Here is a 55,794-nt window from a genome sequence, read left to right as displayed (position 1 = left end):
GCCACCGGCCTCGGTGAGCGCCGTCAGCCGTACGAAGCGGGCCCCTTGCGGGGCGAAGCCGAGCGTCTTGGCGCTGCCGTCGTCCGCGAGCGTGCCCGTGGCGACGGGGTTCGCCGCCGCCCAGTCCTGTCCGTCCGTGCTGACGCTGATGGCGTACTCGCCGACGCGGCCGTTGGGTCCGTCGGCGCGGGGGAGGTAGACGAGTGCGGAGACGACGGCGGTGCGGTGCATGTCGATGGTGAGGGTGTGGGGCAGCGGGGTGGGCGCAGCGGCCCACTTGCTGTGCCAGATGGTGTTGGTGTTGCCGTCGAGCACGTTGGCGGCGCGGCCGTTCTCGCCGGCGGTCTCCTCGTCACCGGCCGCGGCCGTCCAGCCGGTCCGGTCGAGGACGGGAGCCGTGGGTTCCATGGCGTTGGCGGGCGCGATGCCGTGGTGGGGTGACTGGCGAGCGGTCTGCTGGTCGAACGGAACGGGTGCGGGCCGCGGTGAGGGCGCACGGCCGGCCGCGGCCGGGCCGGTGACACCGATCCAGGGCGTCAGCCCGATCAGCAGTGATCCGAGCCCGAGGGCGATGAGTAGGTGGGAGCGGCGTAAGACGCGGGGAAAGGCGAGGAAGCGTCGCCTGTGCTGCAATCTGACCTCCTGGGGTGAACTGGTGCATACCCCACAGAACATAGATCAGTGCGGTGATAACTCGGGTGCGGTCAGAGGGAGTTGGCGCGAACCCGCGCACCCCGACGCCAAGTACCGCTCCTTTCGCCGGTATTTCCCGACCGGCTCACGGCCCGCCTTCGCCGCGGCCCGCGCACTTCCCGGAAGTTTTTCGAAGAGCCACCCATCCGGGGGCGCCGACGCTCCGAAGTAGCGGCGAGACCCTCTCCGGGGGCTCACTTCACCCCCGTACGATCTGCGGTCCCCCTCCCGGGAGGGGGACCGCGGAACAGGAGCGAATGTGATAGCCAAGCGCACTGGTCGCCTCGTGGTACTCACCGCCGGGCCCGCCGCCGTCTGCCTCGCCCTCGGGCTGTCCTGCCCGGCCCTCGCCGCGGACGGCGGGAAGGCTTACCAGATCGACCTCGCGCAGCTCAACGATTCCGGTTCCCGGGGTACGGCCATGCTGAGCCTCAAGGGCAACCAGCTGACCGTGCAGATCGAGTCCGAGGGCATGGTGCCCGGGCAGCCCTCCGCCCAGCACCTGCACGGCTCGACCAAGGGGCACGACTTCAAGTGCCCGGACGCCACCGACGACACCAACCGCGACGGGGTCCTCAGCAACACCGAGGCCACCGTCGACTACGGCGACATCAACATCTCGCTCACGACCTCCGGGGACACCAAGGCGGCGAGCGGGCTCGCGGTGGATCGGATGCCCGTGGCCGACAAGCAGGGCAAGCTCTCGTACAAGCGGACGATCACGGTCGCGCAGGACGTGGTCGACCACATCAAGGACCTGCACATCGTGCAGCACGGCATCGACCGCAACGGCAACGGCACGTACGACGTCCAGGGGGCCGGCAAGAGCGAGCTCGACCCGAAGCTGCCCCAGGAGGCGACGGCCCCGACCAACTGCGGCATGGTGATGGGCGCGTCGGTGGGCTCGATCCCGGTCGGCGGCATCGAGACGGGCGGCGGCACCGCGCAGGGCGGGACGCAGAGCGCGACGATGCCGGCCGGCGCGGCACTCGCCGTATCCGCGGCGGCGGCCGGGGTGGTGCTCCTCGCACGGCGGCGGACCTCGCCGGTCCCGGCCCGTACGGCAACCGAGGGCGCCGCCGCATGAATCCCGGCCGCACCTCCCCCCGAACCGTGCGCCGCGCTCTCGGCGCCGCCGTCCTCGCCACGCTGCTGCTGACCGCCTGCGGGGGCAAGGACCCGGGGACGTCCTCCGCGGCGGCGTCCCCCGCCCCGCCGGGCGGAGCCGGCGCCCCTCCCGGCGCGCAGGCGTCCGCGGGCGGACACCACACGCCGCCGCCGAAGGCGGGGGCGCAGGCCGGGGCGCAGGCCGAGCCGGCCCTGGCCCGGTCGGAGCCGCAGAAGATCGCCATCCCGTCCCTGGGCCTCTCCAGCACCTTGGAGACGCTGCGCCAGAACACGGACGGCAGCATGGAGACGCCGAAGAACCCCGCCCTCGCGGGCTGGTACGAGCCGGGCCCGACCCCCGGCTCCCAGGGGCCGGCCGTCATCGCCGGCCATGTCACCTGGAACGGCGCGGCGGCCGTGTTCGAGAAGCTGAAGACGATGAAGGCCGGTGACACCATCAAGGTCACCCGGCGGGACGCCAAGACGGCCACGTTCACGGTGGAGCGGGTGGCCGAGTATCCGAAGGCCGATTTCCCCACCCTCGACGTCTACAAGAACCTCGACTACGCGGGCCTGCGCCTGGTCACCTGCGGCGGCGACTTCGACCCGAAGAAGCACTACTACGACAGCAACGTGGTCGTCTTCGCCCGTATGACGAGCACCGCGTGACGACCCGGTCTCTCCTAAGCTGAGGTGGTATTGGCGATCAGACGTGGAAGGCGGGTGCGGCCGTGCAGCCGAGCGAGATCACCGAGGTCCTGAACCATCCCGTCAGTCAGGAGCTCCTCGCCCGCGACCTGGCCCGCCTCGCCTACGCCGCGAAGGACGGCACGCCCCGTGTCGTCCCGATCGGCTTCTTCTGGAACGGCTCCGAGATCGTCATGTGCACAGCGAAGAACGCGCCGAAGGTCGCGGCCCTGCGCGCCAACCCGGCGGTCGCCCTGACGATCGACACCGAGGTGCACCCGCCGAAGATCCTGCTCGTCCGCGGGCGGGCGGAACTGGACGTCGTCGAGGGCATCCCGGAGGAGTTCCTGGAGTCGAACGGGGCGTACACGATGACGCCCGAGCAGCGGCTCCAGTGGGAGGCGGAGGTCCGATCGCTCTACGACGGCATGGTCCGGATCGTCGTCGCCCCGACCTGGGCGAAGATGATCGACTTCGAGACGACCCTGCCGAGCGCCGTCGAGGAACTGGTACGCGAACGGGGCGAACGCCAGGGCGGCCAGCCGGCGCGGTAGGCCGGCCGGCCGCAGCCCGCGTTCCGGATCGGAGGACGGCCTCCGGCCCGACGACGTGACGGTCCACCCACCGAATGGCCCCGTGGGACACACCGGCGCACCCTGAAAGGGTGAAGACCGAAGGGTCCCCCGCGGCCCGCGGCGCGATCGCGGGATTCCTGGAGAATCCCGTCATCGGCATGGCGCCGTGGATCATCTTTTCGCTCCTCGTCGGGCCGGGCAGGTTCGAGATCTCGGTCGTCCTGGCCCTCGCGACGACGATCGTGCTGGTCACGGCCGGGCGGGTGGTCAACAAGGGCAGCTCGTGGAAGCTGCTGGAAATCGCCGACCTCGTCTTCTTCGCGGTCCTCGCCGTCATAGGCCTGCTCGCGAGCGAGGGCACGCGCAAGTGGCTGGAGACGTACGCGGGCGAGGTCTCCAATATCGCCCTCGTCCTGATCGCCTTCGGGTCCATGGCGATCCGCATGCCGTTCACCCTCCAGTACGCGCGGGAACGCGTCGATCCGGAGTACTGGAACAAACCCACGTTCTTGAGGACGAACTACCTGATCACCGGGGTGTGGGGGCTTGCGTTCCTGGTGGCCGCGGCAGCGGGCGCGTACGGCGACCTGGTGCTGCACAATCCGAACAACCTCTGGACCGGATGGATCATCCAGATCCTGGCCATCGTCGGGGCCGTGCGCTTCACCGACTGGTATCCGGAAGTCGCACGCGCCCGGGCCCTGCGGGAGGCCGGGCAGCCCGTCCCCGAGCCGCCGAACCTCGCCGGGATGTTCATCCCCCTGGCCGGACTGCTGGTGCCGATCGGCATCGCCGTCCTGATCTTCGACAACATGTGGTGGCTCGGCGTGGGGCTGATCGTGGTGGGCGCCACGCTCACGAAGCGTCTGACCGCGCACGACTGACCGGCGGGCCGCGCCCCCACCGGGCGGCGGCCCACCGGGAGGCGGCCGACCGGGAGGCGGCCGCCACCGCGTGGGCCAAGGGTTTTGCGTGGAAACACAATTGACAGATGGTCAGCTCCCACCCCTCGCCCCCGCCCGGTCCGCCCCACGGCCGCGGGCCGGGGCGGAAGATGACTGGAGCGCCGGGGTGCGGTACGAAGTCCCACGTGAACGATCAGATCCAGCCCCCCTCCGCCGCCGCGACCACCCGCGTGTTCATCGCCCTCGCGCCGCCCGACGACGCCAAGGAGGAACTGGCCCGGGAGCTGCGGCCCTCGTACCGCGCCTACCCCGACCTGCGGTGGAACCGCATCGAGGACTGGCACATCACCCTGGCCTTCCTCGGCGAACTCCCGGTCTCCGCCGTCCCGCTCCTCCGGCCCCCGCTCGCCGCCCTCGCGGCGGCGCACCGGCCGCTTGAGCTGGCGCTGCGCGGCAGCGGGCACTTCGACCAGCGGGTCCTCTGGAGCGGTGTAGACGGGGAGATCGAAGGGCTGCACCTGCTGACTTCGCGGGTCCGTACCGTCGTCAGGGAATGCGGCATCGCCTTCGAGGACCGGCCGCTGCGCCCCCACCTCACGCTGGCCCGCTCCCGTCGCAGCGACCCGTCCGGCACGCTGGAAGTCACCGCCACGCTCACGGAGTTCGCCGGCCGCACATGGCGGGCCGAACGCCTCCATCTCGTCGGCAGCAACATAGGCCGCGGCCCCGGCCCGATCCACTACCGCGACATCGAGTCCTGGGAATTCGCACAATAATCCATACGTACAAACCATGACGATTTTACTGAACCGAGATATTTGAAGCCGTGTCCGATGACGGGAACTTCGCACCGATCGGTCAAAACTGGTCCGCCATCGAGAGCCAGTACGCAATGTCACCGACGCAGAACCTCACCGGGACTGTTTCAGCAACACAATGCGGAGGTATCACGATTGAGTTGCACCAGAACGGACAACCGAAAACACCGCACCGACCACCGCACGAACCGCCGTATCGCCACCGTCCTCACGTTCTGCGTCATAATCTCCCTCGCCAGCTTCACCGGCCCCGCCGCCGCCGAGGCCGCGGCGGCCTCACCGTACGGCGCCAAGGCCGTCGAAATCGCCGCATCCAAGCGGGGTGCGCCGTACGTCTACGGCGCGACGGGACCGCGGGAATTCGATTGTTCGGGCCTCACGCTCTATGCCTTCCGACAGGCCGGCCGGGTGCTCCCCCGCACCGCCGACGAGCAGTACGAACACACACGCCACATCGGCCGTGTTCAGCGCGTACCGGGCGATCTGGTCTTCTTCCCCGCAGGCGCGACCATAGGACATGTGGGAATTTACGCCGGTCATGACAAGATCTGGCATGCCCCTCGGCCCGGCACCCGAGTACGGCTCGAACGCATCTGGAGCGGAAACGTCCGCTACACCCGTGCCACCTGAGCCTCCTGGTTCGCCTGAGCCGCCCGCTTTGAGGGCCCGGGGGCGTGGCCACCCGCCCGGGCGGCGTCGGGCCGTGACACCAGGAAATTCGAGGGCGGCCATGGCCCACGGCTGCTTACGCTCCCCCCATGCCACACTCAGCAATGCCCCGGATCACCTCCTTCATGTCCGCCTTCGCCCGCCGCCAGGCCGCACGCGTCGTCGACCTCCCGGGCGGGTTCGCCGTACATGACGACGCCTTCGCACACTCCCGCGCGAACAACCAGCTCGTCATCGAGACGGCGGTCGCCCCCGAGGCGCTGCCCGCCATCGCGGACGAGGCACTGGGGCATCTGCCGTACCGGCTGATCTCCGTCCTTGACGACGAAGTCGGCACGGCGTGCGCAGAGCCGCTCGTCCGGGCCGGATACACGCACTCCACCTATCTGGTCATGCTGCACGCGGGCCCGGTTCCGGCCGCCGGGTCCGCGGAGGTGGTGGACCTCGACGCCCTGCGCGTCCCGCTCACCCGGCGGTGGCGGGACCTGATTCCGGATGCCGACGACGCGGAGGTGCGCCACCTCGTCGACCGGCGCGAGGCCCGCCGCCGCGGGGCCGAGGTCGTTCGCTTCATCGGTGCCCGCACGGAGGAGGGCGAGGTGGCCTCATGGGCCGACCTGTATCTGGACCCGGCGACCGGCATGGCCCAGATCGAGGACCTGATCACCTCGGAAGCCCACCTCAGGCGCGGATACGCCGATGCCGTCCTGTCCACCGCCCTGCGCCTGGCCGCCGACCAGGACTGCGGTACCCGGTTCCTGACCGCCGATGCGGCGGACTGGCCCCGCCACTGGTACGAGCGCCGCGGCTTCTCCGTCATCGGCCACACTCACTGCTTCGAACGCGTCTGATCCCGGGAGGGACCCCAAGGCGGGCCCGGTGCCGGCAAGCCGCCCCCTAGCCGGCGAACCGCTCCCGCAGGGCCGCCAGGCCCGTCGCGTACGTGCCGTCGCCGAAGAGCTGCTCGACCTGGGCGACGGCCTCCTCGGAGTCCGCCCGGTACGTGCCCTCCCAGCGGACCTCCGCGCCCTCGGCGTGCGGGTGGACGGAGAGCGTCGCCTCGTAGCCGCTGACGGGGAACGCGGGGGCCTCGACGGAGTAGCGGTAGGCGTGGGCGGACGGGTCCTTGGCGAGGAGGCGCTCGCGGAGGACGACCCGGCCCTCGTACGTGAAGGCCCGCACCGCTCCCGGGGTTTCGGGGTCGGCCCCGTTCTCGATGGTGGAGGGCAGGAGGTACGGGTGCCAGTCGGGGAAGGCGCCGAAGTCGCCGATGACCTGCCAGACCTCGGCGGGGGCGGCGGGCACGCGGACGGTGCGCAGCAGCGTACGGGTCACCACGCCCCCTCGCCTCGCAGCGTGGCGTCGGCGCCGCCGTCTATGAAGACGATCTGACCGGTGACGTGGGTGTTCTCGGGCGAGCTCAGGAAGTCGAGGAGCGGGGCGACCTGGCCGGCGGCCGCGTGGCCGTGCAGGGGCATGGGGATGACCGAGTCGACGATCTCGCGCACGCCCGGGGCGGCGAGCATGGGCTCGGTCATGGGGGTGAGGACCGTGCCCGGGGCGATGGCGTTGAGCGGGATGCCGGCGCCCGCCCATTCGGCGGTGGCGGCGGTGCGGCGGACCCAGCGCGCGAGGGCGTTCTTGGACGAGCCGTAGATGGTGTGGCCTTCGCCGCGCTCCAGGGCGGCTTCCGCGGCGGCGGTCGCGGCGGGCTCGTCACCGGCGAGGGCGGCGTCGGCGATGGCCGGGTCATGGGGGTGGATCGCGGTGACCGACGAGATGACGACGGCGCGCGGGTCGTCGCCGGCGGCGAGCAGGGGGCGCAGTCCCTCCAAGGTGGCCACCGCGCCGAAGTAGTTGACCTTGATGGTCTGCGGGTCGAAGAGGTTGCGGCCCGCGGAGGCGATCACGGCGTCGAGGCCGCCGCCGCTCAGTTCCCGGGCCCGGTCCACGAGCCGCGCACGCCCCTCGGGCGTGGACAGGTCGGCGTCGATGTCCGAGCCGGCGAGGTCGGAGCCGAGCACGGTGTGGCCCTGGGCGCGGAGGCGGGCGGCGGTGGCTTCGCCGATGCCCGAGGCGGCTCCGGTGACGAGGTAGGTGCGGGGCCGGGCGGAGGACATGGGCACTCTCCTTGACTCGTGTCGCAGGCCGGTGATCCGTGATCTGCGTCCCGTGCGGGTTCGATCAACATACATTTATTGGCACGACGTGCCAAGTAGCGAGTTTGTGCCGCACCGAGTGCCTCGGTTGGCTGCCCGATCTCCGACCGGGCAGCATGGCCCCCTGTGAACGGGCACCTGAGCGGGGACGAGGAGGGGGATCGAGCGATGGCGGCAGAACGGGGCCGGCCGCCCCTGACGGAGCGGCGGCGGCAGGAGACCCGCGTCGAGATCGCGGAGACCGCGGCGGCGCTCTTCGCCGAACGCGGCTACGAGGCGACGACGGTCGAGGACATCACCGCGGCGGCCGGCGTCTCGCTCCGCACCTTCTACCGCTACTGCTCCTCGAAGGAGGACGCGCTCACCCCCCTCGTCACGTCCGGCGTCGGCCAGCTCGTCGACGCCCTGGCGGCCCAGCCGGCGGACGAGCCGCTGACCGCCGGCGTGGAGCGGGTGTTCGCCACGCCGATGTCCGAACGGCGCCTCGCGGACGCGGAGCCCGGCCGCGCCCTCGTCCGTCTCATGAGCGGTGTTCCGGCACTGCGGTCACGCTGGCTGGCGGCCGTGCAGGAGATGCGGGACCGGCTGCTGCCGGTGCTCGCCGCGCGGACGGGCAGAGCGGCCGACAGCCTGGAGGTACGGCTGCTGGCGGGTGCCCTGCTCGACTCGTTCACGGCGGCCGTGGAGCACTGGGCCGCCCAGGACGAACCGGAGGACCTCCTCGTACTCACGCGCCGCGCGCTCGCGTTCCTCCGGCTCGACGAGCTGTAGCGGCTGCGCGCAGGTCCGGACGGACGGACGGCCGCACCATCTGAGCCGCCGGTCATGCCGGTTGGGCCCCGCCTGCGCATGACGGGGCCCAACTCTTCGTGGCCGGGACGGGATTCGAACCCGTGACCTCTGGGTTATGAGCCCAGCGAGCTGCCCGGCTGCTCCACCCGGCGCCGGCTCCACCACCGTACGGCCGGCTCCCCCTCCCACGCCAAAGGTTTTGCGGCCGCGCCCGGGCGACCGGCGAGGACACCGGCGGCGCGACCCGCCGACGAGAACCACCGGCGGGGCTGCGGCGCGGCGGCGCCCTACTGTGGACGGGGCGGTCGGCCGACCTGCTCGGTGAGCACGAGGAGCGGGGCATGTCCGGAGCAGACGGTGAGGTGCCGGTGCTGATCGTCGGGGGCGGGCCGGTCGGGCTCACCGCCCGGGCGCTGCTGGCGCGCTGGGGCGTGCCGGCGCTGCTGGTGGAGAAGCACGCCGAGCTGTCGCCGTTCCCCCGGTCCCGGCTGGTCAACGTGCGTTCGATGGAGATCTTCCGCGGGCTCGGACTGGCCGACCGGATCACGGCAGCCGCGTTCGCGCCCGAGTACGGCCGTGCCCGCTTCCGCGACACCCTGTACGACCGGGACTTCGCCGCGGCCGCGATGGTCGGGGTCGACGCACCCGTACCGGAGAGCCCCGTGATCGGCGTGCTCACCTCGCAGGACCGCCTCGAACCCGCCCTCCTCGCCGCCGCCGGCGCTCCCCCGCGGTTCGGGGTGGAGCTCACCGGCCTGGCCGAGGAGCCCGACGCCGTCGTGGCCGAGCTCCTCGACCGCCGAAGCGGGGCGCACGCGCGCGTCCGGGCCCGGTACGTGATCGCCGCCGACGGCGCGCATTCCACCGTCCGGGAGCTCCTCGCCGTCGGCACGACCGGCCCCGGGGCGATGGGCGATTTCACCACGGTCGTCTTCGACGCCGACCTCGGGCGCTGGAGCGCCCGTCAGCCCGCCGGGGTCTACTTCACCGCGCACGGATCGTTCGGTCCGGTCCACCCCGAAGGGGGCTGGCTCTGGTTCGGTCCCACGCCCGGCGAGGGCGCCCGCGCCGACTGGGCCGGCCTCGTCTCGCGCGCTCTCGGCCCCGGCGCGGACGTACGGGCCGATGTACGGCGGGTCCAGCACTGGGTGATGCACGCCTTCGTCGCCGAGCGCTTCCGCCACGGCCGGATCCTGCTGGCCGGCGACGCCGCGCACGCGATCCCCCCGATCGGCGGCCTGGGCATGAACACGGGCATCGCCGACGTGCACAACCTCTGCTGGAAGCTGGCGGGCGCGGTCCGCGGGTGGGCCGGGCCGGGCCTCCTGGACACGTACGCGGCGGAACGGCAGCCGGTCGCCCATCGGACGCTGCGCCAGGCAGTGGACAACGCCCGGCTCATGGTTCAGGTCCAGGAGCGGCGCCGCGCCCAGCTCCGCGGCGGCGCGTCTGCTCGCGACAGGATCGAACTTCCCTGGTCTGAGCGGTACTTCGCCCAACTGGGTCTCGTACTCGGCGCCGTATACCGCTCCACCGCCGTCCTCGACGGCGATGGCGATGGCGCCGGCGACGACCCGCAGGCGGGCGGCGAAGCCACCGGCCCCGACTACGTCCCCACCACCCGGCCCGGCCACCGCATGCCGCACCTCCGGCTCGCGGACGGCCGATCCACCCTCGACGCCTGCGGCGAATGGTTCACCCTGTTCACCCCGGACCCCGCCCCGTGGCAACGCCAGGCCGCCGCGCGGTGGCCGGTACGCGTCGAGGCCCTGCCCCCGGAGCACGCACACGGCTGCGCCCCCGGCCCGCAGGGAGCGCTGCTCGTACGCCCCGACGGCCACATCGGAGCACGCCTGCGCGAGCCGTCACGCAACGGCACCCTCCTGCGCCACACCGTCACCACGATCACCGGCGCGGCGCCCTCCTGACGGCCCCGCCGGGACCGGCTCTTCTGCGCCACGGGCCGAGCCTTCAGCGAGAAAACTCTTGATGCCGCAGTAGAATGGCCGGTTGTTCGACGCCGGACCGGAACAACCCGGGCAGACCTGGGCTCCGCCGGCGACCCGGATGTCCCCCCGGGAGCGAGACGCGAGGGCCGATGGCAGCCACACCTGAGCACGGTGACCTGACCCTGCTCGACGACAACGACGCGCGCGAGGAGTCCGGCAAGTCCGCCCGGTTCTCCGCCGGGCCCGCCGCCCCCACGCGCACCCTCGTCGACATCTTCGAGACGTCCGTACGGAACTGCCCCGACGAGCTCGCCCTCGACGACGGCTCCGCCCAGCTGACCTACCGGGCGCTGGCCGTCGAGGTGGAACGCCGCCGGCGCGCGCTCGCGGCCGCCGGCGTGGGACTCGGCGACCGGGTCGGCGTGCGCGTGCCCTCCGGCACCAATGAGCTGTATGTGGCCATCCTCGCCGTACTCGCCGCGGGCGCCGCCTACGTCCCGGTCGACGCCGAGGACCCCGACGAGCGCGCCGAGCTGGTCTTCGGCGAGGCCGGCGTACGGGCCGTGCTGGGCGGCGGGCAGCGCATCGACGTCACCGGCCTGCCCGGCGTTCCCGTCTCGGCCGCGCGCCCCGGACCCGAGCACGACGCGTGGATCATCTTCACGTCCGGCTCCACCGGCAAGCCCAAGGGCGTCGCCGTCAGCCACCGCAGCGCCGCCGCGTTCGTGGACGCCGAGGCCGAGCTGTTCCTCACCGAGGAGCCCATCGGCCCCGGCGACCGGGTCATGGCCGGCCTGTCCGTCGCCTTCGACGCCTCCTGCGAGGAGATGTGGCTCGCCTGGCGCTACGGCGCCTGCCTCGTGCCGGTCCCCCGCTCCCAGGTCCGCAGCGGCGCCGACCTCGGCCCCTGGCTCGTGGAGCAGGAGATCAGCGTCGTCTCCACCGTGCCGACCCTGGCCGCGCTCTGGGAGCCCGAGACCCTCGACGAGGTCCGACTGCTGATCTTCGGCGGCGAGGCCTGCCCGCCCGAGCTGACCCAGCGCCTGGTCACCGAGGGCCGGGAGGTCTGGAACACGTACGGGCCCACCGAGGCCACCGTCGTCGCCTGCGCCTCCCTCCTGACCGGCGAGGAGCCGATCCGGATCGGCCTCCCGCTGAACGGCTGGGAGCTGGCCGTGGTCGACGAGTCCGGCGAGCCGGTTCCGATGGGCGGCAGCGGCCAGCTCGTGATCGGCGGCGTCGGCCTGGCCCGCTACCTCGACCCCGACAAGGACGCCGAGAAGTACGCCCCGCTGGAATCCCTCGGCTGGGAGCGCGCCTACCGCAGCGGCGACCTCGTCCGCGCGGAACCGGACGGGCTGGTCTTCCTCGGCCGCGGCGACGAGCAGATCAAGCTCGGCGGCCGCCGGATCGAGCTGGGCGAGGTGGACGCGGCGCTCCAGGCCCTGCCCGGCGTCGCCGGCGCGGCCGCGGCCGTCCGTACGGCCCGCAGCGGCAACCAGCTGCTGGTCGGCTACCTGGTCGCCCAGGAGGGCTGGGACCACGCGGCGGCCGTGGAGCGGCTGCGCGCCGAGCTCCCCGCGGCACTCGTACCCCTGCTCGCCCGGGTCGACGAGCTGCCGACCCGCACCTCCGGCAAGGTCGACCGGGACGCCCTGCCCTGGCCGCTGCCGGAACTGGAGACCACCGGCCCCGCCGAGCAGCTGTACGGCACCGAGGCCTGGCTCGCCGAGCAGTGGGCCGAGACCCTCGGGGTGAGCGTCAGCGGCCCCGCCGACGACTTCTTCGCCATAGGCGGCAACAGCCTCGCCGCCGCCCAGCTCACCACCCGCCTGCGCACCCGCTACCCGCGCGCGGCCGTCCTCGACATCTACCAGCAGCCCGTGCTGCGCAAGCTGGCCCGGCGGCTGGAGAAGTCCGTACAGGACGACGACGCGGCCCGGATCGTCGCGCCCGTTCCGCTGCGCGCCAAGGTCGTGCAGTCGCTCCTGCTGCTGCCGCTGTTCACCGTGGTCGGACTGCGCTGGAGCGTGGCCCTGCTGGCGCTGGGCAACGCGCTGCACTGGTTCGGTGCGTACGCGTGGGCACCGACCGCCTCCTGGTGGGCCGTCGTGCCTGCTGCCGCACTGCTCTTCAGCCCGCCGGGCCGCCTCGCGATCGCGGCCGGCGGCGCGCGCCTGCTGTTGCGCGGGGTGAAGGCGGGACGCCACCCGCGCGGCGGAAGCGTGCACCTGCGCCTGTGGACGGCGGAGCGGCTGGCCGAGTACGTGGGCGCGACCTCGCTCACCGGTTCCTGGCTGGAGCGGTACGCACGGGCCCTGGGCGCCAAGGTCGGCCCCGAGGTGGACCTGCACTCGCTGCCCCCGGTGACGGGCATGCTCAAGCTGGGCCGCGGCTGCGCCGTGGAGTCCGAGGTGGACCTCTGCGGGCACTGGCTGGACGGCGACCGCCTGGTCATCGGCCCGATCAAGGTCGGCGCGGGCGCCGTGGTCGGCACGCGCAGCCTGCTGTTCCCCGGCGCGCGCGTCGGCAAGCGGGCCGAGGTGGCTCCCGGCTCGGCCGTGGCCGGGACGGTCCCCACCGGGCAGCGCTGGGCCGGTGCCCCGGCCGTCAAGCTGGGCAGGGCCAAGCGCAACTGGCCCAAGGAGCGCCCGCCGCGCGGGCTCTTCTGGCGGGCCGCCTATGGTGCGGCCGGCATCGGCCTCACCGCGCTGCCGGTGCTCTCCACCCTGCCCGCCCTGCTCGTGGTGAGCCGGTTCGTGCCCGCCGGTGCGGGTCTGGCCGAGGCCCTGCGCGGGGCCCTGATCGCCGTGGTGCCCGGCGCGCTCGCGTACGGGTTCACGTACGCCCTCCTGCTGCTGGTCTCCGTACGCCTGCTCAGCCTGGGCCTGCGCACCGGAACGCATCCGACGCACAGCCGCGTCGGCTGGCAGGCCTGGACCGTCACCCAGCTGATGGACCTGGCCCGCGAGACGCTCTTCCCGCTGTACGCCGGTCTGATCACCCCGGTGTGGCTGCGACTGCTGGGCATGAAGATCGGCCGGGGCGCGGAGGTCTCCACCGTGCTCGCGCTGCCGAGCCTGACCACCGTCGGCGAGGGCGCCTTCCTGGCCGACGACACCCTGACCGCCCCGTACGAGCTCGGCGGCGGCTGGATGCACATCGGGCACTCCGAGATCGGCCGCCGGGCGTTCCTCGGCAATTCGGGCATGACCGCTCCCGGCCGCAGCGTGCCGGACGGCGGGCTGGTCGGCGTCCTGTCCGCGACCCCGAAGAAGGCCAAGAAGGGCAGCTCCTACCTGGGCCTGCCGCCGGTGAAGCTGCCCCGCTCCGCCGAGACCTCCGACCAGAGCCGGACCTACGATCCGCCCGCGCACCTGCTGTGGGCGCGCGGTCTGGTGGAGCTGTGCCGGCTCCTGCCGGTGTTCTGCTCGGCCGCCCTGGCCGTGCTGATGGTGGCGGCGCTGTGCGCCCTGGCCACGGCGGACGGCGGCCCGGGCGTCTGGGGTACCGCGCTGCTGTCCGGGGTGGTCCTGCTCGCCGCCGGTGTGGCCGCGGGCGCCGTCTCGGTCGTCGCGAAGTGGCTGCTGGTGGGCCGGCACCGGACGGGCGAGCACCCGCTGTGGAGCGGCTTCGTATGGCGCAACGAGCTGGCCGACACCTTCGTCGAGGTGCTGGCCGTGCCGTGGCTGGCCGGTTCTGTGCCCGGTACCCCCCTGCTGAACCTGTGGCTGCGCGCGCTGGGGGCCCGGATCGGCCGGGGCGTGTGGTGCGAGAGCTACTGGCTCCCCGAGTCGGACCTGGTGGAACTGGGCGACGCGGTCACCGTGAACCGCGGATGCGTGTTGCAGACTCACCTCTTCCACGACCGGATCTTGAGGACGGATACTGTGGTCCTCCGCGAGGGCGCCACGCTGGGCCCGGGCGGCATCGTCCTGCCCGGAAGTTCGGTCGGGGCCCACAGCACGCTGGGTCCCGCCTCTCTCGTGATGGCCGGGGAATCCGTCCCCGCCGACACCCGTTGGCTGGGCAACCCGATCGAGGCATGGCGGGCCTGACAAGGGCCCGGGCACAGCGCAGGGAGCGGAAGCGGCAATGAACGGCCAGAGAACAGCGGCATCGGACCCGTACTTCCCCGACAACGGAGACTCCCGTTACCGCGCGCACCGGTACGAACTCGCTCTGGAGTACCGGCCCGGCCCGAACCGGCTGGCCGGTACCGCCCGGATCAGCGCGATCGCCGGGCGGGCCCCGCTCGCCGAGTTCCACCTGAACCTGGCCGAGTTCAAAATAGGCCGTGTCATGGTGAACGGCCGGGCCCCGCACTACACCCACCGGGGCGGCAAGCTCCGGATCCGCCCGGCCAAGCCGCTGCCCGCGGGCGCCGCGTTCACCGTGGAGGTGCACTGGGCGGGCAACCCCAAGCCGGTCCGCAGCCCCTGGGGCGGGCTCGGCTGGGAGGAGCTGGCCGACGGGGCGCTGGTGGCCAGCCAGCCGGTCGGCGCGCCGTCCTGGTACCCGTGCAACGACCGGCCCGCCGACAAGGCCTCGTACCACATCTCGATCAACACGCCCTCCTCGTACACGGTGGTGGCGGGCGGGCGGCTGCTCACCCGGACGACCAGGGCTTCCACGACGACCTGGGTGTACGAGCAGCCCGCGCCGACCTCCAGCTACCTGGTCGGCCTGTCGATCGGCGTCTACCAGACGGTGCTGCTCGGCGACCCGGGGCTGGGCGGGGTGCCGATGACCGCCCACGTGCCGGCGCACCTGCTCCCGCAGTTCTCCCGCGACTTCGCCCGGCAGCCCGCCATGATGCAGCTGTTCGAGGACCTGTTCGGGCCCTATCCCTTCGGGGAGTACGCGGTCCTCGTCGCAGACGAGGAACTGGACGTTCCCGTGGAGGCCCAGGGCCTCTCCCTGTTCGGCGCCAACCACGTCGACGGCGCCCGCGGATCGGAGCGGCTCGTCGCCCACGAGCTCGCGCACCAGTGGTTCGGCAACAGCGTGACCATCGCCGACTGGCGGCACATCTGGCTCAACGAGGGCTTCGCGAAGTACGCCGAGTGGCTGTGGTCGGAGCGCTCCGGCGGCCGCCGCGCACACGAGCACGCGGCCGCCGCGCACCGGCTGCTGGCCACGCTGCCGCAGGACCTGCGGCTCGTCGACCCGGGCCGCAAGCTGATGTTCGACGACCGCCTGTACCAGCGCGGGGGGCTCGCGGTGCACGCGATCCGCTGCGCGCTGGGCGACGGGGCGTTCTTCCGGATGCTGCGCGACTGGGCCACGGTGCACCGCCACGGCGTGGTCAGCACCGCCGCCTTCACCACGCACGTGGCCCGGTACGCGAACGAGCCGGTGGACGAGGTGTTCTCGGCCTGGCTGTACGAGACTTCCCTGCCGCCGCTGCCGGTCCCGCCGCCCGTGCGGCCGTCGGCGTCCACGCCGGCGAAGCCGGGGTACCCGCCCACGAACGGCCGGTCGGCGGGCCGGGCCTCCGCCTGAGGCCCGGGGCGGCCGACCGGGCCGGCCCCTAGGGACCGGTCCGGCGGAAGGGGCGGAAGAACGCGCGGAGCTCCCGCGCGTACAGCTCGGGCTCCTCGAACGGGGCGAAGTGGCCGCCGCGCGGGGGCTCGGTCGCGTACACGACGTTCGCCGTACGCTCCAGCCATGCCCGCGGCGGTCGGACCACGTCGCCCCGGAAGATCGAGAATCCGGACGGCACCTCGACCCGGCGGGCGTGCTGCGCGGGCGGGACGGCGGAGTTCGCTCGGTACATGCGCATCGAGGAGCCGATCGTGCCCGTGAGCCAGTAGAGCGTGATGTTCGTGAGGATCTCGTCCTTCGTGAAGCTCCGCTCGACGTCACCGTCGCAGTCGCTCCACGCCCGCAGCTTCTCGACGATCCACGCGGCGAGCCCGGCCGGCGAGTCGGTGAGCCCGAAGGCGGCGGTCTGGGGCTTGGTGCGCTGCATTGCCGCGTACGCGCCCTCGGTCGCCCCCCAGGCCCCGGCGGCCTCCAGCCAGGCACGCTCCTCGGGGGTGAGCCGCGTCGGGTCCGCGGTGGGGAGCGGCAGGCCGGCGTCCGTGCGGTGCACGGCCACGACCCGGTCGGGGTGGTCGAGCGCGAGGTAGCGGCTCACGTGGCTGCCGAGGTCCCCGCCCGCCGCGCCGAACCGCTCGTACCCGAGCACCCGCATGAGCTCGGCCCAGAGTCCGGCGGCGGCGATGGTGTCGAGGGGCGGTCCGGTGGGCCGCTCGGAGTACCCGAATCCCGGCAGGTCGGGGACGACCACGTCGAAGGCGTCGGCGGGATCGGCGCCGTGCGCCGCGGGGTCGGTGAGGAGCGGGACGACCTTCGCGTACCGCCAGAACGAGTCGGGCCAGCCGTGGGTGAGGACCAGCGGGAGGACGGGAGCCCCGGCGGGGGCGACGGCGCGGGCGTGGACGAAGTGGATCCCGAGGCCGCCGACCGGCACCCGGAAGTGCGGCAGCCGGGCGAGCTCCGCCTCCCGCGCCGGCCAGTCGAACCCGTCGGCCCAGTACGCGACGAGCTCGCGCAGGTAGCCGAGGTCGGTCCCGAGCGACCATCCGGCGTCCTCGGGCGCGTCCGGCCAGCGCGTCGCGCGCAGCCGCGCGCGGAGGTCTTCGAGCGCCGCGGGGTCGGTGTGCGGGGTGAACGGCTCGGGGCGGGGGGAGGCGTCCGGCATGGCCGAATCCTAGGGGGGTCCGCGGAGTCCCGCCTGCCCCGCGGCGTCAGCAGCGGTTCGACGGGCCCTTCTGGCGGGTCAGGTTGTCGTTGGACATCCAGCCGGAGGCGTTCGTGTCGGCGGCGTGGACGTAGGTCCATTTGTTGCCGTGCGCGTTGACGACGTAGCACTGGTACGTGAGCTTCGTGCCGGACTTGGCCACCGCGACGGCGGGGCATTCCTGGTAGGGCCCGGTGGTGATGTGGTAGGTGCCCGACATGAAGCCGTAGGTTCCCGGGCTCCGGTCCTGGTGGCTCCAGCCGGTACAGCCCGTCGACGCGGGAGTGGGCCCGGAGTGCGCCGAGGACGACGGCTTGGGGGACGCGCCGCCGCTCTTGCCGCTCGGGGTGGGGGCCGGTGACTTGCCGGGCCTGCCGGAGTCCTTGGACGGCTTCGGGGACCGTGGGCTCTGGGCCGTGGACGGGCTGCGGGTGGTCAGGGGCGCGGCGTGGGCCTGCCCGCCGCCGCCCCCGGCGCCGTGGTCGCCCACCGCGGCGTACGTGATCCCGCCCCCGGCGAGGACGACGGCGACGGCCGCCCCGATGACGACGCGTCCGCGGGTCGCCCCCGCGGCGCCGGCGGCGCGGGGCCCGGTCGGTGCGCCCGTATGCGGGACGGGCCCCGACGGACCGGGGGCGGGCATCGCCCGGCCGGGGTACGGCGGTTGCGGGGACGGCCGCGGGTACGGGACCGGGGCGGGGCCGTAGCCGGGCGGCGGTGGCGCCCCCGCCCCGTGCGGGCTCCGGCCCTCGGCCACCGCCCGGAGCATCTCGCGCGCCCGGCCCGCGCTGGGCCGGCGCTCCGGCTCCTTCGCCATGAGGGCGTGCAGTACGGGCGTGAGCGCTCCGGCGCGGCGCGGCTCCGGCAGCGGCTCGGTGACGATCGCCGACAGGGTCGACCAGGCCGACGTACGGCGGAAGGGGTACGCGCCCTCGACGGCGGCGTACAGCGTCATGCCGAGCGACCAGATGTCCGACGCCGGACCGGGTTCCCGGCCCTGCGCGCGCTCCGGGGGAAGGTAGTCGAGGGAGCCGATGATGCTTCCGCTGCGGGTCAGCTTGGCCACGTCCTCGTCGGCCGCGGCCTGCACGGTGGCTATGCCGAAGTCGGTGAGGACGACCCGGCCGTCGGGCTCCAGCAGCACGTTGGCCGGTTTGACGTCGCGGTGCAGGACCCCGGCCCGGTGCGCGGCGTCGAGGGCGTCCATCAGCCTGGCGCCGATCGCCGCGGCCTCGTGCGGTTCCAGCGGGCCGCGTCGTTCCAGTACCTCGTCGAGCGAGGGCCCCTCGACGAGTTCCATCACGATGACCGGGAGGCCCTCCTCCTCGGTCACGTCGTGCACGGTGACCACGCCTGCGTGCCGGATGCGGGCGGCGGCCTGGGCCTCCCGCCGCATCCGGGCGCGCAGATCGGCCAGTTCGGGTGCGGAGGCGTCGGTGTAGGCCCGCATGACCTTGACGGCGACTTCCCTGCCCAGCAGTTCGTCCACGGCGCGGGCGACCACGCCCATGCCGCCGCGTCCGATCATCGCCGTCACCCGGTAGCGCCCGCCGAGCACCCTGCCGACCAGCTCCGCGCCGTTCGCCTCCCCCGCCGTCACCGCACGCCCCGTCCATCGCCGTCCGTCAACTCGCCCATCGAGCAGGCCCAGCGTAACGGCGCGGGCGTTCGGATCGGCGGGGGACGCGGGCACGGCCCCGGGCGGTCCGCACGTCGTCCACGTGCCGGACCGCCCGGGGCCGGGGCCCGCCCGCGGGTCAGTCGGTGCCGAACTCCATCGCGGCGCGGTCGAGCAGCTCGTCGTCCTGCGAGACCTCGCCGCGGGAGGCGATGGCCTCCGCGCCGCCCTTCGGCATGACGCCGATCAGGCCGGTCGCCGCCGCCTGGGCCGAGCCGATCAGCTCGGGGTGCGCGGTGCCGACGATGCCGAGGCCGGCGTACTGCTCCAGCCGGGCGCGCGAGTCGGCGATGTCGAGGTTGCGCATGGTGAGCTGGCCGATCCGGTCCACCGGGCCGAACGCCGAGTCCTCGGTGCGCTCCATCGAGAGCTTGTCCGGGTGGTAGCTGAAGGCCGGGCCGGTGGTGTCGAGGATCGAGTAGTCCTCGCCGCGCCGCAGCCGCAGGGTGACCTCTCCGGTGACCGCCGAGCCGACCCAGCGCTGGAGCGACTCGCGGACCATCAGGGCCTGCGGGTCCAGCCAGCGGCCCTCGTACATCAGCCGGCCGAGGCGCCGGCCCTCGTTGTGGTAGTGCGCGAGGGTGTCCTCGTTGTGGATCGCGTTGACGAGGCGCTCGTACGCGGCGTGCAGGAGCGCCATGCCGGGCGCCTCGTAGATGCCGCGGCTCTTGGCCTCGATGATCCGGTTCTCGATCTGGTCCGACATGCCCATGCCGTGGCGGCCGCCGATGGCGTTGGCCTCCATCACGAGGTCGACCGGGGAGTGGAACTCCTTGCCGTTGATCGTCACCGGGCGGCCCTGAACGAAGCCGATGGTGACGTCCTCGGCGGCGATCTCGACCGACGGGTCCCAGAACCGCACGCCCATGATCGGCTGCACGGTCTCCACGCCGGTGTCGAGGTGCTCCAGCGTCTTGGCCTCGTGGGTGGCGCCCCAGATGTTGGCGTCGGTGGAGTACGCCTTCTCGGCGCTGTCGCGGTAGGGCAGCCCGTGGGCCACCAGCCACTCCGACATCTCCTTGCGTCCGCCGAGCTCGTGGACGAAGTCTGCGTCGAGCCAGGGCTTGTAGATGCGCAGGTGGGGGTTGGCGAGCAGGCCGTAGCGGTAGAACCGCTCGATGTCGTTGCCCTTGAAGGTCGAGCCGTCGCCCCAGATCTGGACGTCGTCCTCCAGCATCGCCCGGACCAGCAGGGTGCCGGTCACGGCGCGGCCGAGCGGCGTGGTGTTGAAGTACGCGCGGCCGCCGGAGCGGATGTGGAACGCGCCGCAGGCGAGTGCGGCCAGGCCCTCCTCGACCAGCGCCGCCCGGCAGTCGACCAGGCGCGCGATCTCGGCACCGTAGGTCTTGGCACGGCCGGGCACCGACGCGATGTCGGGCTCGTCGTACTGGCCGATGTCGGCGGTGTAGGTGCAGGGGACGGCACCCTTGTCGCGCATCCAGGCGACGGCGACGGAGGTGTCGAGGCCGCCGGAGAAGGCGATGCCGACGCGCTCGCCGGCGGGCAGGGAGGTGAGAACCTTGGACATGGGAAGAGTATGCATGGAAACGCATGGCTATGCAAACCCATGGTGGGCTATCCCCCCTGCTCGGCGTTGTGCGGCCGGGCCCCCCGGGAGCGGTAAACGATGTAGGGGCGGGTCAGATACCCCAGCGGCGCGGTGAAGGCGTGCACGAGGCGGCTGAACGGCCACAGCGCGAACAGGGTCATGGCGAGCAGCGCGTGCAGCCGGTACGGGAGGGGGGCCCCGGCCATCGCGGGGACGTCGGGGTCGAGCGTGAGGAGGGAGCGGAACCAGACGGACACGCCGAGGCGGTAGTCGTAGGGGTGCGGAACGAGCGTGGTGGCGGTGGCGGTGAGGCCGGCCAGCAGGACGGCGGCCAGGACCGGGTAGACGGCGCGGTCGCTGGTGCTCGTGGCGATCCGTACCGCGGGCACCTTGAGCCGCCGGTACACCAGGATCGCCAGGCCGGTGAGGGTGGCCAGGCCGGCCGCTCCGCCGACGAACACGGCGTTGGCGTGGTAGACCGCTTCGCGCACGTGCAGGCGTTCGGTGAACGATTCGGGCACGAGCAGGCCCACGACGTGCCCGCCGATCACGAAGAGCAGTCCGTAGTGGAAGAGCGGGGCCCCGATGCTCAGCAGCCGGTGCTCGTGCAGCTGGCTGGAGCGGGTCGTGAACCCGAAGCGGTCGTAGTGGTAGCGCCAGGCGCTGCCGGCGACGAGCACGACGGCGACGAGGTAGGGCAGCACGCCCCACAGGGCGATGTGCAGGTGGTTCATCGTCGGAGCTCCTCGGCCGGGGCTGCCTGCGGGCGCAGCGTGGGGAAGGGCAGCAGGCCCACGGTCTCGGTCGGCGGGCCGCTGCGTGCCAGCCGCAGGGCGGCCGCGCGGTCGGCCGGGGAGGGGCCGGGCAGGGTGAGGCAGACGGCCGTCAGGACGTCGGCGTAGGGGGTCTTGTGATCGGCCAGGGCCATGCGGAGCAGTTCGAGAGCCGCACGGTGCTCCTGCAGGGCCTCCCCGCCCGCCCGGGGGCAGCGGGCGGCGAACTCCAGGGCCAGCGGGAGGAAGTCGGGCAGTTCGTCCGAGGGCGGCTGCCAGCCGTGTTCGAGGTACAGCTGCCGCCAGCCCAGCAGGGACTGGCCGCGGCGGCGGGTGTCGCCGTCCGTGTAGTACGTGAGGTGCAGGGTGCGGCGGCGGCTGCGGTCGAACGCGGCCACGTAGCGGGCGGACATCTCCAGTTGCGGTACCTCCTCGACCACCGTGCAGAAGCGCAGCAGCAGGGCGGCCTCCTCGCCGGCGAGGTCGCCGAGGCAGCCGCGGACGAGGCCGAGGCGCTGCGGCCAGTCCTCACCGGGGTGCGACAGGAGCAGGGAGGCGGCCTGGTGGAGGGCGGCGGTGCGGCTCATGCCTGCTCCCTGCGGGGGAAGAGCCCGGCCGGGGCGCCCCGGCCGTTCCAGTTGAGGAGGTTCACGCGGCCGCTCAGGGATCCGGGCTCCGGCTCGGCATCGGGGCCGGCGGGCGGGGCGTGGAAGGTGTCGGCCGTGTACATCCCGGGGCCGCCCTCGCCGTCGAGGCTGCACCCCGTGCCGGGGTCGGCGTGTTCCGCGTGCCGGGCGGTGTACCCGGTGGGGATCACGTAGCGGTCCTCGTACTTGGCCACGGCCAGCAGCCGGTACATGGCCTCGATGCCGTCGGCGTCCATGCCCACCGAGCCGGCGATGGCGGGGTCCTGTTCCTCGCCGAGGTTGATGCGGCGCATGTGCGCCCGCATGGCGGCCAGGCGGCACAGCGACGCCTCCACGGGGGCCGGGTCGCCCGCCGTGAACAGCTCCGCCAGATAGCCGATGGGGATCCGCATCGAGTCGATCGCGGCGAAGAGCTTCGCCGGGTCCTCGCCGTCGTGTCCCGTGGCCGTCAGGGATTCCACGATGGGCGACAGCGGCGGGATGTACCAGACCATCGGCATGGTGCGGTACTCCGGGTGCAGGGGCAGCGCCACCTTGTACTCGCTGATCAGGGCGCGCACCGGTGAGCGCCGGGCAGCGGTGATCCAGTCGTGCGGGATCCCCGCCTGTTCCGCCGCGTGCTGCACGGCGGGGTCGTCGGGATCGAGGAAGCAGTCGAGCTGGGCCTCGTACAGGTCCTTCTCGTCGGGCGTGGCGGCGGCGGCACCGACCCTGTCGGCGTCGTAGAGGACGACCCCGAGATAGCGCAGGCGGCCGACGCAGGTCTCGGAGCACACGGTCGGCTGCCCGGCCTCGATGCGGGGGTAGCACAGGGTGCACTTCTCGGCCTTGCCGGTGCGGTGGTTGAAGTAGATCTTCTTGTACGGGCATCCGGTCACGCACATGCGCCAGCCCCGGCAGCGGTCCTGGTCGACGAGGACGATGCCGTCCTCGACCCTCTTGTACAGCGCCCCCGAGGGGCACACGGCCACGCACGACGGGTTCAGGCAGTGCTCGCAGATCCGTGGCAGGTAGAACATGAACGCCTGCTCGTACTCCAGGCGGACCTGCTCGCTCATCTTCTGGAGCACGGGGTCGGCGGCGAGGTGCTGCGGACCGCCGCCCAGGTCGTCGTCCCAGTTGGGGCCCCAGGTCACCGTGGTGGGACGGCCGTCGATCAGCGAGCGCGGGGCGGCGGTGGGGACGTCGTCGCCCAGCGGCGCGTTGATCAGGTTCTCGTAGTCGTAGGTCCACGGCTCGTAGTAGTCGGACAGGGAGGGAAGACGGGGGTTGGCGAACAGGGTGGCGAGACGGCGGGCCCGGCCGCCGCTGCGCGGCATCAGGCGGCCCCGCTTGAGCCGCCAGCCGCCCTGCCACTTCTCCTGGTCCTCCCAGCGGCGCGGGTAGCCCTGGCCGGGGCGGGTCTCGACGTTGTTGAACCAGGCGTACTCGCTGCCCGACCGGTTGGTCCAGGTCTGCTTGCAGGTGACGGAGCAGGTGTGGCAGCCGATGCACTTGTCGAGGTTCATGACCATCGCGACCTGTGCCATCACGCGCCCGATGGGCGCTGCGCTTCGGGGCATCAGTACGTGACCTCCTGGGAGCGGCGGCGGATGACGGTGACGGCATCGCGCTGGTTGCCGGTGGGCCCGTAGTAGTTGGGGGCGAAGCAGAGCTGGGCGTGTCCGCCGATCAGATGGGTGGGTTTGATCAGCAGGCGGGTCAGGGCGTTGTGGACGCCGCCGCGCCGCCCCGTGGTCTCGGAGGTGGGCACGTTCACCATGCGTTCCTGCACGTGGTACATGAACACCGTTCCGGGCGGCATCCGGTGGGAGACGACGGCGCGGGCGACGACCACGCCGTTGGCGTTGACGGCCTCGATCCAGTCGTTGTCGGCGGCGCCGATGGCCTCGGCGTCCTCGGTGCCGAGCCAGATGACCGGGCCGCCCCGGGCCAGGGTCTGCATGAGGAGGTTCTCCTGGTACTCGGAGTGGATGGACCACTTCGAGTGCGGGGTCAGGTACCGCACCGTCACCGACCGGCCGGCGTCCGCGTCCTCGCGGCGGGGCCGGTCCCCGAGGGCCGCGAGATCCAGGGGCGGCCGGTAGACGGGCAGTTGTTCGCCGTACTCGGCGATCCACTCGTGATCGAGGTAGAAGTGCTGGCGGCCGGTCAGCGTGTGCCAGGGCTTGCGGTGCTCGGTGTTGATGGTGAAGGGCGCGTAGCGGCGGTCCGGCCCTTCCTTCCCGGACCATTCGAAGCTGGCGCCGACCTGCACCGGGCGGGCCTGGGTGTCGGAGAACACGATGCGCCGCTCGGCCAGCGAGGCGGCCAGCTCCTCCAGGCCGCTGCCCGGTCCGCAGCGCACGCCGAGCTGGCGGAAGCCTTCGGCGGCGACGCGGCCGTTCGTAGTGCCGGACAGGGCGAGGATCGCCTCGCACATCTTGACGTCCGTGTCGAGCAGCGGGCGGCCCCGGGCCGCTCCCTCCCGGGCCGTGCCGCAGCGCTCGGCGAGCCAGTGGGACTCCGGCGTCGTGTGCACCGTGATGCCGCGCACCTGCATGCCGTGCTCGTCGGGCAGCGGTCCGAAGGCGGCGAGCCGGTCGGCGAGGGCCGTGTAGTCCCGTTGGACGAGCGTGTACCGGGGTGTGGTGGGCCCCTCGGGCGGAGCCTCTCCCGGGGTGTCGTGCTGGAGGGCCGTGGCGACCAGGTCCCAGGCGTCCTCCAGGCGGCCGTGCGCCAGTTCGGCGACCTTGGCGGCGAGGCCGTGGAAGATCTCGAAGTCGGTACGGGCCTGCCACGGCGGGTCGATCGCCGGCGAGAACGCGTGCACGAAGGGGTGCATGTCCGTGCTGGACAGGTCGTGCTTCTCGTACCAGGTCGCCGCCGGAAGGACGAGGTCGGCGAACAGGGTGGTGGAGGTCATGCGGAAGTCGAGCGCGAGGAGCAGGTCCAGCTTCCCCCGCGGCGCCTCCTCCCGCCAGGCCACCTCCCGCGGCCGGTGCTCCGGCGGCGCCTGTGCGGCCGAGGCGTTGTCGTCAGCGCCCAGCAGGTGCCGCAGGAAGTATTCGTTGCCCTTGGCCGAGGAGCCGATGAGGTTGGCCCGCCACACCGTCAGCACGCGCGGCCAGTTCACCGGATCGTCGGGGTCCTCGCAGGCGAAGGAGATCCGGCCCGCCTCCAGCTGCTGCTCCACCCAGGCCGAGGGTTCCCTCCAGGAGGCGTGGGCCTGTCGGCCCAGCTCCAGGGAGTTGGCCGAGAACGTGGGGTAGGAGGGCATCCAGCCCTGCCGTACCGACCGGGCCACCAGGTCCGCCGTGTGCGCGCCGGCGAAGGTGCCGCGGGCCGTGGGCGCGGTCAGCTGCTCGGCCGCGAACCCCTCGTAGCGCCACTGGTCGGTGTGCAGGTACCAGTACGGCGTGCCCGCCATCTGGCGGGAGGGCCGGATCCAGTCGGAAGCGGTGGCCAGCTGCTGCCAGCCGGCGAACGGCCGTACCTTCTCCTGGCCGACGTAGTGGGCCCAGCCGCCGCCGTTCACCCCCTGACAGCCCGTGAGCAGCAACAGGGAGAGGAAGGAGCGGTAGATCGTGTCCGAATGGAACCAGTGGTTCGTGCCCGCACCCATCACGATCATGCAGCGGCCGCGCGTCTGTTCGGCCGTGCGGGCGAACTCCCGCGCCGCCCGCACCACCGCGCCCGCGGGCACGGAGGTGATCGCCTCCTGCCAGGCCGGGGTGCACGGGGTGGAGGCGTCCTCGTACGAGGCCGGCCACCGGCCGCCGAGCCCGCCGCGGCCCACCCCGTACTGGGCCAGCATCAGGTCGAACACGGTCGTCACCAGGCGGTCGCCGAGGCGCTGCACGGGGACGCCGCGCTCCACGGTCGCGCCCGCCTCGTCGAAGCGGGGCAGGACGACCTTCGCGACGGATCCGCCCTCGCCCCCGTACAGGCTCAGGAGCGGTTCCACGTCCCCCAGGTCCAGGTTCCAGCGGCCCTCGCCGAACTTCGACCAGCGGTCCCCCAGGGTCCCGTTCGGCACCACGGGCGCACCGGTGACGGCGTCCAGCAGGACGGGCATCCACCGGCGCGTCGCCTCGTCGGGCGCGTCCCGGGCGTGGCGCAGGTCCGCCGCGGTCACGAAGCGGCCCGGGACGTGCCGCCCCGGCTCGCGCTCCTCCAGCTCCACCAGGAAGGGCAGGTCCGTGAACCGCTTCACGTAGTCCGTGAAGTAGGGGACCTGCCGCTCGACGAAGCACTCCTTGAGGATGACGTGCCCCATGGCCATGGCCATCGCGCCGTCGGTGCCCGGATGCGGGTGGAGCCACTCGTCGGCGAATTTGGTGGCGTCGGCGTAGTCGGGGGAGACGACCACGACCTTCTGCCCGCGGTAGCGGGCCTCGGCCATCCAGTGGGCGTCGGGCGTCCGGGTGACGGGAACGTTGGAACCCCACAGCATCAGGTAGGCGGCGTCCCACCAGTCCCCCGATTCGGGTACGTCGGTCTGGTCCCCGAAGACCTGCGGCGACGCGATGGGCAGGTCCGCGTACCAGTCGTAGAACGACAGCATCGGCGCGCCGATCAGGGCGTGGAAGCGGGCCCCGACGGCGTGCGAGGCCATCGACATGGCCGGGATGGGCGAGAACCCGGCGATCCGGTCGGGGCCGTGCGCCGCCAGTGTGTGCACATGCGCAGCCGCGGCGATCTCCAGGGCTTCCTGCCAGCCGATCCGGACCAGGCCGCCCTTGCCGCGGGCCGCCTGGTAGCGGCGCCGCTTGTCGGGGTCCGTGGTGATCTCCGCCCAGGCGGCCACCGGGTCGCCGCCGAGGCGCGCCCTGGCCTCGCGGTACATCTCCACGAGGACGCCCCGGGCGTGCGGGTACCGCACACGGGTCGGCGAGTACGTGTACCAGGAGAACGAGGCTCCGCGGGGGCAGCCGCGCGGTTCGTACTCCGGACGGTCGGGGCCCGTCGACGGGTAGTCGGTAGCCTGCGTCTCCCACGTGATCAGGCCGTCCTTGACGTACACCTGCCACGAGCACGATCCGGTGCAGTTCACGCCGTGGGTGGAGCGCACCACCTTGTCGTGCGCCCAGCGCTCGCGGTACGGCGCGTCGTTGACCTGCTGGTCGGCCCGGAACACCGCCCGGCCGTCCGCCGTCCCGGGCGCCCTGCTGAGCAGGCGCCCCGCCTGCAGCAACCGGTCGGAGACGGCGTCCGCCGCGCGTTCTGTCGTGGCCCTGGCCCTGCCGCGTTTCACGTGGTGGCCCCTTCCGGGAGGCGGGCGCAGCCGGCCCCTCCGCGGGATCCGGCTGACCATGGGTGCGTCGCGCACAGGTTGCACCTGTGAAGCGCCGCGGCGCGGATCGCCCACCGCCGGTTGAATGTATCGAGAACGTATCTTGGTGAGCTCTTGGGGCGGAGCGGCTCCACGGGGCGGGCGGCCCGGTCCGGCCGGAGGCGTCCGCGGGGCAGCGGATCGACGGCCCGCGCGCTACCCTCCTCCGCATGGTTGACATGGACACGCCCCAATCCAGGTCCGGTCCGCGGACCACCCCCGCCGCGCGCGTGAGGAGGACCGGCCGGCTCGCCCTCGTCTGCCTCCTCCTGCTGGCCCTCCTCGGCGCGGCGACCGCGGCGTCGGCGTCGGCTCCCGCCGGAGCCCCCTCCGCCGCCCCGGTCTCCCCCGGTGCGCGTGCGGCCGAGGCCGCGGCCGCCCGGTGGGGCGACCGCCGCCTTGACGAGGCGGCCTTCCTGACCACCCACAACGCGTTCACCAACTACGAGGACTCCCGCTGGAGTTCGGTGAACCAGGCCGAGTCGGTGCGCGCCCAGCTCGACAACGGCGTCCGCGGCCTGAGCCTGGACACGCACTGGTACGAGCACAGCACCTGGCTGTGCGTCATCAGCTTCGGCAGCGACTGCTACCCCAGCGACGTCTACCTGTGCCACGGCGACTGCAAGACCTTCGCCGGAGCCACCTACGCCCTGCCGCGGCAGTCCTTCCAGGGCACGATGCAGACCGTGGTGGACTTCCTCGCCTCCCATCCGCAGGAGGTCGTGACCGTCTTCCTGGAGGACTACGTCGACGCCGGCCAGCTGGGGCAGTCCCTCGGCCGGGTCCGGGGCCTGCAGGAGCTGCTGTTCCGGCCCGATGACTGGGGCGTACGGCAGAACGGATGGCCGAAGGTGGCGGACCTCGTCACCGCCGGCAAGCGCCTGCTGATCTTCTCCGACCGGTCCGACCGCGAGCAGCTCGGCGTCATGTACGACAAGTCCTGGACGGTGAGCAACTACTGGAGCCTCGGGGACATGGGCAACGACCTCGCATGCGTCACCCGCTGGCCCGATGTTCCCCTGGACCGTCAGGAGCCCGGATTCCGGCGGCTGTTCACGATGAGCCACCACCGCAACGTGCCCACCGTCCTCACCGCGGCCCTGGACAACGGCGCCAAACTGCGCGGCCGCATCGCCGAGCAGTGCCGGACCGCGACCGGGGGCCGCAACCCGAACTACGTCTCCGTCGACTTCCACCGGCTGTCGGACGGCAGCGGTCACACACCCGCCTCGATCGTGGCGGAGCTCAACGGGAGCCCCTGAGCACGGCGGCCGCCGTACGGACGGTCCGTCCGTCAGTCAGTCAGCGCGCGGACCGGAGGCTCGGCTTCGGGTCCGGGGCCGGCGCGGACGGGTCGACGGTGGCCGTGATGACCGTGGCGGACACCACGCTGGCCAGGGCGATCCCGGCCACGAGCCATCGCGGGCGCGGGCCCTTCCGGTGCCGGGCGGCCCGGCGGGCCCGCGGGGGCGGCGCGGCCCCGCCCTGACGGAGGGGCTCCTGGGTTGCGGCGTGGCGGTTCATGGCGGGTCGGTTCCTCGGTGGGTCCAGTGGGTCCGGCCGGTCCGGCGGATCGGTGGGTCCGGCGGATCGGTGGGTCCGGGTGGGTTCCGCGGATGCGGTCGGCTCAGTAGGTGAAGCACTCCGTGTGGATGCTCTCGGCGGGGACGCCCGCCCTGAGCAGCGCCGCAGTGGTGGCGTCCGCCATGCCGGGCGGTCCGCAGAGGTAGACGTCGCGGTCGGACAGATCGGGGACGAGCGCGCGCAGGGCCTGGGGCGCGAGCGGGTCGTACGCGGCGTCGGAGCGCCCCACCAGGTAGTGCAGGGCCGCCTGGCGCTCCGCCGCGATGGCCTCCAGCTCGTCGCGCAGGACCAGCTGGCCGGCGTCACCCGCCCGGTAGAGCAGGGTCAGGTCACCGGGGCCCGCGGGCAGGGACTCGAAGAGCGCGCGCATCGGAGTGATCCCGATGCCGCCGGCGATCAGCAAGACCTTGGGACGGGTGCGCCGCCGTTCGGTGAGGGCACCGAAGGGGCCGGTCGCGAGGACCCTGGTGCCGGGCCGGAGCCCGCGCACGCGCCGCGAGTGCCTGCCGAGGGCCTTCACGGTGATGCGGAGGCGGTCGTCGCGGGCGGGCGCAGAGAGGGAGAACGGCAGGGCCGTGTGCCACAGGCCGCGGGTCAGGAATCGCCAGCGGAAGAACTGCCCCGGCTCGGCCCGGAGTTCGCTCAGCCGGCCGCCCTGGACGGTGACGGAGACGACGCCGGGGCCTTCACGTTCGACGGTGGCGACGCGCAGCCCGTGGCGCAGGGCCTGGCGGGCCGGGACGATCCCGCGGTACCAGGCGAGCAGTACCCCGACGACGGTGTGCAGCAGGGCCCAGAACCAGGCGGTGAAGGCGGTGACGGCGACGTCGGGGCCGGCGAGCTGGTGGACGAAGCCGAGCGCGGCGGCGAGGTAGGTGAAGAGGTGGATGCCGCGCCAGGTCTCCTGCGAGACGCGGCGGCGGACGGCCCTGGCGGAGCACAGGCCCACGCCCGCCAGAAGGGCGGCCCCGGCGAATGCCGCGGTGACCGCCGGGTACCGGAAGAGGGCACCGGTGGCGCCGAGCAGATCGGTCCCGGTGCGCAGGGCGTACACGACGAGGGCGAACAGCGCGTGGGCGCCGCACAGGACCAGGACCCACCGGCCGCCGAAGGCGTGCCAGCGGGCCAGGCGGTCGGCGCCCACCCCGTGCTCGACCGCGGGCACGCGCGCCATCAGGAAGAGCATGGCGAGGATCCCGTAGCCCGCGAGGAGCCCGGTGAGGTGTGCGCTCGCCCCGATGAGCTCGTCGGGGCGGGCGGACGGATGCACCTGTACGGCCCAGAGCAGGGTGACGGCGGCCGCCCCGGCGGCCAGGCCGGCGCGCAGCCGCTCGGGCGCGGTCTTCATCTGCGGCGCCCCGCGCCGTGGACGGCGGCGGCCGAGAGACCGGAAGGGCGCGCGGGAAATTCATGCCATGTGCGTTTCACATCGGCAACTATGTGCAAACTCGCGCGCGGCAAGCAATGGCGATGACTTCCGTCACGGGCGTCGATATGGGCGATATCTTCACCAGTGAGCGATAAAAATACCCCCGACGGGCGTGCCGACCGTCTTGGGCCCTTGCCGTTTCGAGTTTGCATTCCTGCAGTACAGGCGCGCGGCGACCGCCCGCCTAGCACACGCGGCAGCGCGTTTTGGGTAATCCTTTACGCTTGCGCGGCGCTCCCGCAGCCCGGGTGCCCCCAGCGGTTGCCGAGCTTGGCGATCATGTCGCCGGCGGCGTACGAGGTCCCGCACGGGCAGCTGCCGGGGAACTTCGCCTTGATCGAGGCCCGGCCGCGGGCGGGCTTCTTGGCCGTGGCGGTGGCCGTGGCGGTGGCCGTGGCCGACGGTCCGGTTCCGGCCCTCGCGCGCGACGCGGAACCGCGCGCGGGAGCGGGCACGGGCATGGCCGCGGCGCCGAGTGCCGTACCGGCCGCCTGCTGGGTGACGGCGGCGTCACTGGCGGCCTGGTCGGCGATCGCGTTCAAGTGGTCGCCGTCCTCGCGGTGGGCCGGGACATAGCGGAATTCCACGTCCCGCCCGGCCAGCAGCGCGTCGATCCGCTCGACGAGCTCCCGATTGGCCACGGGCTTGCCGGCCGCGGTCTTCCAGCCGTTGCGCTTCCAGGCCGGAAGCCACTGGGTCACCGCCTTCATGGCGTACTGGGAGTCCATGCGGACCTCGACGGCCGTTCCCGGAGCCAGGGCCTCCAGCAGCCGCTGGAGGGCGGTGAGCTCTCCCACGTTGTTGGTGGCCCGGCCCAGGGGGCCGGCCTCCCAGCGCTCCGGCCGGCCCTGTGCGTCGGCGACGACCCACGCCCAACCGGCCGGTCCGGGGTTGCCCTTGGCCGCGCCGTCACAGGCGGCAATGATGCGATCAGACATCCCCCGATCATGCACCACCGGCGCCGCGCCGCGCATTCGGCCCGTCTGGCCGCCGGGGTGACGGAGCGGCACAATGGGCCGGGTCAGCACCGTCCGGCAGGAGTGCGTGTGCCCGTACCGATCATCATCGACTGCGACCCCGGACACGACGACGCCCTCGCGATCATGCTCGCGGCGGGCGACCCCGCGGTCGACCTGCTGGCCATCACCACGGTCGCGGGCAATCAGACGCTCGCGAAAACCACTCTGAACGCGCGCCGGGTCTGCACGGTCGCGGGCATCACCGGCGTGCCCATCGCGGCCGGCTGCGCCCGCCCGCTGGTCCAGGCGCTGGGCGTGGCGGCCGACGTGCACGGCGCGTCCGGCCTGGACGGGCCGCGGTTCCCCGAACCCACCGTGGACGTGGTCGCCGAGCACGCCGTGGACCTCATGTACCGGATCCTGACCCGGCATCCGGAGCCGGTCACCCTCGTACCGACCGCGCCGTTGACGAACATCGCCCTGCTGCTGACCCGCCATCCCGACGCCGCCCTCCGCATCCGGGAGATCGTCCTCATGGGCGGCTCGACCGAGCGGGGCAACCGGACCCCCGCCGCCGAGTTCAACATCCAGGCGGACCCGGAAGCCGCGGACATCGTCTTCCGCAGCGGTGTACCGCTCACCATGTGCGGCCTGAACGTCACGCACCAGGCCCTCGCCACACCCGCGATCGTCGCCCGCTTCGAGCGCCTGGGCACCGAACTGGGGCAGGTCTGCGCCGAGCTGCTGACCTTCTTCGCCTCCACCTACCGCACGCTGTGGGGGTTCCAGGACCCGCCGCTGCACGATCCGGTGGCGGTCGCCCGGGTGCTCGATCCGGACATCGTCCGCTGCGTGGACGCGAACGTGGTCGTCGAGCTGCAGGGCCGGTACACGCGCGGCGCCACCGTCGTGGACCTGCACCGGTACACGGGCAGACCGGTGAACGCGCAGGTGGCGCTCACCCTGGAATCCGGTCCGTTCTGGGACCGGATGGTCGGCGCCGTGGAGGCTCTCGGCGGCCGTCGGACCGTTTGAGCCCACCGCCCCTTTCGGGCCCCGTCCGGAACCGGCCGGGGCCCCGGCCGGCCGGCGGGTACGGTTCGGCACATGGATGTTTCCACCCCTGCCGACGATGAGAACACCGCGCGGCACGCCGCCCTCAGGGCCACCGCGCGCCAACTGCTCGTGAAACTGGGCGCCGCAGGACTGTCCCCGGAGGCCGTCGCCGAGGGCAGCGGCCTCTCCGTCGCCGACGTCGAGGCCGTCTTCCCGCACCGGGACGACCTGTTGACCGCGCTCGTGACCGACGCGTACGACTCCTCCGGCGCCGCGATGGAGGAGGCCGACCGGAGCGCCGCCGCCGCGGGCGCCCCGGCCGGGGCGCGGCTCCTCGCGGTGACACGCGCGCTGCGGACGTGGTCGTTCGACAACTCCGCGGAGTTCACGCTGATCTACGGCTCTCCCGTCCCCGGCTACCACGCCCCGCAGGACACCGTCCCGGCCGCCACGCGCACCCCCGCGGTGCTGGCGGGCATCGTGCGTTCCGCCCTGGCGGCCGGTGAACTCACCCCGCCGCGTCGTGCGGTGCCCGGTCCGCCGCTGCTCCTGCCGCAGGCCGTACAGCTCTTCGGCGGCACGCCCGAGGCCCCGTTCTCGGACCTCGTTGAGCGCGGCATGGTGCTGTGGAGCAGTCTGGTCGGGCTCCTGGTGTTCCAGGTCTTCAGCCGCACCCACGACAGCGTCCGGGACGAGTCCGCGTACTTCGACTTCGCGATCGCCGTGGCGGCCGAGAGCATCGGACTGAGCGTTCCCCTGGACGGAACGGCGGCACGCGCAGAGACCCGTTGAAGGGCGCGCGGAGCGCAGCGGTCGGGGCCGGCCCCCATCCCCCGAGGGCCGGCCCGGACCGGCTCGATACGACTGGCGGCTCACTCGGCTACCCCCGTGAAGCAGAGTTAGCTGCCAGCTATCGACGGGTCCACGGTGGCCGACTCAAGCCGGATTGTCAACTGACCGCTAATCTGCAAAAATGCAAAATAGCTGTGAGCTATTCCCGGGTGTAAGGCAAGGAGATGCGCAGTGTCCGGTACTGACGACCGGCCCGTGCTGGCAGTGCGTCTCGACGACCTCTTCAGGACGGTCCGCCCCAGGGGCAGGAACTGGACCAACGCCGAGGTGGCCGAGGAGCTGAAGCGGGTCAACCCCGACATCAAGGCCGGCGCCGTGTACTTGTCCCAGCTGCGGACGGGCAAGCGCTGCAACCCCTCACCGGACCTGCTGGCCGCCCTCGCCCGTTTCTTCGGGGTGTCCGTCGCCTACTTCTTCGACGACGAGGTGGCCGAGTCGGTGCTCGACGAGGCCGCCGCCGTCGAGGCCCTGCGCCAGGCGGGCGTGCGCTCCGTGGCGATGCGCGCGGCCGGCATGAAGAAGGAGCACCTCCTGGCCATCACGGCCATCATGGACCAGTACCGGCAGATGCAGGGGCTTCCCCCCGTCACGGACCCCGCCGGGTCCCCGGAATCCGCGGCCCCCTCGGACCCCGAGTAATCGCGATGCCGGCGCGCCGCGCCCCGGCGCAGGCGTCACCGGGCCGTGGCCGATCGCTCGCGCCACCAGTCCACCGTCTCCCCGACCTGCTCGGCGACGGGGGTGGCCCGTACGGCGAACTCGGCTTCGTACGCGGTCGAATCGACGGTGAACGGCCGGTCGAACTGGTGGCGGACCTCCTTCAGCTCCCGGATCAGGGGCGAGAAGAGCGCGGCCGCGCCGAGGACGGCGGGCGGCAGCCGGCGCACCGCGACCGGCCCGGTCCCGGCCCGGGCGGCGAGCAGGTCCACCATCTCCCTTACGGACAGGGCGGGTTCCGTCGGGACGTGCCAGGCGCGCCCCCAGGCCCGCTCCTCGTCCGCGACCTCGGCCAGGACCCGGGCCACGTCCGGCAGGTAGCTCCAGCTGTGCGGCGCGTCGGGGTCCCCGAGGGTGGAGACGGGCTTGCCGCGCAGCAGCCGCGGCATGACCCGCCCGGCCAGATGCCCGCCGTCGGTCACGCCGGGCCCGAAGAAGTCCGAGGCCCGCACCTCGACCGCCTTGACGCGGCCCTCCTCGTGCAGCTTGCGCACCGCCTCCCAGCCCTCGGCACGCACCCGGCCCTTGGCCCCGGCGGCCGCCAGGGGCAGCCCCTCGGTCAGCGGCCCGTCGACGGGCCCGTAGCCGTAGAGGTTGCCCAGCATGACCAGTACGGCCCCGGTCTCCTCGGCCGCGGCGCAGACGGACGAGATCAGCGGCGGCCAGTCGCGGGCCCAGCGGTGGTAGGGCGGGGCGGCGCACTGGTGGATCGCGGCCGCGCCCCGCACCGCCCCGGCCAGCAGCCGGCTGTCCGTCGCGTCCAGCGCGACGTGCTCGATGCCGGGCTCCGCCGGCCTGCCCGACCGGGTCACGACCCGTACCGAACGCCCTTGCCCGGCCAGAAGCCGAGCGGTGGCGGCCCCTGCGGGCCCGAATCCCATGACGACATGAACGCTCACAGCCGAACACTAGGGGCGGACCATGCGGATGAGCCATCCAGTTAACATGTCCCCATGACGACGACGCCACTGCGCAAGGACGCGGCCCGCAACTGGGAGCGGATCATCGCCGTGGCCCGCGATCTGGTCGACCAGGGAACGGCCCTGCAGCTCAACGACGTCGCCCGCCGCGCCGGACTCGGCGTCGGCACCGTCTACCGCCACTTCGCCACGCCCGAGGCACTGCTGGAGAGCGTCGCCACCCCCTGCCTGGAAGACCTGGCCGCGCACGGCGAGCGGGCGCTGGCCGACCCCGATCCCCGGCGCGCGCTGGAGGAGTTCCTCACCCGCACCGTCGAAGCGCAGGTCACCGACGCTTCCCTGGCCCCGGTCACCGCCGCGGCCGAGGACGCCCTGGCGCGCACCACGGAACTCAAGACGGCGCTGTGGTCGGCCGGCCGGGTCCTGCTCGACCGGGCTCGTGAGGCCGGAGCCGTCCGCGCCGATCTGGCCCCGGGCGATCTGGTCCCCCTCATGTGCGGCATCGCCTACGCCGTGGACGTCCACGGCGGCGCTCCCGACCACCGGATCGACACGGCCCACCGCTACCTGGCCACGCTGCTCGGGGGCCTGCGCGCCACCACCACACCGCCGGCCGAGTGACCGGAACGCGGTCAATCCCCCGCGTCCGCCGGCCGGTTCGGTGATTTCCCTGGCCCTCCCGCCCACCCGACTGCCACTGTTCGTTCGGACGAACAACAGGGAGGGTTTGGGATGCGCATCACCGGATCGACCGTTCTCCTCACCGGGGTCACGGGCGGCATAGGACTCACACTGGCCCGCACGCTCGCCGCGCGGGGCGCGAAGCTCGTCGTGACCGGGCGCCGCGAGGACGCACTCAGTGCGGTGGCCGACGAGCTCGGCGCCCTGGCCGTCCTCGCCGATCTCGCCGACCCCGCCGATGTCGAGCGGCTGGCCTCGCAGTGCCCGGATACCGACGTCCTGATCGCCAACGCGGCCCTTCCGTCCAGCGGCGACCTGCTCGACTACACCCCCGGGCAGATCGACCGGGCCCTCGCCGTGAACCTGCGGGCGCCGGTCATGCTGGCCCGCCTGCTCGCGCCCCGCATGGTCGGCGCGGGGCAGGGCCACATCGCCCTGATCGGCTCGATCTCCGGGAAGGCCGCCACCAAATCGTCCTCACTGTACGACGCGACGAAGTTCGGGCTGCGCGGTTTCGCGCTGGCGTTCCGTCAGGACCTGCGCGGCACGGGCGTGGGCGTGTCCATCATCCAGCCGGGGTACGTCCGCGACGCCGGCATGCACGCCGCGACCGGCGCGAAGACCCCCGGCGGTGCCCGGACGTCCTCGCCGGATCAGGTGGCGCGGGGCGTGATCCGGGCCGTCGAGCGCAATCTGTGCGAAGTGAACATCGCGCCCGCCGAGTTGAAGGTGCTGATCGCGATAGCCGGGCAGTTCCCCGCCTTCTCGGAGTGGGTGCAGAGCCGCGCCGGCGTGGACGACGCGGTGCGGGACATCGTAGAAGCCCAGAAGAAGAGCCGCTGACCGGCCCGCCGACCCGCCCGCCGACCGGCCCGCCGACCGGCCTGCCGACCGGCCGGCGCCCGGAGAACCCCCGCCCTTCGCTCAGGCCTCGTCCGCGAGACCGACGTCCTTCGCCTCGCCGTGCACCGTCACCGCGCTGCCGTCGACCGAGATGCCGGACGGGACGAGGCCGAGCGGCAGCTCCGGTATTTTGCGTTCCGCCGCCTTGAGCGCGGCCGCGATCTGCGGATTGGCCGGGTCGAGCGGACGCCCGGCCAAGGACGCCGCCGCCGGTTCCAGCGTGACGGTGTCACCGGTCAGCTTGAGCGAGGCGGTCACCACCAGGGGTACTCCCATGAAGGAGCGGGTGATCTCCAGCCGCCCGTCGCGCCCGGTCATCCGGACACCGGCACCGCGCTTCGCCCCGAGCGCGTCGAGCGGGACCCTGAACTCCCCCGTCGCCTTGGCCGCCGAGTAGCCGTCCGCGCTCCTGGACACGTCGTGCAGGTCGAGGGAGGCGGTGACGGGCAGCCCGTCCCCCGTCCTCGCCCGGCCGTCGACCTCCACCTCCGGGTAGCTTCCCGCCGCCGCGTTCCACAGGAACGGGAAGCCGTCGATGGAGACGTCCGGCGCCGCCACCAGGGCGCTCTGCCGCGCGGCGATCCGGTCGGCCATGCGGCCCTCGGTGACGCCGGCGGCCACACGGTCGGCGAGCACGAGCCCGACGAGCAGGGCGCACGCTCCGGCCAGCACCCACCGCCGGGCGCGGCGCGGGCTGCCTGGGCTGCGCGGACTGCGCGCGGCGCTGCCGCGCGGGCCACTCCCCCGTACGGCGGTCTTCGCTCGGGCATCGGGCTGGACAGTGCGGTGGTTCATGCGTTCCTCACGGGTTCGGGGACGGGGGAGGTACGGACGGGGTCCTGCTCGCCGCCTTCGATGTGCATCTGCGGCAGCAGCCGGTCGAGCCACCCCGGAAGCCACCAATTGGCCTTGCCGAGCAGGACCATCGTGGTGGGGACCAGGAGCCCGCGGACGACCGTGGCGTCGAGCGCGACCGCGGTGGCGAGGCCGATCCCGAACATCTTCACGACGGGGTCGTCCCACAGGAGGTAGCCGAGGAAGACGCACACCATGATCAGCGCGGCGGAGGTGATGATCCTGCCGGTCCTGGCCAGGCCGGTGATCACCGCGCCCCGGTTGTCCCCGCTCGCCAGCCACGCCTCGCGGACGGCGCTCAGCAGGAAGACCTCGTAGTCCATGGAGAGCCCGAACAGGACCGCGAACATGAGCAGCGGAACGTATCCGGGGATCGGTACCGGGCCTCCGAGGCCGAGGAGCGCCGCTCCCCAGCCCCACTGGAACAGCGCGGTGAGCACACCGTAAGCGGCGGCCACCGACAGGAGGTTGAGCACGGCCGCCTTCACGGCGACCAGCGGGGAGCGGAAGGCCAGCAGCAGGAGCAGCCCGGCGATGGCGAGGACGACCCCGATGACGGCGGGCAGGCGCTGCGCGAGCCGGTCGTTGAGGTCCAGCTGGATCGCGGGGAGGCCGCCCACGTGGGCCGCCTGGCCGGTGCCCCTCGTCACGTTCGGGAGGGTGTCGGTACGCAGCCGGTCCACCAGGGCGGCGGTGCCCGGATCTCCGGGCGCGGTGGTGGGGGTGACCTGCCAGCGCACGGTCCTGGCGTCGCGGCTCAGTTGGGCGGGTCCGACCGCGGCGACGCCGCTGGTGTCCTTCAGCGCCCTGCCCATGGCCGTGACGGCCGGATCCGCGGGTCCGGACGCGGGCTTCGCCAGCGTGTCGGTCACCTGGAGCGGTCCGTTGACGCCCGGGCCGAACGCGGACGCGAGCCGGTCGTAGGCGGTGCGCCCGGCCGTTCCCGGGGACTTGTCGCCGCCGTCGAGCTGCCCGAACGACAGCTGGGCCGCGGCGAGCGCCGGCAGGACGAAGAAGGCCAGGCCCGCCAGCAGGTAGCGCCAGGGGCGGTCGGCGACGTGCCGGGCGATGCGCGCCCAGCCGCGGGCGGGCGGTGCCTGCGGCGAGTCCGCCGCACCCGGCGCGGGCGGGGCGGGTGCCTCGGGGGCCAGGCGCCGGCCCAGCAGGGAGAGCAGCGCGGGGAGAAGGGTGAGCGTGGCGGCCATGGCCACCAGGACGGCGATGCCGGGCGCGAGCGCCAGCGCGCGGAGCAGCGGCAGGCCGCCGAGGGCCAGGCCGGCGAGGGCCGCGATGACCGCCGTACCGGCAAAGGCCACCGACTTGCCCGAGGCGCCGGTCGTCAGGGCGGCCGCGTCCTCGATCAGCAGGCCGGTGGCGAGCAGCTCCCGGAAGCGGGTGAGGCAGAAGAGGCTGTAGTCGATGCCCACGCCGAGGCCGATCATCGCCGCGATCGTCGCGCCGGAGGACGGCATGTCCGTCACGTGGCCGGTGAGGCCGATGATCGCGAGCGAGATGCCGAGGCCCACGACGGCGACGGCCAGCGGTACGGCGGCCGCGACCGGCCTGCGGAACCCGAGGTAGAGGATGGCGAAGGCCGCCACCAGCCCGATGGCCTCGCTGCGCCGGGTGGACTTCTTGTCGGCGGCTTCGGCGAGGTTGCCGCCGGGAGTCACCTCGATCCCGGCCGCTTCGGCCGGTTCGGCGGCTGCCCTGAGGTCGTGGACGACGTCCGCGGTGATGTTCCGGCCCGCCAGGTCCAGTTCCACGGTGAGGTAGGCGGTGTGCCCGTCGGGGGCGAGGGCGGCGCCGCCCGCCGGCTCGTACGGGGTGGTGACGGCGACCACGTGGTCGCGGGCGGCGAGGGCGCGGGCCGTCTCCTGGACGGCTTCGCGCGCGCGGTCCGAGGTGAGGAGCAGACCGTCGGCGGGCGTGTGCAGGACGAGGGGCTGGCGGCCGGAGGCGGAGTCCGGGAACGCCCGGGCGGCGTCATGGGCGGCCTGGCTGTCGCTGCCGGGTATGGAGACCGTCTCGGTGGTGGCGCTGCCGAGCACGCCCGCCGCCGCGGCCAGGCCCAGCAGCAGCAGGAGCCAGGCGGCGACCACCCGCTTCGGTCGTCGGGCGCACCAGCGCCCCAGGGTGGCGAACATGCGTACGGGATCCCCCTCGTCCGAACCAGCTTGTTCCGGCCATGATTGCACTTAGAGTGCAATTAAATCAACGCGGACCCCCGCCGGACGCACGCGGCGAGCGGGACGATCAGGACGAGCGGGACGAGGACTCGGACGCTCCGCCCCCGTTTGCGACAATGGAGGCGAGCGAAGCCGGGAGGGGACGACATGGAGCAGTCGGTGGCGGGACAGCCGGAGGAACGACGCGCGGACGGCCGCGCCGAGCGCAGCCGGCAGTCCCGGGTGAAGATCGCCGACGCGGTGCTGTCCCTGCTCGACGAAGGCGAGTCGCACTTTCCCGCCGACCGCGTCGCGGAACGCGCCGGCGTCTCCCGACGCCTGGTCTTCCACCACTACGCCGACATGTCCCAGCTGGTGGAGACGGCCATCGCGCGCCGCCTGGAGCAGCTGATCGAGCAGACCAGGCCCCTGCCGACCGACGGGCCGCGGGCCGCACGGGTCGCCGCGCTCACGGAACAGCGCGCGCGGATCCTGGAGTGGATCACTCCGGCCCAGCTGACGCTGATGCGACTGGAGCAGAACGGGGACCGGATCAGGGAGGTCACCCGACAGGTCCTGGACTTCGCCCGGAGCCGGCTGGCCGAGGTCTTCGCCGTCGAGCTCGACCGGCTGCCCGCCGAGCGCAGGACCGAGGTGCTCCACGGCCTGGACGCCGTGACCACCTGGGGCGCCTGGTACCACTGGCGCAGCAGTGGCCTGAGCGTCGAATCCGCGGCCCGGACGATGGAGACGGCCGTACACGCCCTCCTGGCCAGCACGGACACCTCCGGGCCGGCCGACCGGGCGTAGCGCGGCTACTGAGCGTCCACCCCTGACAGCACCCGGCGGTCCGAGGGCGCGGATCGCGGGTCCCCCGTACCGCGCCCGTCCCGGGTGAGCCGCCGGTGCAGGGCGGGGCCGCCCGCCGCGATGCCCGCGAACAGGACGACCGCGGTGATCAGGCTCGGGTCGGAGAACCACAGGCCGAGCAGCTGATCGAGCAGCAGGGCCGCCGCGACCAGCAGCACCTTCCCGACCAGCAGGCCGGAGTGCAGGCGGCGCTCGACCGGCCTGCCGAGGCGGGCCCGGCGGCGGTGCGCCAGCGACATCAGGACTCCGGCGCACACGACGATCGCCAGGAGGCGCAGCGCGTGCTCCCAGGCCGGGGTGTCCGAGCCCCAGGCCCAGACCCCGCCCATGACGGCCCCCGCGATTACGTAGATCCGGCGCTCGGCCACGACTGCCTCCTGACCCTCGGGGGTCATACGACAAGAAAACAACTTGCACTTCGAGTGTCATAACTTATGCCGGATTCGTCAAGCCCGGCCGCTTTCGGGCCGCGGGAAGGCTTGGACTAGGGTCGGCAGCACAGCGCGACGCGCGCATCACCATCGACCACGAGGAGCAGCCGTGAGCCGGCCGGCGTCCACCGTTCTGCAGCAGGAGATCGCCCGGGAACTCCAGGTGCCGGAGACCTTCGACGCGCACGAGGAGATCGAGCGCCGGGTGGCCTTCCTGGCCGAGCGGCTCACCTCCACCGGCCTGCGCTCCCTGGTCCTCGGCATCAGCGGCGGGGTGGACTCCACCACGGCCGGCCGGCTGTGCCAGCTGGCCGTGGAGCGGGCCCGCGAGGCCGGCCACGAGGCGACGTTCTACGCGATGCGGCTGCCGTACGGAGTCCAGGCCGACGAGAAGGACGCCCAGCTGGCGCTCGGCTTCATCCAGGCGGACCGGGTGCTGACGGTCGACGTCAAGCCCGCGAGCGACGCCGCACTGGAGGCCTCCCTCGCCGGCGGCACCGTCTTCCGGGACGCGCACCACCAGGACTTCGTCCAGGGCAACATCAAGGCCCGCCAGCGCATGATCGCCCAGTACGCGGTGGCCGGCGCCCAAGACGGCCTGGTCGTCGGCACCGACCACGCTGCCGAGGCGGTCTCCGGCTTCTTCACGAAGTTCGGTGACGGCGCGGCCGACCTGGTCCCGCTGACCGGCCTGACCAAGCGCCGGGTGCGCGCCGTGGCCGACGTCCTGGGCGCCCCCGCCGAACTGGTCTGGAAGACCCCCACCGCGGATCTGGAGACCCTGGACCCGGGCAAGGCCGACGAGGACGCGCTGGGCGTCACGTACGACGACATCGACGACTTCCTGGAGGGCAAGCCGGTCGACGAGCACGCCTTCGACACGATCGTCCGCCGCTACCGGCTGACCGACCACAAGCGCCGGCTCCCGATCGCGCCGTGATCTCGCGCCGGGTCCGGCTTTGGACCGTGGCGGGCTGGCTGGCCCTCGTCCTGGCCGGCGCCGCGTGCACGCTGTACCTGAAGGAACCGGCGAGCTCCGCGCCGGGGCCGCAGCACTGGGAGCGCGTCCCGGAGCCCGCTTCGGAGCCGGTCCCCTGCCCCGTGCGGAGCGACGGCGGCGTGGCCCCCACGGCGGGCGGCTGCAGCTACTGGCAGCGCAGCCAGGGACTGCCTTCCGGGCCTGCCCGGGGTTCACACCCGCCCTCCCGGCGAATCGCGGCGGGCGGGCGGCACTCATAGGCTTGACGCAGTACCCGGGGGCTCGGGGAGCCGTGTTGTCGAGCCTGGGCAGGGGTGAGCGGTCATGGTCGAGCGCCGTCGGATGCGTGGGCGCCGGGTCCGTCGGGCGGGTACGCCCGCCGCGGTGGCGGTGCTGCTGGCCGCGCTGTGCGCGGGTACCGGCTCGGCCTCCGCCTCCGTACGCGCCGATTTCGATCCCGCCACCGTGCGCAAGCTCGACGCGGCGATCACGAAGATCATGAAGCAGACCGGCATGCCGGGCCTGAACATCGGCCTGTGGATGCCCGGCCGCGGCGTGTACGAGAAGTCCTTCGGCGTCGCGGACAAGAAGACCGGCACGCCCATGAAGTCCGACCTCTACACCCGGGTCGGGAGCGTCACCAAGACCTTCACCGTCACCGGTGTGCTCCAGCTGGTCGACCAGGGGAAGGCCGGCCTCGACGACCCCATATCCCGGTACGTCTCCGGCGTCCCCGGCGGGGACTCCATCACCCTGCGGCAACTGGCGGACATGCGCAGCGGTCTCTTCGACTACACAGCGGACGAGAAGTGGCTGGCCGGCGTCCGCGCCGACCCGCACCGCACGTACACCCCGCGCCAACTGGTGGACATCGGCTTCAGCCATCCCCCGAACTTCAAGCCGGGCGCCAAGTGGGAGTACAGCAACACGAACACCATCCTGCTCGGCATGCTGATCGAGAAGGTCAGCGGGCAGAGCCTCGACGACTACCTGCGGGAGCACGTGTTCGCTCCGCTCAAGCTGAACGACACCTCCCTGCCCACCGACAGCGCCGTGCCCGACCCGCACGCCCACGGGTACACGAACTTCACCCCGAAGGGCACCGTCGCCGACGCGACGAACTGGAACCCCTCCTGGGCCTGGGCCGCCGGCGGGATCATCTCCGGCCTCGACGATCTGCGCAGGTGGGCCCCGGCGCTCGCGGACGGCCGGCTGCTGACCCCCGAGACGCAGGCCGAGCGGCTCCGGACCCTTCCGGTCGGGGCCGTCCCCGGCGCCTCGTACGGCCTCGGCATCCTCGACTTCAACGGCTGGCTCGGCCACAACGGGGAGCTGCCCGGCTACGAGACGATCGCGGCCCAACTCCCCGCAGAGAAGGCCACCCTGGTGGTCCTCGTCAACAGCGACATCGACTACCGGGGCAAGAACCTGTCCAGCATGATCGGGAACGCGGTCACCTCGATCGTGACCCCCGACCACCTCTGGCCCGCGCCGGTGGCCGCCAAGGCGAAGTAGTCCCCGGTCTCGGACCGCGGACGACCCCGTGTGACCATGGCCTCCTTTGGCACACGCACTTCCGCATTGCCGCATTTCATGGGGGGACCATGCGCACCCGTACCACCACCCTCTCCGCCGGCCTCGCCGCCGCCCTCGCGACGGCGCTCCTCCTGACCGGCTGCACCGCCTCCGGCGGAAGCCCGAAGGGCAAGGGTGCCGGCAGCAGCGCCGCGGCGCCCGCTCCCGTCGCACCGGGTGGCGGCTCGGGGTACGAGGGCCCCCGGCCGCAGGACCAGAACCTCCTCGCCTGGACGGGCGATCCGAACGACGCGGGGCACGTGACCGCCCAGTCCACCGCCGGCGTGGCCGGACGGGTCACCCTGGTGCGGATCGTGCTGCGCGAGCAGATCACCTGGTCCAACATCTGGCTGGGGCTGGCCGGCATCGACCCGAACGCCCAGCTCTCGCAGAACTTCCTCGGCGTCTACGACGCGAACGGCACCCTGCGCGCGTCCACCGCGGACATCTCCCCGCAGCTGATGACCGACGCGATCGCCAAGCCGTTCCCCCTCGCCAAGCCCTTCACCGCCGCCCCCGGCACGTACTTCATCGCCCTCCTCCTCAACGGCACCTGGGCCACCAACGCCCTCACCCTCAAGTCGACGGGCGCCGGGATCTCGGTGAACGCGGGCCTGACCCCGCCGAACCTGCGGTACAGCACCCTCCTGACCGGCCAGACCTCGCTGCCGGCCACCGTGAACCTCGGCGAGCAGTCCACCGGCACCATCAACACCGGCTGGGCCAGCCAGTGGTACGCGGTCTCCTGATCCCGGCCGGGCCGGGGCCGGGGCCCAGCGGGTGCGGGGTGCGGCCGGATGAGCCAAGCTGGGGAAGGCTGTAGCCACGAGGCGGACCAGAGACCAGAGCCGGACCGCCGATGCGAGGAGGGCCGCGTGGACGCTTCACGAGTCGACGCTTCACGAATCGGCGGGCTCGCTCCCGCGCCCCGGACCCGGATGCGGATGCGAATGCGGACGGCCACACTGCTGTGCGCGGCCGCCGCGCTCGCGACCGGCGTCACCGTACCCGCCTCCGCCCAGACGGCCGCGGCCCCCATGGATCCCAATCCGGTCGTGGTCGTCGACTGCTTCTCGAAGGCCCAGGTGCGCCCCCGGGAGTACCTGCTGGCCTGCGGCGACGGGAACAACCGCCTCGTGAACCTGCGCTGGAACAGCTGGGGGCAGCGGACCGCGACGGCCATCGGCACGGACATGGTGAACGACTGCACCCCGTACTGCGCGGCGGGCCGCTTCCGCGCGTACCCGGTCACGGTGACCCTGAGCCGCCCCCGGCAGTGGCCCGGACACCCCGATGTCCAGCGCTACACCAGCATCCGGCTGCTGTACACGGACAAGGCCCCGCCGCCGGTCGCCAAGGACGTGACGTACAAGCTCGTCTACTGATCGGCGCGGCCCGCCTGTCCGCCGAGCCGGGCGCTGATCAGGTAGGCGGCCTCCTCGGACAGGCGGGCCCGCCGCTCCTCCTCCTGAGCCCGTTCGAGCTCCCCCCTCAGCGCCAGCTCGGTGCGCAGTACGGTCGCCCTCGGCACCGGGATCCGCTGACCCGGTTTCTCGGTGAACGGCTGGAGCTCCGCCGCCGAGACCTGGGCGTCCGGCGAGGAGCCGCGGCGGAGGGACAGGAACACCCGGGCCAGCCAGTCGGCCGGGATCTGGACCATCAGATCAGTCATATCCGGGAAACGACCGGCCGCCTCCGCCGTGACTGCGGCTCCCCCGACCGGCTCAGTGGCCCTCCCCCTGACGCGTGCCGGGAGCGGTGGAGCCCTCCGCTCCCGGCCGGCTCATCGTTCGTGAAACGCCCGAGCCGCGGCCCGTGGGTGGGCCGCGGCTCGGGACGGGGCTTCGGTCAGCTCTTCTTGAGCTCGTCGATGCAGAGGACGAACTGCTTGCCGGAGCTGCGGCGCGAGCCGCGCATCTGCTCCTGGTAGCCGATGTCCGACTGGCCCTTGCACTGGTTCGTGTCGAGGCTGTCGGGGATCACCTTGACCACCTTGTACTCGGCGTTCGCACCCCCGCACTTCACGACCTGGAGGTCGGGGCTCACGATGGTGCCCTTGTTCGTCAGGCAGTCCCCGACCTTCGCCTTGTCGGCGTCGTCGCGGCTGGCGTAGTAGCCCACCGCGGCCGCGATGACGACGACCACGGCCACGATGATCTTCAGGATCTTCATGACCCCCATGCGCTTGGGCGGCGCGGGCGGGGCGGCGAACTGCTGCTGCGGGTAGGGGTACTGCTGCTGCGGGACCCCGTACGGCGGCTGGCCCGGCTGGGGCTGGCCGTAACCCGGCTGGGGCGGGTAGCCCTGGGGCTGCTGGGCGGGCGGGACGGGCTGGCCGTACGGGCCGGGGCCCTGCTGCGGCGGGTAGGTCATGCGGAAAATCCCCCGTGAGCGTGTGCACTGCGCATTGCTTGACGTGCGCACGCTATAACAAGCCACTTACATGTCCCGCATTGACCTGCGGCGTCCCGAGCCCTAACCGCGGAATGCGGTCGCGCGAACGGTCGTGCCGCAGAGCGCGAACTCACCGCCGTCGCCGGGCGCCAGCTGGTACCTCCCGCCCGCCACGCCCACCACCATCGTCGGCGCGACGACGGGTTCGGCGCCGGAGGCGCAGTAGCCGTCCGCCTCGCCGAGCACCGGGGTGAAGGACAGCTGCGCCGAGGCCCGGCCTCCGGCCGCCAGCTGCACCGGAGCCGACTTGCCGACCCGGATCACCTGGAGCGGCTTGTTCTTGTCCGGCGAGCCCTGGCCCGCCAGCGCCACGGTCGGGAAGCCGTTCAGCACGCACGGCTTCGTCCCCTTGTTCGTCACCGTGACCCGTACCTGCGCGGCCCCGGCCCGCTGCGCGCCGTTCGCCACGATCTGGCTGCTCGTGCACGGCGCCCCGGGCGGCCGGCGTGGGCCGTCCCCGGTGGCGGCGGCCCCGGAGCCGGCCACGAGCGTTGCGGACAGGAAGCCCGCCAGCAGGAGTGCGGACGAGGTCTTGATCGCGGCGCATCGCGTTGAGCGTTTCATGGGTGGTCCTCCACGGTTCGCCCTTCCCAGCGTCCCACCAACGCGCGCCTTCGGCACGGGCGCCGCCCGGACGGCTCCGCCCCCTTCGACTCCTGAGGCACCATCGACGCGTGGGCCCCTTCGGCTCCTTCGCCCTCCCGCCCGCCGTCGGCGGGATCAGGGCCGAGGCCCTGGCAGGGGCCGGTCGCGGTGTCCGACGTCAGCGGCCGCCATCAGGCGCACGGCCTCGTCCGCCGCCCGCGCCGCGCGTTCGGCTTCGCCCGTCTTCGCCAGCAGCCGGGCCGCCGACAGCCCCGCGCGGACCCGGAGGGACACCGTCGAGGCCGCTGCCGCCGACACCGCCGACCAGGCCGTCAGCGCCCCGTCCCGGTCCGCCATGTCGCCGGCGTGGTCGAAGCGTGCGAGCAGCGCGTCGCCGAGGTCGTTCAGGTGGACGGCACGGTCGGGGTGGTCGCCGGGGGCCGCCTCCACCGCCTCGCGGGCGGCGGCGATCGCCTCGTCCGCGTCCGCGACCAGGCCGCCCCGCAGGAACCGGGTCCGGAGCGCGACGGCGAGGTCCGACAGGAGACCGGCGCGGCCCGGACGGCCTTCCGGGGTGGCCCCCACCGCCTGCCGGCCCGCTTGTACGGCCGCGTTCAAGTCCTCCGTGCTGCCCGTCCGTTCGAAGCGGAGCCGCAGCGCGTTCCCGAGGTGGGAGAGGCTCTCGATGCGGCCGGGGTGGTCCGTGGGGAACATCGACACCACTTCCCGGTAGCGGGCGATCGAGCCGTCCAGGTCCCGCGGTGCTCCGGTTCGCTCGTACCGGGCGCGCAGCGCTCCCGCGAGGCCGGTCAGGACCAGTGCGCGGTAGATGCCCTCGTCGGGGGTCGCCCGCGCCGCCTCACCGAATAGGGTGACGGCGCTTTCCAGGTCCTCGATCGCTCCGGTCCTGTCGAACCGGGTGTTGAGCGCTTCTCCGAGGTTGTAGAGGTACATGGCCCGCCCCGGCTCTTCGGAGACCGCCGACAGGGCCTCCCGGAACCGGTCGATGGCGTCGTCCAGGTCGGCCGGCGGCCCGCCCCGTCGCGATTTGATCCGCAGTACGTTGCCGAGGGCGGTCAGGTGGACGGGGCGCTGCGGATGCCCGGCGGGCACGGTGTCCACGATGCGCCGCCACAGCTGCGCCGCACACGAGATCCGCGCCGGGTCGTTCGACTCCTTCAACTCCGGTATCAGCCGGGCGGCGTACCCGGCCGCGTTCTCCGCGAGGAGGGGCAGGAGCGGCTCCGGCAGGTGCTCCTCACCCGCGAGGAAGCTCGCGGTGAGCGAGTGCACGGCGAGCCGCAGGTCCGGCCGGTCCTGCTCCCGGTCACGCCCCGGCCCCGGCCCCGGGCCCGGGTCCGGGTCCGGGTCCGGGTCCGGGTCCGGGTCCGTCCGTACGAAGATCGCCTGGTGGCGGAACCAGTGGAACCAGCCGAGCAGATGGTGGACGGCGAGGTCGTCCTCACCGGGCAGCAGCTCCGCGAGCCGCCGCGCTTCGCGCAGGGCCTCCGCCTCCAATATCGGCGTCACGTCGCGCAGTCGCACCACACGCCGCAGCCGCGCCGCCATCGCGTCCATCGCCGTCTCTGCGGCCAGTCGTACGGTGTGCTCTGGGTCCCCCGGATGGCTCACGTCGGGTGATGCTAGTCCTACGATCCGCGCACCGGCGGGTAGTTCCCCGGATACGCTCCGCGACAGCGACTCCGCGCCGCGCGGCAGGGTTCAGCGGACCGCCGTGGCGAGACCGCGCGCCCCGCCCGAGTGGACGAAGTCCGTCAGGGAGACGGTGTAGTCGCCCTCCTCGGGGCGGAACGCGGTGCAGTACCGCGTGGGGTACCAGCCGGGGATCCGCCAGGCGGCCGGCTGCGGAATGGACTCGCAGGTCCGGTGGCCGGGCGCCGTGCGGTGCCGCTGGAGGAAGTCCCGGGTGAGCATGGGCTCCATGAAGATGAGGTCGCCCGCGTACGCCCCGTAGATGAAGGTCTGGCCGCTGAGCGTGCCGGTGGTCGGGGGGCGGCTGTCCAGGTGCGCGCCCATGGCGCCTTCCGCGGTCTGCGGGCTGCTCGCGGGGTAGCCCGCCGGGAGGTACGCGGCCGGGACGGGCTTTCCGGCCTCGGCCAGTTGGTCGCAGGCGATGAGCAGCGAGCAGCCGCCGGTCTTGATCGCCGTCCGGACCTCCCTGGGCACGAGGTAGAAGTGCACGTCGAAGTGGGCGACGTCGTAGCGGCCGTGCGGGTTGTGCCCGTTCGGGTTCCAGTTGAACAGCACCCACTGGAAGGGGACGCCGTCCGGGGCCGCGGGGGTGGCGGGCAGTGCGAGTTCGAGGCTGTGGCCGCCGACGCATTCGTGCATGCCGTCGAGGTGTCCGTCGGCGTCCGCGTCGTAGCAGTGCTTGCCGTCGGTGGCGGCGGAGGTGGGGAGGCCGGTGACCGCCGGGGCGGTCAGGGATATGCCGAGAGCCTTGGGGATCCCGCCCTGGTACTCGCCGTAGGTGCGGACCGTGCCGCCGCCGAGCCGGGCGGCGGGGCCGTACGCGGAACAGGCGGCGCTCCCGGCGGCCTCGCCGCAGTCGGGCATGCGCGCGGCGGAGCCGGAGGGCGGCGGCGGGGCCGGTGCCCTCCCGGTGGCGGACAGGAGGGCCGCCAGCAGGGCGGCGGAGCCGAGCGCTGCGGCGGCGACGGAACGCATCCGGGAGGTGTTCATACGGCGACGCTCCAAGAGGTGCGCGCGTTGAGCGCGGTGGCGTCCACACCGGTGACCTGGCGGGTACAAGACCTGATGCCGTCCAGGCTGTCCTCGGGCAGGACGTGGCGGATGTCGTGGAAGCCGTCGGGGGCGAGGGCTTCCACCTGGCGGAGCACCGGGTCGGGTTCCAGCCTGCGGTGGGCCGCGAGGAGCTTCGTGGTCTGCGGCCGCCGGTCCCCCTCGTAGCGTGCCAGCGCCTCGTCGACCCCGTGGTGGGCGAGTTCGTACGCCAGCACGCGGGCGTCGACGACGGCCTGCGAGGCACCGTTGGAGCCGGTCGGGTACAGGGGGTGTGCCGCGTCGCCGAGCAGGACGACCCGGCCGTCGGTCCAGGTGGGCAGCGGGTCGCGGTCGATCATCGGGTACCGGCCGATGCGGGGCGCCCCGGCGATGACGCCGTGGAGGTCGAGGAAGTCGCTGCGCCAGCCCTCGATGTGGGTGAGGACCTCCTCCGGGGGGACCGCGCGGTCCCAGTCGGCGCCGCGCGCCTCCTCCTCGCCGACGCCGTCGTCGGTGCGGCTCTCGACGACCCAGTTGAGCAGGCACCGCCCGCTCCGGTCGGGCCTGGTGACGGGATAGGCCACGGCCTTCACCCGCGCGTTGCAGCCGAGGATGACCATCGTGCGTCCGTCGAGGAAGGCGGGGCCCTCCGTCACCCCGCGCCACATGCGTATCCCGTTGCCGCGGGGCGGCCCTTCGTGCGGGTACAGGGTGGCGCGTACGGCCGAGTTGATCCCGTCCGCGCCGATGAGCAGGTCGCAGGTGTAGGGGTCGGGCCGGTCCGCGACGTACGCCCGGACGGGGGACGGGCCGGGCTCCGGGGCCCGGTCCTGCTCGTACCGTATGAGCCGGTCTCCGGTGACGAGGGTGTCGGGGCCGAGCCGGTCCAGGACGGCCGACAGCAGGATCTCCTGGAGGTCGGCCCGGTGCACGGAGTACTGCGGCCAGTTGTAGCCGGCGGCGCGGCCGCGGGGCTCCGACCAGATCAGACCGCCGAAACGGTGGTGGTACTCCAACCGGGCGGTCGCCACGGCGACCTTCTCCAGTGCCGGCGCCAGTCCGAGTTCGGTCAGCTCACGGACGGCGGCGGGCTGGAGATTGATTCCCGCACCGACGGCGCGCAGGTTGGGGCACGCCTCCACCATCCGCACGTCGTCCAGCCCTGCCGCATGAAGGCTCAGGGCCGTCGTCAATCCGCCAATTCCGGCACCGGCTATGAGGATGCGCGGAGAATTCCTTCGGCCGTACGGAGACATGCCCTCTACCTCCTGGGAAAGACGCCTTCCGTGGAATGTGCGGTGCTGAAAGTGCGGCGCCGAACGCGCGGTGCGGAAAGGCTCGATGCGTCACCGGTGAGTACAACCGCGGTTGCTGGGGGTCAAGATGTGCAGGTCAGGCGCTTGAGTTCACCCGATCAGGCTACGGCCAAGTGCCGCCTGATGGGTGACGTGGCTTTAATCGGGTGTCGGCAACAGAAAGGCTGCGACATGCCTGAAGTGACGTTCGAACCGTGCGATGTCCAGCGCCTCCAGCATGCTGTTGACTACGCCCACCACGCCTCGAAGAAATCACTGGACGCTCTCCTGCCACCCTGGATGCCGGGCGATCTCAAACGGGAAATCAAGAGCGGATGCGTTGTATCGCATTGCGCAACGCTACTGTTCCCGGAAACGGTGGAATCCGCTCTCGCGTACTTCGAGGAAAACGGCTGGCCCGCCTCGGCCACCATACCGAGCGTGCTGGTCAAGCGCCGTCTGGTGGAGCGCCACTGGCTTCCGGACGATGCAGACATCCGGGTGACACGGCTGCGCGTCACGACGGGTCTGGCGCCCGAGGTCGAGGTCTTCCTCTTCCCCCGGTGCAGCCCCGGGTACACGGACGACGTGGGTGCGCAGGAGCGCGTCCACGGTTTCGAGAACCACGTCGGCCTGTTCATGGACCGACCCGAGGAGCGGGCTCTCACCCGACTGGCGGACCGGCTGGAGACCACCGGCCGGATGGTCTACGAGGGCTCGGCGCACAACCCCCACGAGAACACGACGATGCTGTACTTCGCCCCCAGTGCCGCCGTGGCCATGTCGCGCCGCCGGTTCCCGCGGTGGGAGCTGCAGTGCGCGGGAGATCTGACCGCCTGCGCCGACCGGCGACCGGTCCGGACGGAGGCGGTGTGCAGCGCGTACGCGGCGCTCAAGGCGAACCACGTGGGCTCCGGCCTGACGCGGTCCGCCCGGCGGCAGCCCGTGTCGGTGGCGGCGCGGGAGGGCTGACGGGGCGGATCACGGACCCGGGCGGTCAGGATCCCGGACTCCCCGTCCTCCGTCCCGTTCCGGACGGGAGGCGGGGAGTCTTCGGACCTTCGGGGCTTCGGACCTTCGGGGCTTCGGGGCTTCGGGGCTTCGGGCATCAGGTCGACGGCCGGGCGTCCGCCCAGTGGAGCCGGCCCGCGTGGATCAGGCGGAGCTGGCGGCGGGCGGTGCGGGTGACCGCCGTCCACTCTTCGGGGTCCCGGCCCGCGGCCAGGTAGGCGGACACCGTCATCACCATGTGGTCGACGTACAGCCGGGCCAGCATGAGCAGGTCCTCCGCGCTCCAGCCCCGGCTCAGGGGATCGGCGCCGAGGCGTTCGGCCACCTCGTCGGCGAAGGCGTCCAGCTGGGCGGCCACCGCCTGCCGCACCCTGCGTACGCCGCCGTGCCGTTCGCGCACGATGAAGCGGATGTGCGCCGGGTACTCCCGTACGAGCTCGGCCATCAGCTCCACGGTCGTGTCGATCCGCAGGGCCGCCTCGCCGGTGGCGGCGAGCGTCGAGCGCACGGCGGCGTGCAGGCTCTGCAACGCCTCGTCCACCAGGGCGATGCCGAGTTCCTCGGTGTCCCGGAAGTGCCGGTAGAACGCGGTCGGGGTCACCCCGGCGACCCGGGTCACCTCCCGCAGGCCGAGGCTGCCCAGGCTCTGCTCCTCCAGCAGCGACAGGGCGCCGTCCAGCAAGGCCCTGCGGGTTTTGTGGCGTTGGGCCTGGCGCGCCCCGATGGTCTCACTCATGGCGAAAAGTCAACCCCCGATTCTCGATTCCGCGCACTTCCATTTAGACTGAGCAGTCAGTGCACAACTGTCTCCTATTTTGGAGGAAGCACGATGCTCTTCCTGATAGCGGCCCTCATGCTGATGGGGATCGCCCTGGGAACCGTGGCCCACGTGCCCGTCCACGTCTCGCTCGCCGCCACCGCCGTCATCGCCTGCTGGCTGCTGGTCTTCGCGGTCCGGGAGCGGACAACGCGCCGGCACCGGCCGGCCGCCCGACAGGAGGGATGACCATGAACGCCCCCGATACCGCGCTCCGTTCCCGCGCCGCCCACACCCCGGCGCCCACCCGCACCCCGGCCCCCACCCCAGCCGTCCGTCAGGCCGACGGGATGGCGGTCGCCTCCTTCGTGCTCGGCCTCGTCGGCCTCCTCGCGATGAACCTGCTCCTCGGCCCGGCCTCGATCGTCTTGGCCGCCCTCGCCCTGCGCCGCGGTACGACCCGCCCCGGACGTGCCCGGCTCGGTCTCGCCCTGGGCGCCCTGGACCTCGTCGTCCTGGCCTGGCTGGTCAGTGCGGACCAGACCTGGTCGTGGAGCATCGGCTGAGCGACCTGCCCGCCGGTCCCGCTACGGGAGCGGGGCCCCGCGGGCGGTGAGCCAGAGCTCGTACCACTCCTCGTGCGTGAGGTCGGGCTCGCGCAGCGCGGCGTCGCGGCAGGCGCGGATGCGCTCGGGGCGGCCGCTGCCCACGACGGGGGCGATCCGCGCCGGATGCCGCTGGAGCCACCAGAGCAGTACCGTCTCCGGCGTCGTGCCCTTCGCCTCGGCCAGCGCCCCCACGAGACGGGCCGTCGCCCGCTCGGCCGGGCTCTCCTGCCGTCCCGTGAAACGGCCCTGGGCCAGGGCGCCCCACGCCTGGAGGCGGACACCGCGGTCCAGGCAGTACTCCACCGTCCCGGACGGGAACCCGCCCGCCGCCGCCGCGGGCGTGTTGACGAGGACCCCGTCCTCCAGCCAGTCCCGCCGGTCCAGGCTCATCTCCAACTGGTTCGCGACCAGCGGGAATTCGAGGAGGCGCTGGAGTCGGGCGATCTGCGCGGCGTTCATGTTCGAGACGCCGAACCGGCGGACGAGCCCCTGTTCGCGCAGCGAGGTGAGCGCCGCCGCGACGTCCTGCGGGTCGGCCAGGGGATCGGGCCGGTGCAGGAGCAACACGTCGATGGCGTCGGTGCGCAGGCGCCCGAGGCTCTCCTCGACCCGCCGCAGGATCGTCGCGCCGCGCAGATCGTAGATCCCGGGCCGCTCGCCGTCCGCGAGGCGGATCCCGCACTTCGTCTGCAGCACGATCCGCTCGCGCAGGCCGGGGCTGCGGCCGAGGACCTCGCCGAAGACGGCCTCGGCCTTGCCGCGGCGGTAGATGTCGGCGTGGTCGAAGGTGTCGATGCCGCTGTCCAGCGCCGCCTCGATCGCCGCCTCGGCCGCGTCGATGTCGGCGGGACCGTACGCATCCGTGTCCCAGCCGCCGCCGAGCGCCATGCATCCGTACAGCAGGCGGGTGCCGTCCTTCTCCGGGGGTGTGATCTCCATGCCGCTCACCCTACGAGGCGGCCGGCTTGGTGGCGGGCCGGGGCCGCGGGGCCTCCACGGGCTTCTTCTGCGGCGGAGGCGTCCTCGGGGGGTAGGAGGGCGCCACCTTCGGTCCGCTCGCACGGGTCGGCTTCGTCGTCATGCGAACACGCTACGTGCAGGGGCGCCTCCGGGCCGGTACTTCCCGGGGCAGGACGGACGTCGGGCCCGCCACCGCGGGACAGGCGGTGGCGGGCCCGTGCGGGGCCGGTGCCGGCTCCCTCGTTACGGCGCCATCTCGTACGACCCGGACAGCGCCTCGACGCGGTCCCAGACCCGGGCCGAGCGGGCTTCGTCGACGACCGGGCGCCGGACCGCGCCGAGCGCCCAGCTCTGCTGCTGCTCGGTGGCCGAGTCCTTGCCGTGCAGTTCGACGGCGTGCGCGGAGAAGTCGCGTACGAGGACGGCGAACAGCTCGTCCAGCACGTCCGCGTCGAGGCCGGTCAGCCGCGCCTGCTCCAGGATCAGCTGGCCGTGGACGACGAGCGCGAAGAGCTGTCCGACGGCGAGCAGCAGGTCGAGGTCGCGGCTCTGCCGCTCGTCCGGGGCCGCGGTGGTGACGAACTCGCACAGCGCGTCGGCCTGTTCGCGGAACCGGGCGACGTTCGGCACGGCGGCGAAGGCGTCGAAGGCGGGGCGCCAGTCGTGGAAGCGGATGGAGCCGAGCCCGCGCGCCGGGCCCTGCCGGAAGAGGAACTCGTCGTCGGCCGCGTCGAGGCGGGTGGGCACGGCGGGGTGGTCCACCGGGTCCAGGAGGTGGTTGCGCATGAACTTGAGGATCAGCGCGAGGTTGACGTGGACGGTGCCCTCCAGCTTGGGCAGCCCGCGGATCTCGACGGCGGCCTGGGCGAAGTAGTTGTCCTTCTCGAAGCCCTTGGCGGCGATGACGTCCCACATCAGGTCGATGACCTTCTCGCCCTCCGTGGTGACCTTCATCTTCGTCATCGGGTTGAAGAGCAGGTAGCGGCGGTCGTCGGGGCCCGCGGTGCGGAAGTAGTCGACGGCGCGGTCGCTGAACAGCTTCATCCCGACAAGACGGACGTACGCGTCCGCCAGCTCGCGGCGCACGTGCGGGAAGGCGGTGACGGGGCGGCCGTAGAGGATGCGGTTCTGCGCGTGGGTGACGGCCTCGTACATCGCGTGCTCGCAGATGCCGATCGAGGCGGTGCAGAGGTTGAACTTGCCGACGTTGACGGTGTTCAGGGCGGCGTCGAAGGCGGCGCGGCCGGTGTGCAGGACGTCGTCGGCGCCGACCGGGTAGTCCTCCAGCCGGAACTCGCTGACGTACTTCGAGGAGTCGACGACGTTCTTCACCAGGTGGTAGGCCGGGTGGCGGCTGTCGGCGGCGAAGAAGACGTACCCGTCCGGGCCCTCGACGTCGGTGCGGCGGCCGAAGACGGAGACGAGACCGGCCGCGTTGCCGTTGCCGATGTAGTACTTGGAGCCGGTGGCCCGGAAGCCGCCGCTGCCGTCGGTGGACGGCTCCAGCAGCATGTCGGTGGAGTAGATGTCGGCGCCGTGGGTCTTCTCGGACAGGCCGAACGCGAACACCTCGCCCTGGGAGAGGAGTTCCGCGGCGCGGGCGCGGGCGGCGGCGTTGTCGCTCTGCCAGACCGGGCCGAGGCCGAGGATGGTCACCTGCCACGCGTACCAGTAGTCGAGGCCGTAGAAGCCGAAGATCTCGTTGAGGGCGGCGATGCGGGCCGTGTCCCAGCGCTTGTCGGCCTGCCCCTCGGCGTCGGCGGAGGGGGTGAGGAAGGTGGCGAACAGGCCTTCCTTGGCGGAGAAGGCGAGGAAGTCGCCGAGCCAGGCGCGGGTGCGGTAATCCTCGATCAGCCGGCGCTTGCCGCGCCCCTCGAACCAGTCGACCGTGGCGCGCAGCAGCCTGCGGGTTTCGGGGTCGAAGTGCTGCGGGTCGTAGGTGCGCGGGTTGAACAGGAGGGAGTCGGCCATGGAGGTTCGCCTTCCGGAGAGGGTTGAGGGGTGAGGCGGAAAGGTGCGGGGTGCCGGGGGGGGGCGGCTACGAGGCGGCGAGCCGGTGGACGGTGGCGAGTACGTCGTCCAGCCAGGCGATGGTCATGCGCTCGTAGGCGATGCCGCCGCGGAGCACGACGTGCTGGAGCTCCTGTCCGGCGTCGAGCGGCGCGGGGGCCTCGGGACCGGTGAAATCGCGCAGTTCCCCGGCGAGGTAGCGGGCGAGCCGGTCGCCGTGCGCCCGGCGGTGCCGCTCGACCTCGCGGACCAGGGCGGCCGGGTCGTCGAAGGCCGCGCCACGGATCTTGACGGCGAGGTCGTGGCGGAGGCTCTCGGGTTCGATGG

At 72.8% G+C, this 55,794-nt stretch carries 53 protein-coding genes and 1 tRNA gene (2 of these 54 cut by a window edge); 25 read left to right on the top strand and 29 right to left on the bottom strand.

All coding sequences use genetic code 11. From position 1 onward, the window contains the following. Nucleotides 1-633, bottom strand: the start of a protein-coding gene (locus ACFYXV_RS12155) for a discoidin domain-containing protein (RefSeq protein WP_389382797.1). Its footprint begins 1,938 nt before the window's first position; 633 of the gene's 2,571 nt are visible here — the first part of the coding sequence; its start codon is at nt 631-633; its stop codon lies beyond the left edge, outside the window. Between the two features lie 319 nt (nt 634-952). Here ACFYXV_RS12155 and ACFYXV_RS12150 point away from each other — a divergent pair, with 319 nt between their 5' ends. The 7 genes from ACFYXV_RS12150 (at nt 953) to ACFYXV_RS12120 (ending at nt 6,305) form a co-directional block, all read left to right on the top strand. Continuing rightward, nucleotides 953-1,780 carry a hypothetical protein gene (locus tag ACFYXV_RS12150; RefSeq protein WP_385474983.1) on the top strand — a complete coding sequence of 276 codons (828 nt, stop codon included), beginning with the start codon at nt 953-955 and terminating at the stop codon, nt 1,778-1,780. Between the two features lie 26 nt (nt 1,781-1,806). Continuing rightward, the gene (locus ACFYXV_RS12145; protein ID WP_385835623.1) at nt 1,807-2,469 is read left to right on the top strand and encodes a class F sortase; all 663 of its coding nucleotides are present in this window, start codon (nt 1,807-1,809) and stop codon (nt 2,467-2,469) included. 62 nt (nt 2,470-2,531) lie between these two features. Further along, nucleotides 2,532-3,041 (top strand): pyridoxamine 5'-phosphate oxidase family protein, encoded by a 510-nt coding sequence (locus tag ACFYXV_RS12140; protein ID WP_385474980.1) that lies wholly within the window; start codon nt 2,532-2,534, stop codon nt 3,039-3,041. Nucleotides 3,042-3,151: 110 nt separating this feature from the next. Next, nucleotides 3,152-3,946, top strand: a complete 795-nt coding sequence (locus ACFYXV_RS12135) for a hypothetical protein (RefSeq protein WP_389382796.1) — start codon at nt 3,152-3,154, stop codon at nt 3,944-3,946. A gap of 206 nt (nt 3,947-4,152) precedes the next feature. Beyond that, nucleotides 4,153-4,743 (top strand): RNA 2',3'-cyclic phosphodiesterase, encoded by a 591-nt coding sequence (gene thpR, locus ACFYXV_RS12130; protein WP_389382795.1) that lies wholly within the window; start codon nt 4,153-4,155, stop codon nt 4,741-4,743. A 264-nt stretch (nt 4,744-5,007) separates the two neighbouring features. Beyond that, the gene (locus tag ACFYXV_RS12125) at nt 5,008-5,415 is read left to right on the top strand and encodes a C40 family peptidase (protein WP_385475015.1); all 408 of its coding nucleotides are present in this window, start codon (nt 5,008-5,010) and stop codon (nt 5,413-5,415) included. A gap of 128 nt (nt 5,416-5,543) precedes the next feature. Next, nucleotides 5,544-6,305 carry a GNAT family N-acetyltransferase gene (locus tag ACFYXV_RS12120; protein ID WP_389382794.1) on the top strand — a complete coding sequence of 254 codons (762 nt, stop codon included), beginning with the start codon at nt 5,544-5,546 and terminating at the stop codon, nt 6,303-6,305. 46 nt (nt 6,306-6,351) lie between these two features. Here ACFYXV_RS12120 and ACFYXV_RS12115 read toward each other — a convergent pair whose 3' ends face one another. Then, nucleotides 6,352-6,789, bottom strand: a complete 438-nt coding sequence (locus ACFYXV_RS12115) for an SRPBCC family protein (RefSeq protein WP_389382793.1) — start codon at nt 6,787-6,789, stop codon at nt 6,352-6,354. Continuing rightward, entirely contained in the window at nt 6,786-7,574 is a 789-nt protein-coding gene (locus tag ACFYXV_RS12110) for an SDR family oxidoreductase (protein WP_389382792.1), read from the bottom strand. The genes ACFYXV_RS12115 and ACFYXV_RS12110 overlap by 4 nt, the downstream gene beginning before the upstream one ends. Before the next feature lie 207 nt (nt 7,575-7,781). On the opposite strand from ACFYXV_RS12110, the gene ACFYXV_RS12105 reads away from it, so the two are divergent. Continuing rightward, nucleotides 7,782-8,384, top strand: coding sequence for a TetR/AcrR family transcriptional regulator (locus ACFYXV_RS12105; protein WP_385474968.1), 603 nt, complete (start codon nt 7,782-7,784; stop codon nt 8,382-8,384). A gap of 99 nt (nt 8,385-8,483) precedes the next feature. Here ACFYXV_RS12105 and ACFYXV_RS12100 read toward each other — a convergent pair. Beyond that, nucleotides 8,484-8,557, bottom strand: a tRNA-Met gene (locus ACFYXV_RS12100). A 189-nt stretch (nt 8,558-8,746) separates the two neighbouring features. Between ACFYXV_RS12100 and ACFYXV_RS12095 the strand changes: the two genes are divergently transcribed. The 3 genes from ACFYXV_RS12095 to ACFYXV_RS12085 all read left to right on the top strand — a co-directional run bounded on the left by ACFYXV_RS12095 (nt 8,747) and on the right by ACFYXV_RS12085 (nt 15,859). Further along, nucleotides 8,747-10,333, top strand: coding sequence for an FAD-dependent monooxygenase (locus ACFYXV_RS12095; protein ID WP_389382791.1), 1,587 nt, complete (start codon nt 8,747-8,749; stop codon nt 10,331-10,333). Between the two features lie 170 nt (nt 10,334-10,503). After that, a complete protein-coding gene (locus ACFYXV_RS12090) occupies nt 10,504-14,412 on the top strand; it encodes a Pls/PosA family non-ribosomal peptide synthetase (RefSeq protein WP_389382790.1) in 3,909 nt (1,302 codons plus the stop codon). A 37-nt stretch (nt 14,413-14,449) separates the two neighbouring features. Further along, on the top strand, nt 14,450-15,859 hold the full coding sequence (locus tag ACFYXV_RS12085; RefSeq protein WP_385474962.1) for a M1 family metallopeptidase: 1,410 nt from the start codon (nt 14,450-14,452) through the stop codon (nt 15,857-15,859). A gap of 28 nt (nt 15,860-15,887) precedes the next feature. On the opposite strand, the gene ACFYXV_RS12080 is transcribed toward ACFYXV_RS12085, so the two are convergent. The 7 genes from ACFYXV_RS12080 to ACFYXV_RS12050 form a co-directional block, all read right to left on the bottom strand. After that, a complete protein-coding gene (locus tag ACFYXV_RS12080; protein WP_389382789.1) occupies nt 15,888-17,063 on the bottom strand; it encodes an epoxide hydrolase family protein in 1,176 nt (391 codons plus the stop codon). A gap of 46 nt (nt 17,064-17,109) precedes the next feature. Continuing rightward, a complete protein-coding gene (locus ACFYXV_RS12075; RefSeq protein ID WP_389382788.1) occupies nt 17,110-18,702 on the bottom strand; it encodes a protein kinase in 1,593 nt (530 codons plus the stop codon). A 157-nt stretch (nt 18,703-18,859) separates the two neighbouring features. Then, complete coding sequence (gene argG, locus ACFYXV_RS12070) at nt 18,860-20,308, bottom strand: argininosuccinate synthase (protein WP_383344847.1); 1,449 nt, start codon at nt 20,306-20,308, stop codon at nt 18,860-18,862. 47 nt (nt 20,309-20,355) lie between these two features. Next, the gene (gene narI, locus ACFYXV_RS12065; RefSeq protein ID WP_385469544.1) at nt 20,356-21,063 is read right to left on the bottom strand and encodes a respiratory nitrate reductase subunit gamma; all 708 of its coding nucleotides are present in this window, start codon (nt 21,061-21,063) and stop codon (nt 20,356-20,358) included. Then, nucleotides 21,060-21,689 (bottom strand): nitrate reductase molybdenum cofactor assembly chaperone, encoded by a 630-nt coding sequence (gene narJ / locus ACFYXV_RS12060; protein WP_385469542.1) that lies wholly within the window; start codon nt 21,687-21,689, stop codon nt 21,060-21,062. Before narJ ends, narI begins: the two co-directional genes overlap by 4 nt. Further along, on the bottom strand, nt 21,686-23,311 hold the full coding sequence (gene narH / locus ACFYXV_RS12055; protein ID WP_385469540.1) for a nitrate reductase subunit beta: 1,626 nt from the start codon (nt 23,309-23,311) through the stop codon (nt 21,686-21,688). The genes narJ and narH overlap by 4 nt, the downstream gene beginning before the upstream one ends. After that, nucleotides 23,311-27,045: a nitrate reductase subunit alpha gene (locus ACFYXV_RS12050; RefSeq protein WP_389382844.1), complete on the bottom strand. Its 3,735-nt coding sequence runs from the start codon at nt 27,043-27,045 to the stop codon at nt 23,311-23,313. Before ACFYXV_RS12050 ends, narH begins: the two co-directional genes overlap by 1 nt. 188 nt (nt 27,046-27,233) lie before the next feature. Between ACFYXV_RS12050 and ACFYXV_RS12045 the strand changes: the two genes are divergently transcribed. Then, nucleotides 27,234-28,325 (top strand): PI-PLC domain-containing protein, encoded by a 1,092-nt coding sequence (locus tag ACFYXV_RS12045; RefSeq protein ID WP_385469538.1) that lies wholly within the window; start codon nt 27,234-27,236, stop codon nt 28,323-28,325. 40 nt (nt 28,326-28,365) lie between these two features. Here the strand turns inward: ACFYXV_RS12045 and ACFYXV_RS12040 are convergent, their stop codons facing one another. The 3 genes from ACFYXV_RS12040 to ACFYXV_RS12030 form a co-directional block, all read right to left on the bottom strand. Continuing rightward, the gene (locus ACFYXV_RS12040; RefSeq protein ID WP_389382787.1) at nt 28,366-28,587 is read right to left on the bottom strand and encodes a hypothetical protein; all 222 of its coding nucleotides are present in this window, start codon (nt 28,585-28,587) and stop codon (nt 28,366-28,368) included. A 103-nt stretch (nt 28,588-28,690) separates the two neighbouring features. Beyond that, nucleotides 28,691-29,995, bottom strand: a complete 1,305-nt coding sequence (locus ACFYXV_RS12035; protein WP_389382786.1) for a ferric reductase-like transmembrane domain-containing protein — start codon at nt 29,993-29,995, stop codon at nt 28,691-28,693. Between the two features lie 299 nt (nt 29,996-30,294). After that, nucleotides 30,295-31,014: a ribonuclease H gene (locus ACFYXV_RS12030; protein ID WP_385469532.1), complete on the bottom strand. Its 720-nt coding sequence runs from the start codon at nt 31,012-31,014 to the stop codon at nt 30,295-30,297. A gap of 108 nt (nt 31,015-31,122) precedes the next feature. Between ACFYXV_RS12030 and ACFYXV_RS12025 the strand changes: the two genes are divergently transcribed. The 3 genes from ACFYXV_RS12025 to ACFYXV_RS12015 all read left to right on the top strand — a co-directional run bounded on the left by ACFYXV_RS12025 (nt 31,123) and on the right by ACFYXV_RS12015 (nt 33,582). Continuing rightward, nucleotides 31,123-32,070: a nucleoside hydrolase gene (locus ACFYXV_RS12025; protein WP_385469530.1), complete on the top strand. Its 948-nt coding sequence runs from the start codon at nt 31,123-31,125 to the stop codon at nt 32,068-32,070. A 72-nt stretch (nt 32,071-32,142) separates the two neighbouring features. Beyond that, a complete protein-coding gene (locus tag ACFYXV_RS12020; protein WP_389382785.1) occupies nt 32,143-32,883 on the top strand; it encodes a TetR/AcrR family transcriptional regulator in 741 nt (246 codons plus the stop codon). 231 nt (nt 32,884-33,114) lie between these two features. Further along, a complete protein-coding gene (locus ACFYXV_RS12015) occupies nt 33,115-33,582 on the top strand; it encodes a helix-turn-helix domain-containing protein (protein ID WP_385469526.1) in 468 nt (155 codons plus the stop codon). Nucleotides 33,583-33,617: 35 nt separating this feature from the next. On the opposite strand, the gene ACFYXV_RS12010 is transcribed toward ACFYXV_RS12015, so the two are convergent. Further along, nucleotides 33,618-34,559 carry an NAD-dependent epimerase/dehydratase family protein gene (locus ACFYXV_RS12010; protein ID WP_389382784.1) on the bottom strand — a complete coding sequence of 314 codons (942 nt, stop codon included), beginning with the start codon at nt 34,557-34,559 and terminating at the stop codon, nt 33,618-33,620. Between the two features lie 54 nt (nt 34,560-34,613). On the opposite strand from ACFYXV_RS12010, the gene ACFYXV_RS12005 reads away from it, so the two are divergent. Both ACFYXV_RS12005 and ACFYXV_RS12000 read left to right on the top strand, forming a co-directional pair. Beyond that, nucleotides 34,614-35,201, top strand: coding sequence for a TetR/AcrR family transcriptional regulator (locus tag ACFYXV_RS12005; protein WP_389382783.1), 588 nt, complete (start codon nt 34,614-34,616; stop codon nt 35,199-35,201). A gap of 111 nt (nt 35,202-35,312) precedes the next feature. Further along, entirely contained in the window at nt 35,313-36,104 is a 792-nt protein-coding gene (locus ACFYXV_RS12000; RefSeq protein WP_389382782.1) for an SDR family NAD(P)-dependent oxidoreductase, read from the top strand. Between the two features lie 81 nt (nt 36,105-36,185). Here ACFYXV_RS12000 and ACFYXV_RS11995 read toward each other — a convergent pair whose 3' ends face one another. Next, nucleotides 36,186-36,959, bottom strand: coding sequence for a DUF2993 domain-containing protein (locus tag ACFYXV_RS11995; RefSeq protein ID WP_389382781.1), 774 nt, complete (start codon nt 36,957-36,959; stop codon nt 36,186-36,188). Next, the gene (locus ACFYXV_RS11990; protein ID WP_389382780.1) at nt 36,956-39,166 is read right to left on the bottom strand and encodes an MMPL family transporter; all 2,211 of its coding nucleotides are present in this window, start codon (nt 39,164-39,166) and stop codon (nt 36,956-36,958) included. The genes ACFYXV_RS11995 and ACFYXV_RS11990 overlap by 4 nt, the downstream gene beginning before the upstream one ends. A gap of 189 nt (nt 39,167-39,355) precedes the next feature. Here ACFYXV_RS11990 and ACFYXV_RS11985 point away from each other — a divergent pair, with 189 nt between their 5' ends. Next, nucleotides 39,356-39,997 carry a TetR/AcrR family transcriptional regulator gene (locus ACFYXV_RS11985; RefSeq protein WP_389382779.1) on the top strand — a complete coding sequence of 214 codons (642 nt, stop codon included), beginning with the start codon at nt 39,356-39,358 and terminating at the stop codon, nt 39,995-39,997. A 5-nt stretch (nt 39,998-40,002) separates the two neighbouring features. On the opposite strand, the gene ACFYXV_RS11980 is transcribed toward ACFYXV_RS11985, so the two are convergent. Continuing rightward, nucleotides 40,003-40,452, bottom strand: a complete 450-nt coding sequence (locus ACFYXV_RS11980) for a hypothetical protein (RefSeq protein WP_385469512.1) — start codon at nt 40,450-40,452, stop codon at nt 40,003-40,005. Nucleotides 40,453-40,597: 145 nt separating this feature from the next. Between ACFYXV_RS11980 and nadE the strand changes: the two genes are divergently transcribed. The 4 genes from nadE to ACFYXV_RS11960 all read left to right on the top strand — a co-directional run bounded on the left by nadE (nt 40,598) and on the right by ACFYXV_RS11960 (nt 44,427). Next, nucleotides 40,598-41,428 carry an ammonia-dependent NAD(+) synthetase gene (nadE, locus tag ACFYXV_RS11975; RefSeq protein ID WP_389382778.1) on the top strand — a complete coding sequence of 277 codons (831 nt, stop codon included), beginning with the start codon at nt 40,598-40,600 and terminating at the stop codon, nt 41,426-41,428. A 363-nt stretch (nt 41,429-41,791) separates the two neighbouring features. Beyond that, complete coding sequence (locus ACFYXV_RS11970; protein WP_389382777.1) at nt 41,792-42,982, top strand: serine hydrolase domain-containing protein; 1,191 nt, start codon at nt 41,792-41,794, stop codon at nt 42,980-42,982. An 89-nt stretch (nt 42,983-43,071) separates the two neighbouring features. After that, the gene (locus tag ACFYXV_RS11965) at nt 43,072-43,791 is read left to right on the top strand and encodes a hypothetical protein (protein ID WP_385469506.1); all 720 of its coding nucleotides are present in this window, start codon (nt 43,072-43,074) and stop codon (nt 43,789-43,791) included. A 201-nt stretch (nt 43,792-43,992) separates the two neighbouring features. After that, nucleotides 43,993-44,427: a hypothetical protein gene (locus ACFYXV_RS11960; protein WP_389382776.1), complete on the top strand. Its 435-nt coding sequence runs from the start codon at nt 43,993-43,995 to the stop codon at nt 44,425-44,427. Here ACFYXV_RS11960 and ACFYXV_RS11955 read toward each other — a convergent pair. The 6 genes from ACFYXV_RS11955 to ACFYXV_RS11930 all read right to left on the bottom strand — a co-directional run bounded on the left by ACFYXV_RS11955 (nt 44,421) and on the right by ACFYXV_RS11930 (nt 50,082). Then, on the bottom strand, nt 44,421-44,714 hold the full coding sequence (locus ACFYXV_RS11955) for a hypothetical protein (RefSeq protein ID WP_383344915.1): 294 nt from the start codon (nt 44,712-44,714) through the stop codon (nt 44,421-44,423). The genes ACFYXV_RS11960 and ACFYXV_RS11955 overlap by 7 nt on opposite strands. Nucleotides 44,715-44,890: 176 nt before the next feature. After that, nucleotides 44,891-45,415: a hypothetical protein gene (locus ACFYXV_RS11950; protein WP_383344918.1), complete on the bottom strand. Its 525-nt coding sequence runs from the start codon at nt 45,413-45,415 to the stop codon at nt 44,891-44,893. 102 nt (nt 45,416-45,517) lie between these two features. Beyond that, entirely contained in the window at nt 45,518-46,060 is a 543-nt protein-coding gene (locus ACFYXV_RS11945; RefSeq protein ID WP_385469502.1) for a DUF4232 domain-containing protein, read from the bottom strand. 156 nt (nt 46,061-46,216) lie between these two features. Then, complete coding sequence (locus ACFYXV_RS11940; protein ID WP_389382775.1) at nt 46,217-47,713, bottom strand: tetratricopeptide repeat protein; 1,497 nt, start codon at nt 47,711-47,713, stop codon at nt 46,217-46,219. Nucleotides 47,714-47,803: 90 nt separating this feature from the next. Next, complete coding sequence (locus tag ACFYXV_RS11935) at nt 47,804-48,784, bottom strand: hypothetical protein (protein ID WP_389382774.1); 981 nt, start codon at nt 48,782-48,784, stop codon at nt 47,804-47,806. Continuing rightward, nucleotides 48,781-50,082, bottom strand: coding sequence for a flavin-dependent oxidoreductase (locus ACFYXV_RS11930; RefSeq protein WP_385469496.1), 1,302 nt, complete (start codon nt 50,080-50,082; stop codon nt 48,781-48,783). The genes ACFYXV_RS11935 and ACFYXV_RS11930 overlap by 4 nt, the downstream gene beginning before the upstream one ends. Nucleotides 50,083-50,499: 417 nt before the next feature. Between ACFYXV_RS11930 and ACFYXV_RS11925 the strand changes: the two genes are divergently transcribed. Continuing rightward, nucleotides 50,500-51,093 (top strand): hypothetical protein, encoded by a 594-nt coding sequence (locus ACFYXV_RS11925; protein ID WP_389382773.1) that lies wholly within the window; start codon nt 50,500-50,502, stop codon nt 51,091-51,093. A gap of 136 nt (nt 51,094-51,229) precedes the next feature. On the opposite strand, the gene ACFYXV_RS11920 is transcribed toward ACFYXV_RS11925, so the two are convergent. Beyond that, nucleotides 51,230-51,868, bottom strand: coding sequence for a TetR family transcriptional regulator (locus ACFYXV_RS11920; RefSeq protein WP_385469493.1), 639 nt, complete (start codon nt 51,866-51,868; stop codon nt 51,230-51,232). 93 nt (nt 51,869-51,961) lie between these two features. Here ACFYXV_RS11920 and ACFYXV_RS11915 point away from each other — a divergent pair, with 93 nt between their 5' ends. Both ACFYXV_RS11915 and ACFYXV_RS11910 read left to right on the top strand, forming a co-directional pair. After that, on the top strand, nt 51,962-52,138 hold the full coding sequence (locus ACFYXV_RS11915; protein WP_383496225.1) for a hypothetical protein: 177 nt from the start codon (nt 51,962-51,964) through the stop codon (nt 52,136-52,138). A gap of 2 nt (nt 52,139-52,140) precedes the next feature. Beyond that, nucleotides 52,141-52,455: a hypothetical protein gene (locus ACFYXV_RS11910; RefSeq protein WP_389382772.1), complete on the top strand. Its 315-nt coding sequence runs from the start codon at nt 52,141-52,143 to the stop codon at nt 52,453-52,455. A 21-nt stretch (nt 52,456-52,476) separates the two neighbouring features. Here the strand turns inward: ACFYXV_RS11910 and ACFYXV_RS11905 are convergent, their stop codons facing one another. The 4 genes from ACFYXV_RS11905 to ACFYXV_RS11890 form a co-directional block, all read right to left on the bottom strand. Continuing rightward, nucleotides 52,477-53,436 (bottom strand): aldo/keto reductase family oxidoreductase, encoded by a 960-nt coding sequence (locus tag ACFYXV_RS11905; RefSeq protein WP_389382771.1) that lies wholly within the window; start codon nt 53,434-53,436, stop codon nt 52,477-52,479. 10 nt (nt 53,437-53,446) lie between these two features. Further along, nucleotides 53,447-53,578 (bottom strand): hypothetical protein, encoded by a 132-nt coding sequence (locus ACFYXV_RS11900; protein ID WP_385469487.1) that lies wholly within the window; start codon nt 53,576-53,578, stop codon nt 53,447-53,449. A 122-nt stretch (nt 53,579-53,700) separates the two neighbouring features. Next, a complete protein-coding gene (locus ACFYXV_RS11895; RefSeq protein WP_385469485.1) occupies nt 53,701-55,428 on the bottom strand; it encodes an acyl-CoA dehydrogenase family protein in 1,728 nt (575 codons plus the stop codon). A gap of 67 nt (nt 55,429-55,495) precedes the next feature. Continuing rightward, nucleotides 55,496-55,794 carry the 3' portion of a PadR family transcriptional regulator gene (locus ACFYXV_RS11890; RefSeq protein WP_385469483.1) on the bottom strand. Its footprint extends 256 nt past the window's final position, so the window shows 299 of its 555 coding nt (coding positions 257-555); its start codon lies beyond the right edge, outside the window; it ends in the stop codon at nt 55,496-55,498.

It is taken from the genome of Streptomyces sp. NPDC002181 (assembly GCF_042890485.1).
In the GTDB taxonomy this organism is placed as follows: Bacteria; Actinomycetota; Actinomycetes; order Streptomycetales; family Streptomycetaceae; genus Streptomyces.
The sequence above is the reverse complement of the archived record's forward strand: the minus strand, read 5'-3'. Positions and strand labels throughout refer to the sequence as shown.

Coding starts and splice junctions, on each gene's coding strand:
- ACFYXV_RS12045 (WP_385469538.1), top strand. CDS start 27,234: ATGGTTGACATGGACACGCCCCAATCCAGGTCCGGTCCGCGGACCACC.
- ACFYXV_RS12120 (WP_389382794.1), top strand. CDS start 5,544: ATGCCACACTCAGCAATGCCCCGGATCACCTCCTTCATGTCCGCCTTC.
- ACFYXV_RS12050 (WP_389382844.1), bottom strand. CDS start 27,045: ATGGTCAGCCGGATCCCGCGGAGGGGCCGGCTGCGCCCGCCTCCCGGA.
- narJ (WP_385469542.1), bottom strand. CDS start 21,689: ATGAGCCGCACCGCCGCCCTCCACCAGGCCGCCTCCCTGCTCCTGTCG.
- ACFYXV_RS12000 (WP_389382782.1), top strand. CDS start 35,313: ATGCGCATCACCGGATCGACCGTTCTCCTCACCGGGGTCACGGGCGGC.
- ACFYXV_RS12030 (WP_385469532.1), bottom strand. CDS start 31,014: ATGTCTGATCGCATCATTGCCGCCTGTGACGGCGCGGCCAAGGGCAAC.
- ACFYXV_RS11960 (WP_389382776.1), top strand. CDS start 43,993: ATGCGGACGGCCACACTGCTGTGCGCGGCCGCCGCGCTCGCGACCGGC.
- ACFYXV_RS12110 (WP_389382792.1), bottom strand. CDS start 7,574: ATGTCCTCCGCCCGGCCCCGCACCTACCTCGTCACCGGAGCCGCCTCG.
- ACFYXV_RS11985 (WP_389382779.1), top strand. CDS start 39,356: ATGGAGCAGTCGGTGGCGGGACAGCCGGAGGAACGACGCGCGGACGGC.
- ACFYXV_RS11900 (WP_385469487.1), bottom strand. CDS start 53,578: ATGACGACGAAGCCGACCCGTGCGAGCGGACCGAAGGTGGCGCCCTCC.
- narH (WP_385469540.1), bottom strand. CDS start 23,311: ATGCCCCGAAGCGCAGCGCCCATCGGGCGCGTGATGGCACAGGTCGCG.
- ACFYXV_RS12020 (WP_389382785.1), top strand. CDS start 32,143: ATGGATGTTTCCACCCCTGCCGACGATGAGAACACCGCGCGGCACGCC.
- ACFYXV_RS12085 (WP_385474962.1), top strand. CDS start 14,450: ATGAACGGCCAGAGAACAGCGGCATCGGACCCGTACTTCCCCGACAAC.
- argG (WP_383344847.1), bottom strand. CDS start 20,308: ATGTCCAAGGTTCTCACCTCCCTGCCCGCCGGCGAGCGCGTCGGCATC.
- ACFYXV_RS11990 (WP_389382780.1), bottom strand. CDS start 39,166: ATGTTCGCCACCCTGGGGCGCTGGTGCGCCCGACGACCGAAGCGGGTG.
- ACFYXV_RS11995 (WP_389382781.1), bottom strand. CDS start 36,959: ATGAACCACCGCACTGTCCAGCCCGATGCCCGAGCGAAGACCGCCGTA.
- ACFYXV_RS11895 (WP_385469485.1), bottom strand. CDS start 55,428: ATGGCCGACTCCCTCCTGTTCAACCCGCGCACCTACGACCCGCAGCAC.
- ACFYXV_RS11935 (WP_389382774.1), bottom strand. CDS start 48,784: ATGAACACCTCCCGGATGCGTTCCGTCGCCGCCGCAGCGCTCGGCTCC.
- ACFYXV_RS12035 (WP_389382786.1), bottom strand. CDS start 29,995: ATGAAGACCGCGCCCGAGCGGCTGCGCGCCGGCCTGGCCGCCGGGGCG.
- ACFYXV_RS12040 (WP_389382787.1), bottom strand. CDS start 28,587: ATGAACCGCCACGCCGCAACCCAGGAGCCCCTCCGTCAGGGCGGGGCC.
- ACFYXV_RS11980 (WP_385469512.1), bottom strand. CDS start 40,452: ATGACCCCCGAGGGTCAGGAGGCAGTCGTGGCCGAGCGCCGGATCTAC.
- ACFYXV_RS11905 (WP_389382771.1), bottom strand. CDS start 53,436: ATGGAGATCACACCCCCGGAGAAGGACGGCACCCGCCTGCTGTACGGA.
- ACFYXV_RS11955 (WP_383344915.1), bottom strand. CDS start 44,714: ATGACTGATCTGATGGTCCAGATCCCGGCCGACTGGCTGGCCCGGGTG.
- ACFYXV_RS12105 (WP_385474968.1), top strand. CDS start 7,782: ATGGCGGCAGAACGGGGCCGGCCGCCCCTGACGGAGCGGCGGCGGCAG.
- ACFYXV_RS11930 (WP_385469496.1), bottom strand. CDS start 50,082: ATGTCTCCGTACGGCCGAAGGAATTCTCCGCGCATCCTCATAGCCGGT.
- ACFYXV_RS11950 (WP_383344918.1), bottom strand. CDS start 45,415: ATGACCTACCCGCCGCAGCAGGGCCCCGGCCCGTACGGCCAGCCCGTC.
- ACFYXV_RS11945 (WP_385469502.1), bottom strand. CDS start 46,060: ATGAAACGCTCAACGCGATGCGCCGCGATCAAGACCTCGTCCGCACTC.
- ACFYXV_RS11910 (WP_389382772.1), top strand. CDS start 52,141: ATGAACGCCCCCGATACCGCGCTCCGTTCCCGCGCCGCCCACACCCCG.
- ACFYXV_RS11970 (WP_389382777.1), top strand. CDS start 41,792: ATGGTCGAGCGCCGTCGGATGCGTGGGCGCCGGGTCCGTCGGGCGGGT.
- narI (WP_385469544.1), bottom strand. CDS start 21,063: ATGAACCACCTGCACATCGCCCTGTGGGGCGTGCTGCCCTACCTCGTC.
- ACFYXV_RS12090 (WP_389382790.1), top strand. CDS start 10,504: ATGGCAGCCACACCTGAGCACGGTGACCTGACCCTGCTCGACGACAAC.
- ACFYXV_RS11920 (WP_385469493.1), bottom strand. CDS start 51,868: ATGAGTGAGACCATCGGGGCGCGCCAGGCCCAACGCCACAAAACCCGC.
- ACFYXV_RS11965 (WP_385469506.1), top strand. CDS start 43,072: ATGCGCACCCGTACCACCACCCTCTCCGCCGGCCTCGCCGCCGCCCTC.
- ACFYXV_RS11915 (WP_383496225.1), top strand. CDS start 51,962: ATGCTCTTCCTGATAGCGGCCCTCATGCTGATGGGGATCGCCCTGGGA.
- ACFYXV_RS12080 (WP_389382789.1), bottom strand. CDS start 17,063: ATGCCGGACGCCTCCCCCCGCCCCGAGCCGTTCACCCCGCACACCGAC.
- ACFYXV_RS12005 (WP_389382783.1), top strand. CDS start 34,614: ATGACGACGACGCCACTGCGCAAGGACGCGGCCCGCAACTGGGAGCGG.
- ACFYXV_RS12095 (WP_389382791.1), top strand. CDS start 8,747: ATGTCCGGAGCAGACGGTGAGGTGCCGGTGCTGATCGTCGGGGGCGGG.